Source organism: Serratia sp. MF1(2023) (assembly GCF_030954545.1).
GTDB lineage: Bacteria > Pseudomonadota > Gammaproteobacteria > Enterobacterales > Enterobacteriaceae > Serratia > Serratia sarumanii.
This window is the reverse complement of the sequence record NZ_JAVHUX010000042.1, coordinates 57,672-115,342: the sequence shown is the minus strand read 5'-3', so window position 1 is coordinate 115,342 and position 57,671 is coordinate 57,672. Positions and strand designations below refer to the sequence as shown.

General features: G+C 61.1%; 51 protein-coding genes (2 of these 51 cut by a window edge). 22 read left to right on the top strand and 29 right to left on the bottom strand.

The annotated features are described in order from the left end of the window. The 10 genes from rpe to pilM form a co-directional block, all read right to left on the bottom strand. Window positions 1-410 carry the 5' portion of a ribulose-phosphate 3-epimerase gene (rpe, locus tag REA38_RS20405; protein ID WP_308886532.1) on the bottom strand. 268 nt of this gene lie to the left of the window's left edge, so only the first 410 of its 678 coding nucleotides appear in the window; the start codon lies at window positions 408-410; the stop codon falls past the left edge of the window. A gap of 51 nt (window positions 411-461) precedes the next feature. After that, the gene (gene dam / locus REA38_RS20400) at window positions 462-1,274 is read right to left on the bottom strand and encodes an adenine-specific DNA-methyltransferase (protein WP_004930319.1); all 813 of its coding nucleotides are present in this window, start codon (window positions 1,272-1,274) and stop codon (window positions 462-464) included. Window positions 1,275-1,358: 84 nt separating this feature from the next. After that, window positions 1,359-2,369, bottom strand: coding sequence for an SPOR domain-containing protein (locus tag REA38_RS20395; RefSeq protein WP_033636298.1), 1,011 nt, complete (start codon window positions 2,367-2,369; stop codon window positions 1,359-1,361). A gap of 156 nt (window positions 2,370-2,525) precedes the next feature. Further along, window positions 2,526-3,626, bottom strand: a complete 1,101-nt coding sequence (gene aroB, locus REA38_RS20390; protein ID WP_033636299.1) for a 3-dehydroquinate synthase — start codon at window positions 3,624-3,626, stop codon at window positions 2,526-2,528. A gap of 106 nt (window positions 3,627-3,732) precedes the next feature. Beyond that, entirely contained in the window at window positions 3,733-4,254 is a 522-nt protein-coding gene (gene aroK / locus REA38_RS20385; RefSeq protein WP_004391482.1) for a shikimate kinase AroK, read from the bottom strand. Window positions 4,255-4,603: 349 nt separating this feature from the next. Beyond that, a complete protein-coding gene (gene hofQ / locus REA38_RS20380) occupies window positions 4,604-5,848 on the bottom strand; it encodes a DNA uptake porin HofQ (RefSeq protein ID WP_308886531.1) in 1,245 nt (414 codons plus the stop codon). Next, window positions 5,845-6,207: a HofP DNA utilization family protein gene (locus REA38_RS20375; protein WP_039569179.1), complete on the bottom strand. Its 363-nt coding sequence runs from the start codon at window positions 6,205-6,207 to the stop codon at window positions 5,845-5,847. Before REA38_RS20375 ends, hofQ begins: the two co-directional genes overlap by 4 nt. Continuing rightward, window positions 6,200-6,694, bottom strand: coding sequence for a hypothetical protein (locus tag REA38_RS20370; RefSeq protein ID WP_039569176.1), 495 nt, complete (start codon window positions 6,692-6,694; stop codon window positions 6,200-6,202). Before REA38_RS20370 ends, REA38_RS20375 begins: the two co-directional genes overlap by 8 nt. Beyond that, window positions 6,687-7,226 (bottom strand): PilN domain-containing protein, encoded by a 540-nt coding sequence (locus REA38_RS20365; protein WP_033636303.1) that lies wholly within the window; start codon window positions 7,224-7,226, stop codon window positions 6,687-6,689. The genes REA38_RS20370 and REA38_RS20365 overlap by 8 nt, the downstream gene beginning before the upstream one ends. Next, entirely contained in the window at window positions 7,226-8,059 is an 834-nt protein-coding gene (pilM, locus tag REA38_RS20360) for a pilus assembly protein PilM (protein WP_308886530.1), read from the bottom strand. Before pilM ends, REA38_RS20365 begins: the two co-directional genes overlap by 1 nt. Window positions 8,060-8,180: 121 nt before the next feature. On the opposite strand from pilM, the gene mrcA reads away from it, so the two are divergent. After that, window positions 8,181-10,739: a peptidoglycan glycosyltransferase/peptidoglycan DD-transpeptidase MrcA gene (gene mrcA / locus REA38_RS20355; RefSeq protein WP_033654851.1), complete on the top strand. Its 2,559-nt coding sequence runs from the start codon at window positions 8,181-8,183 to the stop codon at window positions 10,737-10,739. Window positions 10,740-10,790: 51 nt separating this feature from the next. Here mrcA and nudE read toward each other — a convergent pair whose 3' ends face one another. Further along, window positions 10,791-11,345 (bottom strand): ADP compounds hydrolase NudE, encoded by a 555-nt coding sequence (nudE, locus tag REA38_RS20350; protein ID WP_033636306.1) that lies wholly within the window; start codon window positions 11,343-11,345, stop codon window positions 10,791-10,793. A 444-nt stretch (window positions 11,346-11,789) separates the two neighbouring features. On the opposite strand from nudE, the gene REA38_RS20345 reads away from it, so the two are divergent. The 7 genes from REA38_RS20345 (at window position 11,790) to REA38_RS20315 (ending at window position 18,699) form a co-directional block, all read left to right on the top strand. Next, on the top strand, window positions 11,790-13,931 hold the full coding sequence (locus tag REA38_RS20345; protein WP_308886529.1) for an intracellular growth attenuator family protein: 2,142 nt from the start codon (window positions 11,790-11,792) through the stop codon (window positions 13,929-13,931). A 98-nt stretch (window positions 13,932-14,029) separates the two neighbouring features. Then, window positions 14,030-14,710, top strand: a complete 681-nt coding sequence (gene yrfG, locus REA38_RS20340; protein ID WP_033636308.1) for a GMP/IMP nucleotidase — start codon at window positions 14,030-14,032, stop codon at window positions 14,708-14,710. Then, window positions 14,707-15,114, top strand: a complete 408-nt coding sequence (gene hslR / locus REA38_RS20335) for a ribosome-associated heat shock protein Hsp15 (protein ID WP_033636309.1) — start codon at window positions 14,707-14,709, stop codon at window positions 15,112-15,114. Before yrfG ends, hslR begins: the two co-directional genes overlap by 4 nt. A gap of 25 nt (window positions 15,115-15,139) precedes the next feature. Then, window positions 15,140-16,018, top strand: a complete 879-nt coding sequence (hslO, locus tag REA38_RS20330) for an Hsp33 family molecular chaperone HslO (protein WP_033636310.1) — start codon at window positions 15,140-15,142, stop codon at window positions 16,016-16,018. A 195-nt stretch (window positions 16,019-16,213) separates the two neighbouring features. Continuing rightward, window positions 16,214-17,833, top strand: a complete 1,620-nt coding sequence (pckA, locus tag REA38_RS20325; protein WP_015379308.1) for a phosphoenolpyruvate carboxykinase (ATP) — start codon at window positions 16,214-16,216, stop codon at window positions 17,831-17,833. A 126-nt stretch (window positions 17,834-17,959) separates the two neighbouring features. Beyond that, complete coding sequence (locus tag REA38_RS20320) at window positions 17,960-18,223, top strand: plasmid stability protein (protein ID WP_004930730.1); 264 nt, start codon at window positions 17,960-17,962, stop codon at window positions 18,221-18,223. After that, window positions 18,220-18,699, top strand: a complete 480-nt coding sequence (locus REA38_RS20315) for a type II toxin-antitoxin system VapC family toxin (protein WP_308886528.1) — start codon at window positions 18,220-18,222, stop codon at window positions 18,697-18,699. Before REA38_RS20320 ends, REA38_RS20315 begins: the two co-directional genes overlap by 4 nt. A 34-nt stretch (window positions 18,700-18,733) precedes the next feature. On the opposite strand, the gene envZ is transcribed toward REA38_RS20315, so the two are convergent. The 4 genes from envZ to cbpA all read right to left on the bottom strand — a co-directional run bounded on the left by envZ (window position 18,734) and on the right by cbpA (window position 22,351). Then, on the bottom strand, window positions 18,734-20,104 hold the full coding sequence (envZ, locus tag REA38_RS20310) for a two-component system sensor histidine kinase EnvZ (protein ID WP_033636312.1): 1,371 nt from the start codon (window positions 20,102-20,104) through the stop codon (window positions 18,734-18,736). Then, the gene (gene ompR / locus REA38_RS20305; protein ID WP_004709363.1) at window positions 20,101-20,820 is read right to left on the bottom strand and encodes a two-component system response regulator OmpR; all 720 of its coding nucleotides are present in this window, start codon (window positions 20,818-20,820) and stop codon (window positions 20,101-20,103) included. The genes envZ and ompR overlap by 4 nt, the downstream gene beginning before the upstream one ends. A gap of 257 nt (window positions 20,821-21,077) precedes the next feature. Then, window positions 21,078-21,383 carry a chaperone modulator CbpM gene (locus REA38_RS20300; RefSeq protein WP_033636313.1) on the bottom strand — a complete coding sequence of 102 codons (306 nt, stop codon included), beginning with the start codon at window positions 21,381-21,383 and terminating at the stop codon, window positions 21,078-21,080. A 5-nt stretch (window positions 21,384-21,388) separates the two neighbouring features. Further along, window positions 21,389-22,351 carry a curved DNA-binding protein gene (gene cbpA, locus REA38_RS20295; protein WP_103773127.1) on the bottom strand — a complete coding sequence of 321 codons (963 nt, stop codon included), beginning with the start codon at window positions 22,349-22,351 and terminating at the stop codon, window positions 21,389-21,391. A 230-nt stretch (window positions 22,352-22,581) separates the two neighbouring features. Between cbpA and greB the strand changes: the two genes are divergently transcribed. The 5 genes from greB to REA38_RS20270 all read left to right on the top strand — a co-directional run bounded on the left by greB (window position 22,582) and on the right by REA38_RS20270 (window position 29,007). Next, window positions 22,582-23,055, top strand: a complete 474-nt coding sequence (greB, locus tag REA38_RS20290; protein WP_033636315.1) for a transcription elongation factor GreB — start codon at window positions 22,582-22,584, stop codon at window positions 23,053-23,055. A 157-nt stretch (window positions 23,056-23,212) separates the two neighbouring features. After that, window positions 23,213-25,546 (top strand): Tex family protein, encoded by a 2,334-nt coding sequence (locus REA38_RS20285; protein ID WP_033649332.1) that lies wholly within the window; start codon window positions 23,213-23,215, stop codon window positions 25,544-25,546. Window positions 25,547-26,155: 609 nt separating this feature from the next. Beyond that, window positions 26,156-26,380: a ferrous iron transporter A gene (gene feoA / locus REA38_RS20280; protein WP_025304553.1), complete on the top strand. Its 225-nt coding sequence runs from the start codon at window positions 26,156-26,158 to the stop codon at window positions 26,378-26,380. A gap of 72 nt (window positions 26,381-26,452) precedes the next feature. Continuing rightward, the gene (feoB, locus tag REA38_RS20275; RefSeq protein WP_308886526.1) at window positions 26,453-28,768 is read left to right on the top strand and encodes a Fe(2+) transporter permease subunit FeoB; all 2,316 of its coding nucleotides are present in this window, start codon (window positions 26,453-26,455) and stop codon (window positions 28,766-28,768) included. Continuing rightward, window positions 28,768-29,007 (top strand): FeoC-like transcriptional regulator, encoded by a 240-nt coding sequence (locus tag REA38_RS20270; protein WP_033636318.1) that lies wholly within the window; start codon window positions 28,768-28,770, stop codon window positions 29,005-29,007. The genes feoB and REA38_RS20270 overlap by 1 nt, the downstream gene beginning before the upstream one ends. 43 nt (window positions 29,008-29,050) lie before the next feature. Here REA38_RS20270 and REA38_RS20265 read toward each other — a convergent pair whose 3' ends face one another. Both REA38_RS20265 and bioH read right to left on the bottom strand, forming a co-directional pair. Beyond that, the gene (locus tag REA38_RS20265; RefSeq protein WP_004930765.1) at window positions 29,051-29,335 is read right to left on the bottom strand and encodes a YdgH/BhsA/McbA-like domain containing protein; all 285 of its coding nucleotides are present in this window, start codon (window positions 29,333-29,335) and stop codon (window positions 29,051-29,053) included. Between the two features lie 270 nt (window positions 29,336-29,605). Further along, entirely contained in the window at window positions 29,606-30,376 is a 771-nt protein-coding gene (gene bioH / locus REA38_RS20260) for a pimeloyl-ACP methyl ester esterase BioH (protein WP_308886525.1), read from the bottom strand. Between the two features lie 40 nt (window positions 30,377-30,416). Here bioH and gntX point away from each other — a divergent pair, with 40 nt between their 5' ends. Continuing rightward, complete coding sequence (gntX, locus tag REA38_RS20255) at window positions 30,417-31,100, top strand: DNA utilization protein GntX (protein WP_049213051.1); 684 nt, start codon at window positions 30,417-30,419, stop codon at window positions 31,098-31,100. 58 nt (window positions 31,101-31,158) lie between these two features. Further along, entirely contained in the window at window positions 31,159-31,734 is a 576-nt protein-coding gene (gene nfuA / locus REA38_RS20250) for a Fe-S biogenesis protein NfuA (protein WP_004930777.1), read from the top strand. A 70-nt stretch (window positions 31,735-31,804) separates the two neighbouring features. Here nfuA and malQ read toward each other — a convergent pair whose 3' ends face one another. Next, window positions 31,805-33,895: a 4-alpha-glucanotransferase gene (malQ, locus tag REA38_RS20245; RefSeq protein ID WP_033655247.1), complete on the bottom strand. Its 2,091-nt coding sequence runs from the start codon at window positions 33,893-33,895 to the stop codon at window positions 31,805-31,807. Window positions 33,896-33,904: 9 nt separating this feature from the next. Continuing rightward, window positions 33,905-36,310, bottom strand: a complete 2,406-nt coding sequence (gene malP, locus REA38_RS20240) for a maltodextrin phosphorylase (protein WP_060423631.1) — start codon at window positions 36,308-36,310, stop codon at window positions 33,905-33,907. 460 nt (window positions 36,311-36,770) lie between these two features. Here malP and malT point away from each other — a divergent pair, with 460 nt between their 5' ends. Then, the gene (gene malT, locus REA38_RS20235) at window positions 36,771-39,485 is read left to right on the top strand and encodes an HTH-type transcriptional regulator MalT (protein ID WP_033649340.1); all 2,715 of its coding nucleotides are present in this window, start codon (window positions 36,771-36,773) and stop codon (window positions 39,483-39,485) included. Between the two features lie 3 nt (window positions 39,486-39,488). Here the strand turns inward: malT and REA38_RS20230 are convergent, their stop codons facing one another. The 6 genes from REA38_RS20230 to ulaA are packed head-to-tail and all read right to left on the bottom strand — an operon-like array spanning window position 39,489 to window position 43,933. After that, entirely contained in the window at window positions 39,489-40,175 is a 687-nt protein-coding gene (locus tag REA38_RS20230; protein ID WP_033638611.1) for an L-ribulose-5-phosphate 4-epimerase, read from the bottom strand. Beyond that, window positions 40,126-41,052, bottom strand: coding sequence for an L-ribulose-5-phosphate 3-epimerase (locus REA38_RS20225; protein WP_308886524.1), 927 nt, complete (start codon window positions 41,050-41,052; stop codon window positions 40,126-40,128). Before REA38_RS20225 ends, REA38_RS20230 begins: the two co-directional genes overlap by 50 nt. 9 nt (window positions 41,053-41,061) lie before the next feature. After that, window positions 41,062-41,718 carry a 3-keto-L-gulonate-6-phosphate decarboxylase UlaD gene (locus REA38_RS20220; protein ID WP_033649343.1) on the bottom strand — a complete coding sequence of 219 codons (657 nt, stop codon included), beginning with the start codon at window positions 41,716-41,718 and terminating at the stop codon, window positions 41,062-41,064. Window positions 41,719-41,734: 16 nt separating this feature from the next. Further along, entirely contained in the window at window positions 41,735-42,202 is a 468-nt protein-coding gene (gene ulaC / locus REA38_RS20215; protein WP_033649344.1) for a PTS ascorbate transporter subunit IIA, read from the bottom strand. 10 nt (window positions 42,203-42,212) lie between these two features. Further along, window positions 42,213-42,521: a PTS ascorbate transporter subunit IIB gene (gene ulaB / locus REA38_RS20210; protein ID WP_033636327.1), complete on the bottom strand. Its 309-nt coding sequence runs from the start codon at window positions 42,519-42,521 to the stop codon at window positions 42,213-42,215. 14 nt (window positions 42,522-42,535) lie between these two features. After that, window positions 42,536-43,933, bottom strand: coding sequence for a PTS ascorbate transporter subunit IIC (gene ulaA / locus REA38_RS20205; protein WP_033636328.1), 1,398 nt, complete (start codon window positions 43,931-43,933; stop codon window positions 42,536-42,538). 354 nt (window positions 43,934-44,287) lie between these two features. On the opposite strand from ulaA, the gene ulaG reads away from it, so the two are divergent. From ulaG to glpD, 6 genes are all read left to right on the top strand, one after another. Then, window positions 44,288-45,352, top strand: a complete 1,065-nt coding sequence (ulaG, locus tag REA38_RS20200; protein ID WP_039569257.1) for an L-ascorbate 6-phosphate lactonase — start codon at window positions 44,288-44,290, stop codon at window positions 45,350-45,352. A gap of 112 nt (window positions 45,353-45,464) precedes the next feature. Continuing rightward, entirely contained in the window at window positions 45,465-46,220 is a 756-nt protein-coding gene (ulaR, locus tag REA38_RS20195) for an HTH-type transcriptional regulator UlaR (RefSeq protein ID WP_033636329.1), read from the top strand. A gap of 84 nt (window positions 46,221-46,304) precedes the next feature. Further along, window positions 46,305-46,631: a thiosulfate sulfurtransferase GlpE gene (gene glpE, locus REA38_RS20190; RefSeq protein ID WP_019455180.1), complete on the top strand. Its 327-nt coding sequence runs from the start codon at window positions 46,305-46,307 to the stop codon at window positions 46,629-46,631. Window positions 46,632-46,802: 171 nt separating this feature from the next. Further along, on the top strand, window positions 46,803-47,639 hold the full coding sequence (gene glpG, locus REA38_RS20185) for a rhomboid family intramembrane serine protease GlpG (protein ID WP_039569119.1): 837 nt from the start codon (window positions 46,803-46,805) through the stop codon (window positions 47,637-47,639). A 50-nt stretch (window positions 47,640-47,689) separates the two neighbouring features. Then, a complete protein-coding gene (locus tag REA38_RS20180) occupies window positions 47,690-48,448 on the top strand; it encodes a DeoR/GlpR family transcriptional regulator (RefSeq protein WP_004930797.1) in 759 nt (252 codons plus the stop codon). Between the two features lie 247 nt (window positions 48,449-48,695). After that, on the top strand, window positions 48,696-50,204 hold the full coding sequence (gene glpD / locus REA38_RS20175) for a glycerol-3-phosphate dehydrogenase (protein WP_033654445.1): 1,509 nt from the start codon (window positions 48,696-48,698) through the stop codon (window positions 50,202-50,204). Between the two features lie 63 nt (window positions 50,205-50,267). Here the strand turns inward: glpD and glgP are convergent, their stop codons facing one another. The 4 genes from glgP to glgX form a co-directional block, all read right to left on the bottom strand. Beyond that, window positions 50,268-52,715: a glycogen phosphorylase gene (glgP, locus tag REA38_RS20170; protein ID WP_049235333.1), complete on the bottom strand. Its 2,448-nt coding sequence runs from the start codon at window positions 52,713-52,715 to the stop codon at window positions 50,268-50,270. Between the two features lie 141 nt (window positions 52,716-52,856). After that, on the bottom strand, window positions 52,857-54,287 hold the full coding sequence (gene glgA / locus REA38_RS20165; RefSeq protein WP_308886522.1) for a glycogen synthase GlgA: 1,431 nt from the start codon (window positions 54,285-54,287) through the stop codon (window positions 52,857-52,859). 135 nt (window positions 54,288-54,422) lie between these two features. Beyond that, window positions 54,423-55,700 carry a glucose-1-phosphate adenylyltransferase gene (gene glgC / locus REA38_RS20160; RefSeq protein ID WP_033636334.1) on the bottom strand — a complete coding sequence of 426 codons (1,278 nt, stop codon included), beginning with the start codon at window positions 55,698-55,700 and terminating at the stop codon, window positions 54,423-54,425. A gap of 15 nt (window positions 55,701-55,715) precedes the next feature. After that, a protein-coding gene (glgX, locus tag REA38_RS20155; protein WP_060420149.1) for a glycogen debranching protein GlgX crosses the window boundary here: on the bottom strand, window positions 55,716-57,671 show its 3' portion. Its footprint extends 27 nt past the window's final position; 1,956 of the gene's 1,983 nt are visible here — the last part of the coding sequence; the start codon falls outside the window, past its right edge; the stop codon is at window positions 55,716-55,718.

Below are 57,671 nucleotides of genomic sequence, written 5' to 3'. Positions count from 1 at the left end.
AGGATCACGTCGATTTTATCCATCACGTAATCGAGGTAGCTCAGCGGCGTGGCCGGGTTGAACACCAGGCCGGCTTTACAGCCGTGCTCTTTGATCAGTTGAATGGTGCGATCGACATGCTCGGAAGCTTCGGGGTGGAAAGAGATATAAGACGCGCCGGCCTTGGCGAAATCAGGCACGATGCGATCCACCGGCTTGACCATCAGGTGCACGTCAATCGGTGCGGTAATGCCGTAGTTGCGCAGCGCTTCGCACACCATCGGGCCGATGGTCAGATTGGGCACGTAGTGGTTGTCCATCACGTCGAAGTGCACCACGTCGCCGCCTGCGACCAGCACGTTGGCGGTATCTTCACCTAACCGGGCAAAATCTGCCGACAGAATGGACGGGGCAATCAAAAACTTTTTCATCCGCTTCTCCAAACGTAGGGTCGAGTTGTTATGCGCCGGGGTGCCCCCGGCTTAGCGATACAGCGCCAAAAGCTCGTTCACTTTGCTGCGACCGAGAATGTTGCGGCTGATCGTGCGGCGCGCTTTCACCACATACAGCGCGGCATGCTGGTACCAGTCACGCGTCAGCTCGGTATCGTGATTGGAGATCAATACCGGTACCTGGCTCTCTACCGAGAGCTGGTGCGCCAGATGCGCCAGGCTCTGCTGATCGGCGATGCTGAAGCTGTTGGTGTGGTAGGCGGTGAAATTCGCCGTCGCCGACAGCGGCGCATAAGGCGGATCGCAATACACCACGGCGCCGGCCACGGCCTTCGCCATGGTATCGCGGTAATGCTCGCAGACAAAAGTGGCATTGCGCGATTTTTCGGCAAACCAGTAGAGCTCTTCTTCCGGGAAGTACGGTTTCTTATACCGGCCAAACGGCACGTTGAACTCGCCGCGCAGGTTATAGCGGCACAGGCCGTTATAGCAGTGGCGGTTCAGGTACAGGAACAGCAGCGCCCGGCGGTAAGGCTCGGTGCTAGTATTGAACTCTTCTCGCAGCAGGTAAAACTGATCCGAGTTATTGAATTCATCGGCGAAAAGCGTGCGGGCATCGCGCACGAAGTCATCCGTGCGCAGCTTAACGATGTTATACAGGTTGATAAGATCGCTATTGATGTCGGCGAGAATGTAGGCGTCGTAATCCGTATTCAGAAAGACGGATCCCGCACCCACGAAGGGCTCGATTAAGCAGTCTCCCGCCGGCAGATGGCGACGAATCTCATCTACCAGCGGGTATTTTCCACCAGCCCATTTTAAAAAAGCGCGGTTTTTCTTCATGCCGTCAATTAGCTACTTATACAATTCAGAGCGGCGGATTGTACTCTGTTTCAGACAGCACATCAGCGCACAAATTTAAATGATTTATTTTTTAAGATCTTGCTGCACTTGGTGTACAGGTCGGACCCACGGTTTTTTCGCCTGCACATCCGCCGGCAACGAAGCAATGGCGCGCTTCGCTTCTGCGGAAGACGCATAGTTGCCGCTTACCAGCACGTACCACGGTTTGCCGTCACGCTTGGTGGCGTACACCAGGTAGTTCTGCAGCTTCTGCTGTTTGGCGTAGGCGTTCAGCGTATCGGAACGCGAAGCGCTGCTCAGCTGCAAGGTATAGTGGCTGCCTGGCGCAGACTGCAGCGAACTGCCGCTGCTGGCGACCGCTCCCGCTTTCGCGGTAGAAGACGGCTTGGCAGGCGGCGTATACACCGTGGTCGGTGATTTATGCTGCGTCGCGCTCGGCTTGGCGGCGGTTTTCGCCGGCGTTTTATGCTGTTGCTGCGCGGTGCCCTGCACAGGGCGAGTCGTTTCGCGCGCCGCGGCGCCGCTCATCACCGTCGCCGGTGCGGTCGGCAGCGTCGAGGCTGCGCCGGTCATGCCCTGGGTAGCGGCATCCACCTGCCCTTGCTGCTGCGACAGCGCATCCGCCATGTTGCCAGGCAGATCGACGCGCTGCTGCGCACCGCCCTGCTGAGGCTGAGTTTGCGCTTCGGTCGGCGTGCCGGAGATCGGCGGAACGCTGACGTTCTGCGGTTGCTGCGGCTGAGTCGCGCTCACGCCGTTGTTGTCATGGGTATCCGTGGTGCCGCCCGGCACGCCGTTATTGGCGGTGGTCAGCGACGAAGAACCGGACAGGTTGATATCGCGGGCCGCGCCGTTTTGCGCGCCGCTATCCTGAGCCGCTTCATGCTTGGTCGGCGCCTTCAAGGCGGAACCGATGCCGATAATCAGCAGCAACAGCACCAAAATGCCGATGCCGATCATCAAATGCTGGCGCGAAACGGCGAAGCGCGGCGCGGCGGCCGGCTTGCGCGAACGCGTAGGACGACGATCGCTGCTATCAGGTCTGAGATCGTCTTCCGGTTTAAACTCGTCCATCTGAAACCCTCCAACTAGAGGCAAAAGCCCACCACCGTAGACCTACCGTGGCACGGGCAGATTAACCCGATGATGGCAAAGCGACACCCGTCGTGCTCTGCTCACTGTATTAATATAGATGCAAATGGCGGCTAAGCCACTGTTACTTAGTCCGATTTAATTACGCTGCTGCTCAGGCAGGCAGGCGGCGATCGACGCCAACACCAGCTCATGCCCTACGCCGCCGCGCACTTCCGCCGCACCTATCGCGGTCGGCAGCACCAGACGCAATTCACCCGCCAACACTTTCTTGTCGCGCAGCATGTGCGGCAGATAGGATTCCGGCGTCATTTCCTGCGGCCCGCAGACCGGCAAGCCGGCCCGCAGCAGCAGCGCTTTGATGCGTTCGATATCTTCAACCGAGAACTGGCCGAGACGGCGCGCGGTTTCCGCCGCCATCACCATGCCCGCAGCCACCGCTTCGCCGTGCAGCCATACGCCGTAGCCCATTTCGGCTTCGATGGCGTGGCCGTAAGTATGGCCCAGATTCAGCAAGGCGCGCAGGCCGCTTTCGCGTTCGTCGGCGGCCACGACCTCGGCCTTCAGCTCGCAGCAGCGGCGGATACAGTACGCCAACGCCTGCATATCCAGCGCCATCAGCGCATCGATGTTGTTTTCCAACCAGACGAAGAACTCGCGATCGAGGATGATCCCGTATTTGATGACTTCAGCCAGGCCGGAAGAGAGTTCACGCGTCGGCAACGTTTTCAGGCAATCCAGATCAACCACCACCGAAGCGGGTTGATAGAAAGCGCCGATCATATTTTTGCCGAGCGGGTGGTTGACGGCGGTTTTGCCGCCTACGGAGGAGTCCACCTGCGACAACAGCGTGGTGGGAACCTGAATAAAGCGCACGCCGCGTTGATAGCAGGCGGCGGCGAAGCCGGTCAGATCGCCGACCACGCCCCCGCCGAGGGCGATCAGCGTGGTATCGCGCCCGTGCGGTTTTTCAAGCAGCGCCGAAAACACCTGCTCCAACACCGCCAGAGATTTGTACTGCTCACCATCGGGAAGGATCACCTGATCCACCACGACGCCCCCCTGCTCCAGCACCTGCCGGACACGCTCCAGATAAAGCGGCGCCAGGGTCTGGTTGGTGACCAACATCGCTTGCTCACCCGCCTTCAACGGCATAAAAGAAGCCGGATCGTTAAACAATCCGGCGGCGATGGTAATCGGGTAGCTGCGCTCCCCAAGCGTTACAGTAATTCTCTCCATGTCGCGCTCAGTTCTCTGTATGGTGCGGCGGTGGTTGATCCCCGCAACAGCGGGGAACACAAATCAGTTTTCCGCATTGGCCGACGGCGAACGCGAAAATCGGCAATCAGTTGCTTTCCAGCATGTTGATGATCTGGTTGGCAACCACTTTAGCGCTCTGATCGTCGGTGCGGATGGTGACATCGGCAATCTCTTCATACAACGGATTGCGCTCTTTCGCCAAGGCTTCCAGCACTTCGCGCGGCGGAGAATCAACCTGCAGCAGCGGGCGTTTTTTATCACGCTGGGTACGAGCCAGCTGCTTCTCGATCGTGGTTTCCAGATAGACCACCACGCCGCGCGCGGACAGACGGTTGCGCGTTTCGCGCGACTTCACCGAACCGCCGCCGGTCGCCAACACAATCCCTTGTTTTTCCGTCAGTTCATTAATGACTTTTTCTTCACGATCGCGGAAACCTTCTTCCCCTTCCACGTCGAATACCCAGCCCACGTCAGCTCCGGTACGTCGCTCAATTTCTTGATCGGAGTCGAAGAACTCCATATTGAGTTGCTGAGCTAACTGACGGCCAATAGTGCTTTTGCCGGCACCCATAGGCCCAACCAGAAAGATATTGCGTTTCTCTGCCATGTTTTTCGGTATTACTAAGACAATTCGTTAATGTTAACCCGCCCCGCCAATCAAATCAGCGGCGGGACCTAAACTGAAACCTCATGAGCGATAGTGCGAGATCAGACGAAAAATTATCTCAACACTCTTGGTAGTTTGGCAACCGAATAAATCGCAATCCACGCCGCGGGAGGGAAACCATATGTTTTTAACGGCGTCTTGACGCTAACAAAAAACCTCGGTGCTCAATTCGGTAACCCTTGTAAGCTAAATCGGCCGCAGCGTCAAACGCAGATCCCCCCAAGGGGATAAAAAAGTGTATCTGCTCATCAACTTTAGGAGATTTGCCGCCCGGCCGACAGGCAGCCGCTTATCCCTTAATCAGGGTCGGCGTAATGAAGATCACCAGCTCGCGTTTTTTCTGTTGCGCGCCGCTTTGCCGGAACAAGCCCCCCAGCAGTGGTGCATCGCCCAATCCCGGCACCTTGTCCGCCGTCTTGCCGCTATGCCGTTGAAAAATACCGCCGAGCACCAGGGTTTCGCCGTTTTTCACCGTGATCTGCGTCTTAATCTCCTGTTTATCGATGGTCAGCGCTTCCCCCGCGCCCCGGCTGATGGCGCGCCCCGGCATATTTTGGCTGATGTGCAGCGTCAGCGTGATGCGTCCGTCCGGCAACACCTTGGGCGTCACCTCCATGCCCAGCACCGCCTCTTTGAACTCGATCGCGGTCGCACCACTGGCGCCGCTCGACACTTCGTAAGGGATCTCGGTTCCCTGTTTGATACTGGCGGTTTGCAGATGCGCCGTCAGCAGGCGCGGGCTGGCGATGATCTCCACCTGATTCTCCTGCTCCAGCGCCGTCAGCTCGAGGCTCAGCAAACGCCCGCTGATGCGCGCCAGGTGGAAACCGGCGTTCACCGCGCTGCGCTCCAGCGGCAGGTTCACGCCGAGATTGCCCGGCCGCAGCGGCCGCGTCGGCCTGTCGTCGGGCGCCAATCCCCAACGCACGCCGAGTTCACGCAGGCTTTCTCTGTTGATGGTCACGATATGCGCCGCCAGCTGCACCTGTGCCAGCGGCGCGTCCATTTCCGTCACCCGTTTTTTCAACTGCGCCAGGATTGGCGCGGTATCGCGCAGCAGCAGCGTATTGGTGCGCTTATCCGCCAGCACGCTGCCACGCTCGCTGAGCAAGGCGCCGCGTTGGGCATTGAGGCTTTCGGCAATCTCCGCCGCATCGCCGTTTTGTAACGTCAGGGTCAGGCTGTGCAGCGGTTGCCGCTGCGCCAGCGCTTCTCGCTGCTGTCTTTTTTCCTGCGCGTCCGGCTCCGGGGCGATCAGCATCACGCTCCCCTCCCGCGTCATCGTCAGCTTGCCCATACGCAGGGTCAGCGCCAGCGCCTGAGGCCAGGGCACATTCTCCAGCCGCAGCGTCAGGTTGCCGCTCACGCCGGGCGCGGCGATCAGGTTCATCTGCCGATAATCCGCCAGCGCCTGCAGGATGACCGTCACCGGCGTATCCTGAAACTCCAGGGAAACCCGCTGCTTATCCTGCGCCTGCGCGGCGCCGAGCGCCAGGCACCACAGCGCCACGCCCAATCCAGCGCGTCCTTTCATGGTTTGCCATCCTTGTTGTTGTCCATCATGAGCGAGATGTCGCCCTGGCTCGCCGGGCAATCCGGTTCGGCCGCCAGCGCCGTTAACGTCAGGCTGCGCGCCTGTACCTGCGTCACCTGCCAGCGCTCGGCCAGCACCCGCTGCTGCGGCCGCAGGCGTAGCCATTGCCCCGCCGGCGTCACCACCCAGCCATAGCGCAGCGCCGGATGCCCGATGACGCCTTTCAGTCGCCAGCCCGCGGGCGATGCCTCCGTTTGGGCACAAGCAGGCAGCGGAGGCGGCGCAAACGGATCGCGCGGCTCAGCGCATAAGGCCCACGGCCATAGCAGCCACCACCAACGGCCAGGTCTTTTACTCATCGGCCTGCTCCTCGGCGGCATCCTGTAAAACCAACCGCGCCGTCATGCCCTGCGGCGGTGTCTCCACGCTCAGCTGCTGGAGGCGCAAATCGGCGGGCAGCGCCTCCAGCAGCACCAGCAAACCGGCGTAGTCAATGCGTAAGCTCAGCGTTTGCCGCGGCGGTTTTTCCTGCCGCTGCCAGCGCAACAAGGCGCCCCCCGCTCGTTGCAGCACGCTCGCCAGATCGCCGGTGGCGATCGGCGCAAGCGGCGCTGCCGGGATAGCGGTTTGCGGCACCTCGTCCAGTTGGCGTTGCACCATGGCGATCTGTTGCAACAGGCGCTGTTGCCGCTCCGCCGCGCTTTCCCGCTGACGCCATTCGTCTTGCAGCATCCAGCCGCCGCCCAACAGCGCCAACGCGCCAATGCCCAGCCCTTGCGCCACCAGCAATAGCCAACCCGGCAAGCTCAGCCAGAAGCGCAGCCCGGATGACAAACGGCTATCCATCACGCCCCCAGCGCGCCGCCAGGTGAAAGGAGTACAGGCCGTCTTCGCGTTGCGCCACCTCCGCCAAACGCAGCCGTGGCAACGCAGGCATCCCCGCCAGCCGTCGTTCGAACTGCGTGATGGCCGCAGGAGAGCGGCTCAATCCACGCAGCCGCAGGCCGTTCGCCGCATCGCTGTCCAGCGCCGTGAGCCACAGCGGGGGAGGAACGCTGGAGGACAATTGCTGCAGCAGCTGCAAATAACGCCGGTTATGTTGGGCGTTGCTCGCCTGCCGTTCGGCGCGGACGCTGTGCAACGCTCGTTGCGCCCGCTCTTGCTGCTGCTGGCGGACGAGCAACGTCAATGCCGCCAGCTCTTCACCCAGCATCGCCAGCCGCGCCTGCCGCTGCGCCTGTTGATGCCGCAGCTGGCCGGCGATCAGGAACAGTGCCAGCAGCAGCGCCGCTACCTGCAACAGCAGCACGCCCAGCCAGAAATAGCCGCGCCGCCGCTCGCGGCGCTGGCGCCAGGGCAGAAAGTTGACCTGATACATCAGCGATCCTCCTCGCGCAGCGCCAGACCACCGGCCAACGCGAACGCCGAAGGATGCGCAGGCAACGGCGGCCGCAGCTGCGTGAAGGCGCTGAGCGGCGACCAGCCAAGGCAACCGGCGGGCAAGGCTCCCGCCAGCACGCCGCCGGCATAGACCGGCCGATCGTCGCCCGCCGGCATCTGGGCTTGCAGCGCCCGCAGCGCCTGCGCGTCATCGTCGCCCGGCGCCAGACCAAAAGCGAACGCGCCGTCGGCCGGCGCCACCCACAGCCATTCTCGTTCGAGACGGTGCATCAGCCCCGCAGCGGGCGGCACGCCTGCCGCCGTCGCCATCATCCGCAGCGCACAGGGGGTGATATCGACCGCTTGCGGATGCAGGCCAGCCTGACGCAGACAATGCAGCCACTGCTGCAGCTCCTGCCGCCGCGCAGCGGTCAACAGCAGCGCCGCCTCATCCGCCGGCGCGGCGCGATAGTCGAGCACCAGCGTCTGGCCGTCGAGCGGGAACTGCTTCAAACCGTGGCCACCGATATAGTCGCTGCGTTCCGGCTCGCGCAGCCGCGCGTCCGGCTGCGTCATGCGCTGCTGTAACACGCGTTGCGCCGGTAGAGCAATGCGTAAGGAAATATGTCGCGGCAGCTGGACGCGCCATTGCCGCAGCGCCCGGATCAGGAATTCGGAAGGTTGCAGGCAGCCATCGCGCAAAACTGCCTGCGGCAGCGCCTGCTGCCACCAGTGGCGCAACTGCCAGCCGTTGCGGCGGCGTTGGGCCGCCACCGCCCGCACGCAGTCGATTTGTATATCCAGCCCTACCTGCCATGCTTGAGGGAACATGTTTCGCAAGCCTCCATAACATCAGATGATAAAAGAACATATCCATGTCGCAGGCTTGCCTTTATACTACCGCGCGGTTGTTTATAAACTGCCCAAATGACTTAGAAATGGGAAATCTCAGGTGAAGTTCGTAAAGTATTTTCTAATCCTTGCAGTATGTTGCATCGTGCTGGGAGCAGCCTCGATTTTTGGCTTGTACAAATATGTCGAGCCACAGCTGCCCGACGTTGCAACGCTGAAAGATGTGCGGCTGCAGATACCGATGCAGGTCTACAGCGCCGATGGCGAACTGATCGCCCAATACGGCGAGAAGCGCCGCATTCCGCTGAAACTGGATCAAATTCCGCCGGTGATGGTGCACGCATTCATCGCCACCGAAGACAGCCGCTTCTATGATCACCACGGCGTCGATCCGGTCGGCATCTTCCGCGCCGCCTCCATCGCGCTGGTCTCCGGCCACGCTTCACAGGGGGCCAGTACCATTACCCAACAGCTGGCGCGTAACTTCTTCTTAAGCCCGGAACGCACCCTGATGCGTAAAATCAAGGAAGCTTTCCTGGCGGTGCGCATCGAGCAGATGCTCACCAAAGATGAAATCCTTGAGCTGTATCTGAACAAGATCTATCTGGGTTACCGCGCCTACGGCGTGGGCGCCGCCGCGCAGGTCTATTTCGGCAAAGACGTCAGCCAGCTGACCCTGAGCGAAATGGCGACCATCGCCGGCCTGCCGAAAGCGCCGTCCACCTTCAACCCGCTCTATTCGCACGATCGCGCCGTTGCCCGTCGCAACGTGGTGCTGTCGCGCATGCTGGACGAACACTACATCACGCAGGCGCAGTACGATCAGGCGCGTTCCGAAGATCTGGTCGCCAATTACCATGCGCCGGAAATCAGCTTCTCCGCGCCGTATCTCTCCGAGATGGTGCGTCAGGAGATGATCAAGCGCTACGGTGAAAACGCCTATACCGACGGTTACAAGGTTTACACCACCGTCACCAAACGGCTGCAGCTGGCGGCGCAGGAATCGGTGCGCAACAACGTGCTGGCCTATGACATGCGCCACGGCTATCGCGGCCCGTCCAACGTGTTGTGGAAAGTCGGCGAAGCGGCCTGGGATCGCAAACAGATTGTCGATTCGCTGAAAAACCTGCCGAACTACGGCCCGCTGGCGCCGGCGGTGATTACCGCCGCCAACCCGCAGGAAGCGACGGCGATGCTGGCCGACGGCAGCAGCATTGCCCTGCCGATGGCGACCATGCGCTGGGCGCGGCCATATCGCTCAGACACTCAGCAAGGCCCAACGCCGAAACGCGTCACCGACGTGGTGCAGGCCGGCCAGCAGGTGTGGGTGCGCAAAGTGAACGACGCCTGGTGGCTGTCGCAGGTGCCGGATGTCAACTCGGCGCTGGTCTCGATCAACCCGAACGACGGCGCGGTGAAAGCGCTGGTCGGCGGTTTCGATTTCAACCAGAGCAAATTCAACCGCGTCACGCAGGCACTGCGCCAGGTAGGTTCGAACATCAAACCGTTCCTGTACACCGCCGCGATGGATAAAGGCCTGACGCTGGCCACCATCCTGAACGACTTGCCGATCACCCGTTGGGATGCCGGCGCCGGCACCGACTGGCGGCCGAAGAACTCGCCGCCGACCTACGACGGCCCGATTCGTCTGCGGCAGGGGCTGGGGCAATCGAAGAACGTAGTGATGGTGCGCGCGATGCGCGCGATGGGCGTCGACTACGCGGCGGAATATCTGCAGCGCTTCGGCTTCCCGGCGCAGAATATCGTGCATACCGAATCGCTGGCGCTGGGTTCCGCCTCCTTCACCCCGATGCAGCTGGTGCGCGGCTACGCGGTGCTGGCGAACGGCGGTTACCTGGTCGATCCGTACTTCATCACCAAAATTGAAGATGACAACGGCAATACGGTGTTCGAAGCCAAACCGAAAGTGGTGTGCAGCAGTTGCAACCTGCCGGTGATCTACGGCGATACCCACCGCTCGGCGGTGCTGTCCGACGACAACATCGAAAACGTCGCCACCTCGCAGGAAGGCAACAACAGCACGGTGCCGATGCCGCAGCTGGAGCAGGTCACCCCGGCTCAGGTACAGCAGGATGGCGACCAACAGTATGCGCCGCACGTCATCAGCACACAGCTGGCCTTCTTGATCCACGACGCGCTGAACAGCAACATCTTCGGCGAACCGGGTTGGATGGGTACCGCCTGGCGCGCCGGGCGCGATCTGAAGCGTCATGACATCGGCGGCAAAACCGGTACCACCAACAGTTCCAAGGACGCCTGGTTCTCCGGCTATGGCCCGGATACCGTGACCTCGGTGTGGATCGGTTTCGACGATCACCGCCGCGATCTGGGCCGGTCGACGGTATCCGGCGCCATCCCGGATCAGATTTCCGGCGGCGAAGGCGGTGCCAAGAGCGCCCAGCCGGCGTGGGACGACTTCATGAAGACCGCGCTGGAAGGCATCCCGGAGCAGAAAGTCACGCCGCCGCCGGGCATCATCAGCGTCACCATCGACAAGAGCAGCGGTAAGCTCTCTGGCGGTGGCGGCGGCAGCCGTTCCGAGTACTTCATCGAAGGAACTCAGCCGACGGACTACCCATCGCGCGATACCGGCACCACGTTGACCGATCCGGGCGGTGAAAGCCACGAGCTGTTCTGATCGAAAAGGGCCAGAGAAATCTGGCCCTTTTTTTGTTCGGCGCGAAGCGTATCAGCGCGATGCGCGCAAAAACGCCTCGGAGAGGAACAGCGCGCTGACGTTGCGCGCCTCACGGAAATCCGGTTCCGCCAGCAGCGCCATCATGTTGGCGATCGGCCAGCGCACCTGCGGCAGGGGCTCTGGTTCATCCCCTTCCAGGCTCTGCGGATAGAGATCGTGCGCCAGCACGATATTCATTTTGCTGGAAAAGTAGGATGGCGCCATCGTCAGCTTGCTGAGAAAATCAAAGCGCTTCGCGCCGAATCCCACCTCTTCCATCAGCTCGCGGTTGGCCGCCTCCAGCACGCCCTCACCGGGATCAATCAGCCCTTTCGGGAACCCCAGCTCATAGGATTCGGTGCCCACCGCATATTCGCGGATCAGCAGCAGATCATCGCCAATCACCGGCACGATCATCACCGCTTCGCGATCCGAAGGCCGCATGCGCTCATACACCCGCCGAACCCCGTTGCTGAATTCCAAATCGACCGACTCGACGTTGAACAAACGCGAACGCGCGACGGTTTCCACTTTCAGAATTTTAGGTTTTTGCAGGTGTTTATCCATGATTGCCTCAAAAAGGTTACCCAGACGTGGACGGGGCAACCGAAATAATGATTGGCGTAACGCACGGCTCGTAGGCGCTCAAACGCTGACCAAATTCGATCCTGATCACATTGTGCGTTAAGGGCAAGCTCCGCTGCAACGCGCATGAGCAGTAATTTACTTTCTTTTAACAAGCGTAGCCAGCGGCCGGCGATTTTCCGTACTGATTCAGCAAACAGCGTGCAAGAAAATAGGATAATGCCGATATCGACGACAGAGGCCGGTTGCTAGTATCACGCAGGCAAGAATCAGTGATAAAATGGCCTTGCGTCATGAAGGAATGAGATCCAGAGCGAGAATCTGTTTGTTCCCTCATTAGTTCTGGGTGCCTCCTGGCGGTTTACTCCGTATAATATTCAGCTTTTCATCAGGTTGGCGAAATTCACGGTGTGAGATGGGGATTGCATGAGCACAATAGTGTTGATATTGGCCTTAGTGCTTGTCTGTCTGATTGCCGCCGGTCTGTACCTGTGGTTCAAGGCCCGCAACCCGTCGGCGCTGGCGCACGCGCTGCCGTTTATCAAACCAGCCCACCGCAAGCTGACCGACGAAGAGCGCGCCGCGGTCGAATTCTACCTCAATCAGCAAAACAAGCTGAGCAACAAACTGTTGCCCGGCGGCGGCGCTACGCTGCCCATGGCCAAGCTGGCGCTCACCCCGCAAAGCGATAACGTTTATCCCGTCACGCACGCCATCACCCGCTACGGGCTGGCCAGCGACGATCCCAATAAATGGCGCTATTACCTCGACGCTGAAGAGGTGCATCTGCCGCCGTTCTGGGAGCCCTATATCACCGCCGACAACCATGTGGAAGTGATCAGAACCCAGACGCTGCCGCTGGTGATTTCGCTCAACGGGCATTCGCTGAAAGATCATATTCACGACCGGCCGCAGCCGCCGGTGGTAACCGCCGCGCCGACCAAAAACGCGTCCATCCGCAAGGAGGAGAGCGAGCATGTCGAGCTGGTCAATATTCGCAAGGAAACGCCGGAAGAGCATGCGCTGAACCGGCCGAACGGCATCCGTGAAGCCGTTATCATCTCCGTTGCGCTGCTGCTGCTGTTCTTCAGCCTGATAAGCCCGGTGCTGGTGATCCCCTGGATGATTTTCGTGGCGGTGCTGATGATCGCCTGGGGATGCTGGAATCTGTTCCGTCGCCCGGCCTCACGCGAGCTGAAGGAGATCCACTGTCTGCGCGGTACGCCGAAGCGCTGGGGCCTGTTCGGCGAATCCGGCCAGGGGCAGATCAGCAACATTTCGCTCGGCATCATCGATCTTATCTACCCGCCGCATTGGCAGCCTTACCTGACGCAGGACCTGGGCAAGACCACCGACGTGGACGTCTACCTCAATCGGCAGGTGGTGCGCCAGGGGTGCTTCCTCTCGCTGCATGACGAAGTGAAGAACTTCCCGCTGCAGCAGTGGGGCCGCAACGCGGTGCTGGTCGCCAGCTCGGCGCTGGTGCTGCTGTTGCTGCTGATCTATATCCCGCTCAACCTGCCGCTGACCCTCAGCATGGCCTGGCTGCAGGGCGCGCAAAAAGTGGAAGTGACCAGCGTACAGGCGCTGGAGGCCACGCCGCTGCGCATCGGCGACACGCTGAAAGTGCGCGGCAGCGGCATGTGCTATGTGCCGCCGCCGGCCAACGGTGGCGGCGCCGCCAATTTCGCGCCGTTCGACTGCTCCGGCATTTATTGGAACAACGCCGCCCCGCTGCCGCAGCCGGAATCGGAATCGGAAGTCATAGACAAAGCGACGGCCCTGCTGGCTACGGTCAACAGCCAGCTGCATCCGAGCGGCGCCGATCAGAAGGTCAACCCGCAGTTGGCCAGCGCCATTGAGAAATCCGGCATGATCCTGTTGGATGACTTCTCTGATATCGTTCTGAAAACACAGGATTTGTGTCAGGCAGAAAACGACTGCGTGCGGTTGAAAAACGCCCTGGTCAACCTGGGTAACGCCAAAAACTGGAGCGGCCTGGTGAAACGCGCCAGATCCGGCGCGCTGCAAGGCGTCAACGTGCTGCTGCGCCCGGTGAGTGCCGAATCGCTGGACAGCCTGACCAAAGTGGCCACGTCGTCGTTCATCTTCAATGAAACGCGTCTGGCCGCCGCGGCGCTCAACAGCCCGCCGCCGGGCGGTTTCCTGATCCGCAGCGACGAAGGCCGCCAGCTGGTCAGCCATCCGCAATCCTCGGCGCCGCAGAGCGAATACAACGCCCTCGACCAGTGGAATGAGCTGCAGCGCCTTTCCACCCTGCTGCTGCATACCCCGTTCCATGCGCAGGGGGTGATCACCAGCCTCAGCGTCGACGCCAACGGCACCCGCCACGTGGCGCTGCACAGCGAACCGGACATGATCACCCTGTGGCGCTACCTCGGTACCAGCCTGCTGTTGCTGGCGGTAGTCATCAGCCTGGGCTATAACGCCTGGCGGCTGGTGCAGCGTCGGCGCATCAATCAGCACCGCGTCGCCGATATCCAGCGTTACTACGACAGCTGCTTCAATCCGCAGCTCAATCCGATGTCGATGCGGCCGATGGCCTGAACCTGGCGTCGGGGCCTCCGCCCTGTCATCTGCTTATGCTACGCTAACGCTATTATTCTCATCTGCGGACCGCCCGTCGGTCCGCCCGTGGAGTTTTTATGGTTCCCGAGTTTGATTGGCCGCAGATCGATACCGTGCTGCTGGATATGGACGGCACCTTGCTGGATCTTGAGTTCGACAGCCACTTTTGGCTCAGCCTGGTGCCGCAGGCGCTGAGCGAAAGGCGCGCCATTCCGTTCGACGAAGCCCGCAATATCATTGAGCGGGAATATCAGGCGGTGCAGCACACCATGAACTGGTATTGCTTCGATTACTGGAGCGAGCGGTTGGATCTGGATATCTACCGCATGACCAGCGAAGTGGGCAGCCGCGCCCGGCTACGCGAAGACACCGAGCCGTTTTTACAGGCACTGCGCGACGCCGGCCTGCAAACCATTTTGCTGACCAATGCGCATCCGCACAGCCTGGCGGTGAAAATCGAACATACCGGCCTCGATCGGCACCTTGATTTATTGTTTTCCACCCACACATTTGGTTATCCGAAAGAAGATCAGCGTCTGTGGCAGGCGGTGCAGCAGCACACCGGATTCAATCCGCAGCGCACGCTGTTCGTCGACGACGGCGAGCCGATCCTCGACGCGGCGCGCGCTTTCGGCATTCGTTACTGCCTGGGCGTGCAAAACCCGGACTCCAGCACGGCGGAAAAAAGCTTCCAGCGCCATCCGTCGATGCGCGACTATCGCCTGCTGATACCGGCGCTGGCCAAGGGGGAAGCATGAAGGAAAAAGCGACGCGCGACGACGCGGTCCGGCTGGACAAGTGGCTGTGGGCCGCACGCTTCTACAAGACCCGCGCGCTGGCGCGCGAAATGATCGACGGCGGCAAGGTGCATTACAACGGCCAGCGCGGCAAGCCGAGCAAGATTGTCGAACTCAACGCCGAGCTCAAGCTGCGGCAGGGCAACGAAGAACGAACCGTGATCGTGCTGGCGCTGAGCAGCCAACGCCGCGGCGCCGGCGAGGCGCAGCAAATGTATCAGGAAACCGAAGCCAGCATCGCCAACCGCGAAAAAATGGCGCTGGCGCGCAAGATGAACGCGTTGACCATGCCGCATCCGGACCGCCGTCCGGACAAAAAGGAGCGGCGCGACCTGATGAAATTTAAATTTGGTGAGCCGGAATAACCCCTCACCGCAATGAGAGAAGATTATGTCCAACCATGACCAATTGCACCGTTACCTGTTTGAAAACTACGCGGTGCGCGGCGAGCTGGTTACCGTCAGCGAAACCTATCAGCAGATCCTGAATAATCACGACTACCCGGCGCCGGTGCAAAAGCTGCTGGGCGAGCTGCTGGTCGCCACCAGTCTGCTGACCGCGACCCTGAAGTTCGACGGCGACATCACCGTGCAGCTGCAGGGCGACGGCCCGCTGAAGCTGGCGGTGATCAACGGCAACAACCGCCAGGAGATGCGCGGCGTTGCGCGCACCCAGGCGCCTATCGCCGACGACAGCACCCTGCATCAGATGATCGGCAACGGCGTCATGGTCATCACCATTTCCCCGACGGAAGGCGAGCGCTATCAGGGCGTGGTCGGCCTGGAAGGTGAAACCCTGGCCGAGTGCCTGGAAGCCTACTTCCGCCAGTCCGAACAGCTGCCAACCCGCCTGTTCATCCGCACCGGCGAAGCGGAAGGCCACGCCGCAGCGGCCGGTATGCTGCTGCAGGTGCTGCCGGCGCAGGACGGCAACCTCGATGATTTCGATCATCTGGTGCAACTGACCAACACGGTAAAAAGCGAAGAGCTGTTCGGCCTGCCGGCCAACGAAGTGCTGTACCGCCTGTATCACCAGGAAGAAGTCACCCTGTACGAACCGCAGGACGTGCAGTTCCGTTGCACCTGTTCACGCCAGCGTTGCGCCGACGCACTGCTGACCCTGCCGACCGATGAAGTGGCGGACATGCTGGAGCAGGACGGCAATATCGACATGCACTGCGACTACTGTGGCAGCCACTATGTCTTTGACCCGGTTGATGTTGCCGCCTTGTATGCGGGTAATACCGGCGAAAGCGACAGGTTGCACTAAGTTATACCCCCTTCGGCGGGCGCGCCCGGCGCCCGCCAACGCCCGCCGTTTGCACGTTTGCTTTTTTCCGTGTGCTATCTCTCAGATCGTAACGAAATACCGCCTAAAACGTTAAATATTTGATACCCATCGCTGTTACGCACCGTTAGATCCCTACAATTGCCGCCAGAAATTCTGTGACCAAGGAGTAGTAACATGCGCGTTAAAGGTATAACCCCTCAGGATCTGGCCGCTTACGGCATTCACGACGTTAGCGAAATCGTTCACAACCCGAGCTATGAACTGCTGTTTAAGGAAGAAACAGACCCATCTCTGGAAGGTTTTGAGCGTGGGGTAGTCACCAAGCTGGGTGCCGTCTCCGTCGATACCGGCATCTTCACCGGCCGCTCGCCGAAAGACAAATACATCGTCCGCGACGACATCACCCGCGATACCGTGTGGTGGGCCGATCAGGGCAAAGGCAAAAACGACAACAAACCCCTCAGCCCGGAAGTGTGGGCCGATCTGAAACACCTGGTCACCGAACAGCTTTCCGGCAAGCGCCTGTTCGTGGTGGATACCTTCTGCGGCGCCAACGCCGACTCGCGCCTGAAAGTGCGCTTCATCACCGAGGTGGCCTGGCAGGCGCACTTCGTGAAAAACATGTTCATCCGCCCGAGCGACGAAGAGCTGGCTGACTTCGAGCCGGACTTCGTGGTGATGAACGGCGCCAAATGCACCAACCCGAACTGGCAGCAGCAAGGCTTGAACTCGGAGAACTTCGTCGCCTTCAACCTGACCGAGCGCATGCAGCTGATCGGCGGCACCTGGTACGGCGGCGAAATGAAGAAAGGCATGTTCTCGATGATGAACTACCTGCTGCCGCTGAAAGGCATCGCCTCAATGCACTGCTCGGCCAACGTGGGCGAGAAAGGCGACGTGGCGGTGTTCTTCGGCCTGTCCGGCACCGGCAAAACCACCCTCTCCACCGATCCTAAGCGTCAGCTGATCGGCGATGACGAGCACGGCTGGGACGACGACGGCGTGTTCAACTTCGAAGGCGGCTGCTACGCCAAGACCATCAAGCTGTCTGAAGAAGCCGAGCCGGACATCTACCACGCCATCAAACGCGACGCGCTGCTGGAAAACGTCACCGTGCTGGCCGACGGCAGCATCGACTTCAACGACGGTTCGAAAACCGAGAACACCCGCGTTTCTTACCCGATCTACCATATCCAGAACATCGTCAAGCCGGTGTCCAAGGCGGGTCACGCCACCAAGGTGATCTTCCTGACCGCCGACGCTTTCGGCGTGCTGCCGCCGGTATCGCGCCTGACCGCCAACCAGACTCAGTACCACTTCCTGTCCGGCTTCACCGCCAAACTGGCCGGCACCGAGCGCGGCGTCACCGAACCGACGCCAACCTTCTCCGCCTGCTTCGGCGCCGCGTTCCTGTCGCTGCACCCGACGCAGTACGCCGAAGTGCTGGTGAAACGCATGCAGGCCGCCGGCGCCCAGGCTTACCTGGTCAACACCGGCTGGAACGGTACCGGCAAGCGCATCTCGATCAAAGATACGCGCGGCATCATCGACGCCATCCTGAGCGGTGAAATCGACAAGGCGGAAACCGTCACCCTGCCGATCTTCGATCTGGCGATGCCGACCGCGCTGCCGGGCGTGAACCCGGAGATCCTCGATCCGCGCAATACCTACGCCAGCCTCGAGCAGTGGCAGGAAAAAGCGCAGGATCTGGCCGAGCGCTTCATCACCAACTTCGACAAATACACCGACACGCCTGCGGGCGCCGCGCTGGTCAGCGCCGGCCCTAAGCTGTAATTCGGTAGCGTTACCTCTTCAGCTAAGGCGCGGATCCCGCGCCTTTTTTTATTTTCAGCGATTGCTTTTTAACCAGCAAGGCGAGAAAATAAGTCAATGCAATCATTGATAGCAAAGGAGGTTTCAATGGCTACTATCACCGTCAGAAATCTGGACGACGAAATCAAAGAGCTGCTGCGTATTTCAGCGGCGAAAAACGGCCATTCCATGGAAGAGGAAGCGCGCATGATCCTGAAACAGGCGCTGGTGAAAAAGCCGCCGCGCTATGGATTGGGTACCTGGATGCATCAGCACTTCGCCGAATTTGGCGGCGTCGAGCTGGAGATCCCACCGCGTGACGCCGTGCCACCACGCATCGTCACCTTTGATGATGAAGATGACAACGCATGATCATTCTCGACACCAACGTCATTTCAGAAACGCTGCGCCCCAGCCCGTACTACAACGTCATTAACTGGCTAAATGAAAAGGACAATGACGATCTCTATCTGAGCGCCATTGTCCTGGCCGAACTGTTCAGCGGCGTCGCCTTCATGCCTGACGGCAAGCGCCAGCGGGATCTCAAGCTCAAATTGGCGGACGCTCTTGAATTGAAGTTCGAGGGGCAGATATTGCCGTTTGATGGGCTGTGCGCGATGCAATACGCGGAATTGACGGCAAGGAATCGGCTTCTGGGTAAAGCGATGAGCGTGCCGGATGCCCAAATCGCCGCCACCTGCCTGCATTACGGCGCCGCCCTGGCCACCCGCAACACCAAAGACTTCCTCCACTGCGGCATCGAGTTAATCGATCCGTGGCAGGCGCCGACCGGCCGTCGGTTGCATGAGGATGCGGCGGAATACTACGTGATGAGCAGGAAGTCCTGACGGGGCCGCAACGACGCGGCCCGCGCCAAGCGCGTCAGGCGTTTTCCCTGGCGGTTTGATGGCCGTTGGCCGACTCTTTTTTCTCCATCGGCAACGGAATATACGCGCGGATCAAGAGCCCGCCGCGTTCGCTGGTGCCGATTTCCAACTCACCGTCGTGCGCATCGATAATACGCTGCACGATCGCCAGCCCCAGACCGGTGCCGCTGGTGCTGCGCGCGCTGTCACCGCGGACGAACGGCTGCAGCAGGTGCTTCAACTCTTCCGGCTTGATGCCCGGGCCGTCGTCTTCCACCTGGAACCAGCCGCGCTGCAGCTCGCGGCCGCTGCTGACCTTGATCCAGCCGTTGCCGTAACGCGCCGCGTTCACCACCATGTTCACCGCAGCCCTCTTAATCGACAGCGGGTGCACGTTCATCATCAGCTCACCCGGCGACAGCGCGGTTTCAATCACCCGCTCATAGCCGCTTTCCGCCGCGACCACCTCGCCCAAAATGGCGTTCAGATCGCTGCTTTCGGTCGGCATCTCCTGCCCGGTGCGCAGATAATCGATGAACTGCTCGATGATGGCGTTGCACTCTTCGATGTCTTTATTGATCGACTCGGCCAGATAGCCGTCTTCGGCGCTCATCATCTCCGTCGCCAGCCGGATACGCGTCAACGGCGTGCGCAGATCGTGGCTGACCCCGGCCATCAGCAAGGTGCGGTCATCCGCCAGCTGCTTGACGCCCGACGCCATCTGATTGAATGCGCGAGTCACCGATCGCACTTCGGAAGCGCCATACTCGCGCAGCGGCGGCGGAATAATCCCCTTGCCCACCTGCAGCGCCGCATGTTCCAGCTCCACCAGCGGGCGGTTTTGAATGCGGATAAACAGCCAGGCGCCGCCGATCGCCAGCAGCATGATCGCCAACGTATAGCGGAACAGCGGAGAGAAGTCGCCCTGGTGGATTTCCGTCAGCGGCACGCGCACCCAGATATCGGGCTGCAGCCAGGTTTTCAGCCACACCACCGGGGAGTTCTTGTTCACCTCCACCCGCACATCGGTCGGCCCGCCGAGCTGCTGCGCCATCTGCTGGCTGAGGAACTGGTAGTGCTGCGCCCAGCGCAGGCCGCTCTCCTCCGCCGCCGAGTTGGTGTAGAGAGAGATGCCCAGTTCGCGGTAGATCTCGCGGCGGAACGCCGGCGGCACTTCCAGCAGCGTGCCGTCCTCCAGCTGCAGCCGATCGGTCATCAGCATACGCACTTCGTAGGCCAATACCTTGTTGAACTGCTGCAGGCTGGGCAGGATGGCGAAGTTCAGCACCACCAGATAGGTCGTCACCAGGCTGACGAACAGCAGGGTGACGATCAACAACAGGGTTCGGGCAAACGAGCTACGCGGTGAAAAGCGCAATCGCCTCATGCCTTGCTGCCGTCCGGGACGAACACGTAGCCGAGACCCCAAACGGTCTGGATATAACGCGGATGCGCCGGATCTTCTTCCACCATGCGGCGCAGGCGAGAGATCTGCACGTCGATGGAGCGCTCCATGGCGCTGTATTCGCGGCCACGCGCCAGGTTCATCAGCTTATCGCGCGACAGCGGTTCACGCGGGTGGCTGACCAGCGCCTTCAGTACCGCGAACTCGCCGCTGGTCAACGGCATCGGTTCGTCTTCGCGGAACATCTCGCGGGTGCCGAGGTTCAGTTTGAATTTGCCGAACGCGATCACCGCTTCTTCCTGCGAAGGCGCGCCCGGCAGTTCGTTAGCCTGGCGGCGCAGCACTGCACGAATGCGAGCCAACAGCTCACGCGGGTTAAACGGTTTAGGAATGTAGTCGTCGGCGCCGATTTCCAGCCCGACGATGCGATCAACCTCTTCACCTTTGGCGGTGACCATAATGATCGGCATCGGGTTGCTCTGGCTGCGCAGGCGGCGGCAGATGGACAGGCCGTCTTCGCCCGGCAACATCAGATCGAGCACCATCAAATGGAAGGATTCACGGGTCAGCAAGCGATCCATTTGCTCAGCGTTGGCAACGCTGCGAACCTGGAAGCCCTGCTCGGTTAAATAACGTTCCAAAAGTGCGCGCAGGCGCATGTCATCATCGACAACCAGGATCTTATGATTCTCTTGCATGGTATTACTCCCAAAGGCTTTATTGCCTGACTCGAATATTGTTAGAAAACCTTGCCATTTGAGACAGCGTTTAATGGTATGTATTCTAGACGAAATTGTTACAAAGCTTATTCTTTTCCCCATTTATCAACAATTTTCAGTGAATGTCGACGGGGGTTCGTCAAAATATCGCCCTTTATCAGCGCAATGTGGGGCCGCGGCCCAATTTTACGCAATTTCGCCACCGGCAAACCGCACGGTGGCGTTTTGACGGCGAGTCAGGAAGTCTGCAGGAAACGCGCCAGCTGCCGGCGCAGCTGCCGGTTCTCTTGCTGCAGCGCCTCAACCCGATCGAGCAACGTCAGCGCCATGGCGATCCCCGGCCAATCCAGATCCAGCTCGGCCCGCAGCCTGCGCGCACGCTGCAGATGGCTCAGCGCCGGGTAGTCGAACTCCCAGCTCGGCTGCGCCGGCTCCAGCGGCACGATCACGCCCAGGCCAACGATCTCGACCAGCTCATCCTCTGAAATCTCCACCCGTTGGCACAGTTCCACCACGGTGAAAGTGATCTCTTTCTTCATCATGTGCTTTACTCCCATTCCGCGCGCGGGTTGAACGCCGCCTGTTCAGCCAGTTCTCGCCACAGGGCGCTGGCCTTCTCGTTCGGCTTCGGCGGCATCACCACCTTGAGAATGACATACAGGTCACCGGGCTCTTTCTTGCCCGCCAGCCCCTTGCCCTTGACCCGCAGCCGTTTGCCGCTCTGGCTGCCGGCCGGCACGGTCAACGCGATTTTTCCGGTCAGCGTCGGCACCTCAATGCTGGCGCCGAGCGCCGCCTCCCAAGGGGCGAGAGGTGCCACGATGCTCAGGTTGTGGCCGTCAATCTCGAACAGCGGGTGCGGCGCGAGGCGGATGACCAGATACAGATCGCCGTTCTGGCCGCCGCCCACGCCGGCCACGCCCTGCCCCTTGAGGCGAATGCGCTCGCCGTCGCCCACCCCGGCCGGGATTTTCACGTTCAGCGTTTTGCTGGCTTCGCTCACCTGCCGCCCCAGCTCGTCGTACACCGGCAGCTTGTAGGAGATCTCGCGGCTTTGGCCATGCAGCGTTTCCTCGAGGAACAGCGGCACCTCCATCTCCAGATCCTGGCCGCGGAAGCCATGCCCGCCGTGCGAGTGCGAAGCGGAGCGATGCCCGCCCGCCGCACGCCCGCCGAACATGCTTTCGAAGAAATCGGAGAAGTCTTGCGCGTCGGCGCCGCCGCCGTGCCATGAAGCGCTCTGCTGATAGCCGCCGCGATCGCCGCGCGCCTGGCGGCCAAAGTTCGGATCGTTGCGGTGCAGCCGGACCTGATCGTACTCGGCGCGGCGCTCTTCGTCCTTCAGCACCTCATAGGCTTCGGCCAGCTCCTTGAATTTGCTCTCGGCGTCTTCTTCGGTGCTCACGTCAGGGTGATATTTACGCGCCAGCCGGCGGTAGGCCGTTTTGATGGTTTTCAGATCGGCGTTGGGCTCAACGCCCATCGTTGCGTAGTAATCTTTAAATTCCATGCGGTAATACCTTCAATGTGTTGGGTTGTGCGCCAAAATTCCTTGTCTCTCTCGCCAGATATCCTCCTTTCGTCACATTCCTTTTCCGCTATCGCTAAGCATACTCCCGATTGTTAAAAGCTGCGCAAACTGAATAACAACCGTGCGGCAACGCGCAGGCCCGCGCGCCATTTCTAAAGCCCCCCGCATTCACGTACACTGTGGCGGTGGCCCCATAAAGATAAATCACCATGAGAACTCAACTGATAACCCGTGAAGGGTATGACAAGCTCAAGCAAGAGCTGGATTACCTCTGGCGCGAAGAACGCCCCGAGGTGACCAAGAAAGTGACCTGGGCCGCCAGCCTGGGCGACAGAAGCGAAAACGCCGACTACCAGTACAACAAGAAGCGGCTGCGCGAGATCGACCGCCGCGTCCGCTATCTGACCAAATGCCTGGAGCAGCTGAAGATCGTCGATTACTCTCCGCAGCAGGAAGGCAAGGTGTTCTTCGGCGCCTGGGTGGAGGTGGAGAACGACGACGGCGAGACCAAACGCTTTCGCATCGTCGGTTACGACGAGATCTTCGGCCGCAAGGATTACATCTCCATCGACGCGCCGATGGCGCGCGCCCTGCTGAAAAAAGAGGTCGGCGACGTCGCCACCGTCAATACGCCGCTGGGCGAGGCGCAGTGGTACGTTAACGAGATAGACTACCCGAAGTAAGCTTTCAGCTTTTTCCGAACCGCCGCTAACGCCGCCGCCTGCGCAGTTCTCCACGCGGCGGCCGCGCGGCGGCGGCCCGCTCCACTGGCATTTTCCCCGATCAATCCGTATAACTGTCCCCTGTTTATTCACCGTTCTCAATACAGATACCAGACCTATGAATGACCCACTGAGCCGCATTATTGCAACAGAACTGCAGGCCCGGCCGGAGCAAGTCGACTCCGCCATCCGTCTGCTGGATGAAGGTAATACCGTGCCCTTTATTGCACGCTATCGTAAGGAAGTCACCGGGGGCCTGGACGACACCCAACTGCGCCAGCTGGAAACCCGCCTGGGTTATCTGCGTGAACTGGAAGATCGTCGTCAGACCATCCTGAAGTCGATCGATGAACAGGGCAAACTGACCGAACAACTGGCGGGGGCGATCAACGCCACGCTGAGCAAGACCGAACTCGAAGACCTCTATCTGCCGTACAAACCGAAGCGCCGCACCCGCGGCCAGATCGCCATCGAGGCCGGTCTGGAACCGCTGGCGGACGCACTGTGGCAGGATCCGCAACAGCAGCCGGAACAGCTGGCTGAACGTTACGTCGACGCCGACAAGGGCGTGGCGGACGTCAAAGCCGCCCTCGACGGCGCGCGCTATATCCTGATGGAGCGCTTCGCCGAAGATGCCTCGCTGCTGGCCAAGGTGCGCGACTACCTGTGGAAAAACGCCCATCTGGTGTCCAAAGTGGTCGAGGGCAAGGAAGAAGAAGGCGCCAAGTTCCGCGACTATTTCGATCACCACGAACCGATTTCCCAGGTGCCTTCGCACCGCGCGCTGGCGATGTTCCGCGGCCGCAACGAAGGTGTGCTGCAGCTGGCGCTGAACGCCGATCCGCAGTTTGAGGAAGCGCCGCGCGAAAGCCAGGCGGAGCTGATCATCATCAATCACCTCAACCTGCGCCTGAACAACGCCCCGGCCGACGCCTGGCGCAAGGCGGTGGTCAACTGGACCTGGCGCATCAAGGTGCTGCTGCACCTGGAAACCGAGCTGATGGGCACGGTGCGCGAGCGCGCGGAAGATGAAGCGATCAACGTTTTCGCCCGCAACATGCATGATCTGCTGATGGCCGCGCCGGCCGGCATGCGCGCCACCATGGGCCTCGATCCGGGCCTGCGCACCGGGGTGAAAGTCGCCGTGGTCGACGCGACCGGCAAGCTGGTCGCCACCGACACCGTCTACCCGCACACCGGGCAAGCGGCCAAAGCCGCCGCCATCGTCGCGGCGCTGTGCATCAAACACAACGTGGAGCTGGTGGCCATCGGCAACGGCACCGCTTCGCGTGAAACCGAGCGTTTCTATCTCGACCTGCAAAAGCAGTTCGGCGAGGTCCGGGCGCAGAAAGTGATCGTCAGCGAAGCGGGCGCGTCGGTGTATTCCGCGTCAGAACTGGCGGCGCAGGAGTTCCCGGATCTCGACGTGTCGCTGCGCGGCGCGGTGTCCATCGCCCGTCGTCTGCAGGATCCGCTGGCGGAGCTGGTGAAAATCGACCCGAAATCCATCGGCGTCGGCCAGTATCAACACGACGTCAGCCAGAGCCAGCTGGCGAAGAAGCTGGACTCGGTGGTGGAAGACTGCGTGAACGCCGTCGGCGTCGATCTGAACACCGCGTCGGTGCCGTTGCTGACCCGCGTGGCCGGCCTGACGCGCATGATGGCGCAGAACATCGTCAACTGGCGCGACGAGAACGGCCGCTTCAGCAACCGTGAGCAACTGCTGAAAGTCAGCCGCCTGGGGCCGAAGGCCTTCGAACAGTGCGCCGGCTTCCTGCGCATCAACCACGGCGACAACCCGCTGGATGCTTCCACCGTTCACCCGGAAGCCTACCCGGTGGTGCAGCGCATCCTGGCCGCCACCGAGCAGGCGCTGCAGGACCTGATGGGCAACGCCTCGGCGGTGCGCAGCCTGAAAGCGGTCGATTTCACCGACGACAAGTTCGGCGTGCCGACGGTCACCGACATCCTGAAAGAGCTGGAGAAGCCGGGCCGCGATCCACGTCCGGAGTTCAAAACCGCCACCTTCGCCGAAGGGGTGGAAACCCTCAACGATCTGCAGGTGGGCATGATCCTGGAAGGCTCGGTGACCAACGTCACCAACTTCGGCGCCTTCGTGGATATCGGCGTGCATCAGGATGGCCTGGTGCACATCTCCTCGCTGGCGGACAAGTTCGTTGAAGATCCGCACACCGTGGTGAAGGCCGGCGACATCGTCAAAGTGAAGGTGATGGAAGTCGATCTGCAGCGTAAACGCATCGCGCTGAGCATGCGCCTGGATGAGCAGCCGGGCGAAGGTTCACCGCGCCGCGGCGGCAACGCGCCTGCACAGACGCGCGACCACGCCAACCGTTCGGCGGGCGGCAACAAGGCCAAACCGCGCAACGCGGCACCGGCCGGCAACAGCGCCATGGGCGACGCGCTGGCGGCGGCATTCGGCAAGAAACGCTAAGTCAGATCCAACAGGGGGCGGAGCCTGCTCCGCCCCTTTCTGATGAATAAAACTTGCGGCATTTCTTGACCCGCCTCAATAAACCGTCATCTTTTTATTTCCCACGCCTGCGTGACCACCCTCCCATTATTCAGGCAACAACAATCCCTTCTGCAGCCATTTATTAACAACTTCGTTAACACGCATTTTTCATCTCGCGAATTGTGAGAGAAACACAAATGGTTACCGCTCGCATTATGGCGGAATAATGTTATCGAATTGCCTTTCGGTGGAAATAAATAAAGGGAAAAAACCATCTATATTTGCAAACAAGAAAACTCGGCTACAAATACGTAACTGATTTAACTCGCCATTCTCATTTGTTCCCCAGCGCAACCGGTGGTAAAACGTCGTTAATCAAGACAACGCCATCAAAAACTGTCGACGCCATAATAATTGGTTACAATACCCTTACTTTTTGTATTGAACGCGATAATGATAATTACTATTATTTGCGCTCACTTTATTGCATGACCTTATGGATGAATACCGCCGACGGCGTGGCATTTTCGCCGGCAACGTCCAATTATCATCAGCCCGATGCTCATCGGCACCCGGAAGGTTAATCACATGCAGCTCCAACCTAAACGCACGTATAAGATTGTCGGCTTTTCCGGTGAAATTGCGCCGGCCTACCGCCAGAAACTGTTATCGCTCGGCATGCTGCCCGGCTCTTCGTTCGACGTGGTGCGCGTCGCACCGCTGGGCGATCCGATAGAAATTAAAACTCGCCGCGTCAGCCTGGTGCTGCGCAGGAAGGATCTGGCGCTGCTGCAGCTCGACGGCCAGCCCTGAGCCGACGCGCTCTCCGTTTGCCGACGCGCCTTTGCGCCGGCGCTGTTCTCCTTGAAGACGACACGCTGAACTATGAAAAAACTCACCATCGGCTTAATCGGTAACCCGAACTCCGGCAAAACCACGCTGTTCAACCAGCTGACCGGCGCACGCCAACGGGTCGGCAACTGGGCGGGCGTGACGGTCGAACGCAAAGAAGGCCATTTCACCACCCCGCAGTCCGACGTGCGGCTGGTCGATTTGCCCGGCACCTACTCCCTGACCACCATTTCAGAGCAAACCTCGCTCGACGAGCAGATCGCCTGCCACTACATTTTGAGCGGCGACGCCGATCTGCTGATCAACGTGGTCGACGCCTCCAACCTGGAGCGCAACCTCTACCTGACGCTGCAGCTGCTAGAGCTGGGCATTCCCTGCATCGTGGCGCTGAACATGCTCGACATCGCCAAAAGTCAGCATATCGATATCGACGTCGCCGCGCTGTCGGCGCGCCTCGGCTGCCCGGTAGTGCCGATGATCTCCACCCGCGCCGACGGCATCGGCGTGCTGAAACAGATGATCGACAATCATCACATCAACGAACAGCAGGCGCTGGTGAACTACCCACCGCTGTTGCTGAAAGCGGTCGCCACGCTGAGCGACGCCATGCCGCAAACGCTGCCGGCGGTGCAGCGCCGCTGGCTGGCATTGCAAATGCTGGAAGGCGACATCTACAGCCACCGGCTGGCCGGCCCCGCCGTCGCGCTGTTGCCTGCGGCTGCCCAGGCGTTGCAACAGCAGCAGCAGGAAGACCCGGCGCTGGTGATCGCCGACGCGCGCTACCAGTCCATCGCCGCCCTGTGCGATGCGGTCAGCAACTCGCAGCAGGCGATGCCCAACCGTCTGACCGAACTGCTGGATAAAGTGATCCTCAACCGCTGGCTGGGCGTGCCGATCTTCCTGCTGGTGATGTACCTGATGTTCCTGCTGGCGATCAACATCGGCGGTGCGCTGCAGCCGATCTTCGATATCGGCTCGGCGGCGATCTTCATTCAGGGCATTCAGTGGCTCGGCTACACCCTGCACTTCCCCGACTGGCTGACCGTTTTCCTGGCGCAGGGCGTCGGCGGCGGCATCAATACCGTGCTGCCGCTGGTGCCGCAGATCGGCATGATGTACCTGTTTCTGTCGTTCCTGGAGGATTCCGGCTACATGGCGCGCGCGGCGTTCGTGATGGATCGCCTGATGCAGGCACTCGGGCTGCCGGGCAAATCCTTCGTGCCGCTGATCGTCGGCTTCGGCTGCAATGTGCCGTCCATCATGGGCGCCCGGACGCTGGATGCCCAGCGCGAGCGCCTGATCACCATCATGATGGCGCCGTTCATGTCCTGCGGCGCCCGTCTGGCGATCTTCGCGGTGTTCGCCGCCGCCTTCTTCGGCCAGGACGGCGCCGGGGTGGTGTTCTCGCTGTACATGCTCGGCATTGCGGTGGCGATCCTTACCGGCCTGGTGCTCAAATACACCCTCATGCGCGGCGAAGCCTCGCCGTTCGTGATGGAGCTGCCGGTCTACCACGTGCCGCACCTGAAAAGCCTGCTGCTGCAAACCTGGCAGCGGCTGAAAGGCTTCGTGCTGCGCGCCGGTAAGGTGATCGTGGTGGCCAGCATATTCATCGGCGGCCTGAACAGCTTCTCGTTCAGCGGCAAGACGGTCGACAACATCAACGACTCCGCGCTGGCCTCGGTTTCCAGGGTGCTGACGCCGCTGCTGCAGCCGATGGGCGTCCACAGCGATAACTGGCAGGCCACCGTCGGGCTGGTGACCGGCGCGATGGCGAAAGAAGTGGTGGTCGGCACGCTGAATACGCTGTACACCGCCGAGCGCATCAACAAAGAAGCGTTCGACGCCGCCAACTTCAACCTGCTCGATGAACTGGGCGGCGCGCTGCACGAAACCTGGGACGGCCTGAAAAATACCTTCAGCCTGAGCGTGCTCTCCAACCCGATCGAAGCCAGCAAGGGCGACGGCGAGATGGGCGTCGGCTCGATGGGCGTGATGAGCAGCAAATTCGGCTCCGGCATCTCCGCCTACAGCTATCTGATCTTCGTGCTGCTGTATGTGCCTTGCGTCTCGGTGATGGGCGCCATCGCCCGTGAATCGAGCCGCGGCTGGATGACCTTCTCTATTCTGTGGGGGCTGAACGTGGCCTACTCGCTGGCGACGCTGTTCTATCAGGCGGCCACCTTCAATCAACACCCGCAGTACAGCCTGACGGCGATCCTGGCGGTGGTGCTGGTGAATCTGCTGGTGCTGTTCGGCCTGCGCCGGGCGCGCAGCCGCGTCACGGTGCGCCTGGGCAACGCCACGCCGGCGGCCTGTTGCCAGAGCGCCAAAGGGAGCTGTCACTGATGGCCGGGCTGCTGCAGGTGCGCGATGCGCTGGCGCTGCGCGGCAGCGCCCAGGCGCAGCAGCTCAGCCACTCGCTGGCGACGCCGCTGCCGCTGGTGCAGGCGATGCTGGATCGATTGACGGCGATGGGAAAAGTGGAACGCATCGAACAGGATGACGGCGCCTGTCTGAGCGGCAGTTGCAAAAGCTGCCCGCAGGGGCAGGGGTGCAGCACGGTGTTCTACCGGCTGAAGGCCTGACGATCAGGGGCGCCATGACGGGCGCCCCTTTGCCGTTCAAGGCTTATTGCTTGTCTTTGTAAACTTCGGCGATGGCGCTGAATTTACCGTGTTCGCGGCCTGCCAGGATCACGTAGTATTGACCGCCCTTTTCGTCAGCCAGTTTGGACAGCTCTTCCTTGGCATCCATCGGTGACGTGGTTTCCGCCGTCGTGGTGACGGTGCCGATCTTCTCGTATTTACCCGGGTTCTTATCCAGATCTTCCTTGGTCAGCAGGGTTGCCGCCATGGAGCCGAAAGACACCGAACCCAGCACTGCCGCTGCAATAATCATCTTCAATGATTTCATGACACTAACCTCTCAATGGATAATTTATCTGTTATGAAAGCCGTCAAGAATCCATGCGTAGTACCGCAGGCTGCCGCGACATCCTCAGGCCTCGTTGCTTTCCCTGACGGGGCCTGTTTCCCAGAGACGAAACGCCAAAATGAAAAGCGCCGCACGCGGTCTTTTCATTTTGCAGCCAACGCATTGACTCACTAAGTATCGAACAGCTTTGTCTTTTATCCACCCGGCGGCGTTTTTTTTAGCGCCCTATCGTGCGATTTCCCACCGGATTCAATGTGCTGCAATAAACGCTTCGATCATCGTCACAAATTCATCGGGATGAGAGATAAACGGCGCATGGGCGGCTTTGGCCACGATCTGCGACGCAGAATGCGGCCAGGCGGCATCGAGCAGCTCGGCGACCTTGCGCGGCACCAGCCCGTCCAGATAGCCGTAGATCCGCAGCAGCGGCAGATTCAACGCCGCCAGCGGCACGCGCAGATCGGCGGTGCGCAGGATCTCCAGCCCGCCGTTCAACACCTCGACGCTCGGGGTCGGTTGGCTGAGCACCACCGCTTTCAGCTGGCGCGCATCCTGACGCGCGCTCTCGGTGCCCAGCGTCTGCAACGCCAGAAAACGCTCGACGGTGCGCTGGAAATCCAGACTCAGCTGATGCTGGAAACCGCTCAGCACGTCCGGGCGGATCCCCGTCCACTCATCGCGGGCGGCAAAGCACGGCGAGGAGGCTACGGTGATCAGCCCCTTGACCCGCTCGGGCTGCATCAGCGCCGCCTGGCTGGCCACCAGCCCGCCGAGCGACCAGCCTAGCCACCAGGCCTGCGGCGGGGCGGCCGCCAGCACGATTTCCGTCATCTGCGCCAGCGACAACGCGCCGAACCCTTGGCTGCGGCCATAACCCGGCAGATCGACCAGGTGCAGGCGAAAATGCGGCGCCAGTCGCGCCTGAATGCAACTCCACACTTCGGCGTTCAAGCCCCAGCCGTGCAGCAGCACAAGATCGCGTTCGCCCTCACCTATTGTTTGCCAGTACAGCGCTGTCATTGGTTATTGTCCTTTCATGCTTATCCGTCTCTGAGGCTCTATGCTATCAATCCGCAGCCGCTGTTGGCTATGCCGACAGCCGTTGAGTCTGATGCGTCATGGCATCTGCAGCTGCTGCCTGCGCCATCTGCCGGCCCACCCGCCGTGTTGCCCGCGCTGCGGATTGCCCGCCGGGGAAACGCAAATGCCCTGCGGCCGCTGCCTGCAACGGCCGCCGCCCTGGCAGCGGCTGGTGTTCGTCGGCGACTACGTTGCGCCCCTCAGCCAACTGGTAAAGAGGTTCAAGTTTCACCGCGCGCCCGAGCTGGCACCGACGCTGGCACGCCTGATGCTATTGCGGTGGCAGCAGGCGCGCAGAGAGCAGAATCTGAACAGACCCGACCTGATTTTAGCGGTACCCTTGCATACATCACGCTGTTGGCGCCGTGGTTATAACCAGAGCGATCTGCTGGCCCGGCCGCTGGCGCGCTGGCTGGGCTGCGCCTATCGGCCCGCCGCTTTGCGCCGGGTGCGCAAGACAGCCCTGCAACAGCGGCTGAGCGCCGGAGCGCGCAGGCGCAATTTGCAGCGCGCTTTCACCTGCACGGTGCCGGTCGCCGGCCGGCATATCGCCCTGGTGGATGACGTGGTGACCACCGGCAGCACCGTCGCGGAAATCGCGGCGCTGTTGCGGCGGCAAGGCGCCGCCTCGGTGCAGATATGGTGCGTTTGCCGCACGTTGTAGTGCCACGGCAATGGGCGTATTATAACCGACTATAGAAGTCAACTATTGAGCTAATGCTATGATCCGTATAACAGATGCTGCACAGGAACACTTTGCCAAACTGCTGGCAAATCAAGAAGAAGGCACCCAAATCCGCGTATTCGTGATCAACCCGGGCACGCCGACGGCCGAATGCGGTGTCTCTTATTGCCCGCCGGACGCGGTAGAAGCGACGGATACCGAACTGAAGTTCGACAAACTGTCCGCCTATGTCGATGAGCTGAGCGCGCCGTATCTGGAAGACGCCGAAATCGACTTCGTGACCGACCAGCTGGGTTCTCAGCTGACGCTGAAAGCGCCAAACGCCAAGATGCGCAAGGTCGATGACGACGCGCCGCTGATGGAGCGCGTGGAATACGTGCTGCAGTCGCAGATCAACCCACAGCTGGCGGGCCACGGCGGCCGCGTGACGCTGATGGAGATCACCGACGACAACATGGCGATCCTGCAGTTCGGCGGCGGCTGTAACGGCTGTTCGATGGTCGACGTCACGCTGAAAGAAGGCATCGAGAAAGAGCTGCTGCAGAAATTCCCGGAGCTGAAAGGCGTGCGCGATTTGACCGAGCACCAGCGCGGCGAGCACTCCTATTACTGATCCCCGGCGCTCGCGCCGCGGTGGATAACACAATGCCGGAAGGGGGAAACCCGTTCCGGCATTGTCGTTTTCAGCCCACCGACACCTTGCGCCGCCGTTTGTCCAAATCCTTCAGCAACCGGTTTATCCGCGGATCGGCGAACATCTCCTCCAGCGTTTCGGTCAGCTTGCGCCGCCAGTTAGGGTATTGATCGCTGGTGCCGGGAATATTGACCGGATCGGCCATGTCCAGCCAGTCTTCCGGCTGCAGGCCGAGCAGGGCGCTGGCGCTGTCGGCGACATAACGCTGCAGCCCGCGGTTGAGCAGCGGGCTCATGCCGAGCAGCGCCGCCTTCTTGCCCACCTTCTGCGGCACGCAACCATAGCGATGCAACCCGTCCAGCAGCCCCTGCTTGGCGCGTTCCCGATCGGCGAACAGCGCCCGCAGGATCTCCGCATCCGGGTAAAGGCCCAGCCGGTTGCCGAGCGTCAGATCGTCGCTTTGCCAGTAGCCGCGCAGCGTCGGCAGATCGTGGGTGGTGATGGTCGCCATCGCCTGCACCGGATAGGCCTGCGGCGCGCGGAAATGGTGTTCGCCGTCGCTTTCGAAATACAGCACTTTGTAGGAATAGACGCCGCTGTCGCGCAGCTTGCCGACGATCTCCACCGGCACCGTGCCGAGATCCTCGCCGATCACCATGCAGCGGTGGCGCTGGCTTTCCAGCGCCAGCACCGCCAGCAGATCGTCCACCGGGTATTTGACGTAGGCACCGCGATCGGCGGTTTCGCCATACGGGATCCACCACAGCCGCAGCAGCGCCATGACGTGATCGATGCGCAGCGCGCCGCAGCTGGTCATGTTGGCGCGCAAAAGATCGATGAACGGCTGATAACCGCGCGCCGCCATCACGTGCGGATCCATCGGCGGCAACCCCCAGTTTTGCCCCAGCGGCCCCAGGATGTCCGGCGGCGCGCCGACCGACGCTTTCAGGCAGTACAGTTCGCGGTCACACCAGGTTTCCGCCCCGCCTTCCGCCACCCCGACCGCCAGATCGCGATACAGGCCAATCGGCATCTGCTGCTGCCGGCTCTGTTCGAAACACTGCGCGAACTGCGTGGCCGCCAGCCACTGCAGCCACAGGTAAAAGCGGACCGCGTCCTGATGCTCATCGCAGAACTGCCGCACCGCTTCGCTCTGCCCACGCCGATAACGCTCGGGCCAGGCCGGCCACCCCCACTGGCTGGCGTCTTTGGCCGCCAGGTGGGCATGCAGCGCGTCGAACGCCGCCTGCTGATACAGGCTTTCGCCGCCCTCAGTCACGAACCATTCGAACGCCTGACGCTGCGCGTCGTTCGGCTTGCGCGCCTGAAACAGCGGGAACGCCAGCTTCAGCCCCGCCAGCTTCAGCTGCATCACGGCGGTGTAATCCACCCACTCCGCGGCGCGCGCCTTGGCCAGCTGCTTCTGCGTCGCCGGCTTCTGCCACCAGCGCTGCGCCGCGTCGCTGCGCTGGAAATCCTCCACCGCGTTGACGTCGATATACGCCAGATTCAACCAGCGGCGCGACGAGGGGCTGTAGGGGCTGGCGCTCTCCGGGTTGGCCGGATACAGCGCATGGATCGGATTGAGGCCAACGAAAGCGCCGCCGCGTTCCCCCACCTGCTCCACCATCAGGCGCAGATCGCCGAAATCGCCGATGCCCCAGTTGCGATCGGAACGCAGCGTATACAGCTGAACGCAGGCGCCCCACAGCTTCTTGCCGGTCAGCAAGGCGTTCGGCTCGAAGCAGCGCCTCGGCGCGACGATCACTCGGCATGACCACTGCCGCGCGCCCTGGCTCAGCGTCAATTGGTGATAGCCCGCCGGCAGATCGCCCGGCAGCGTCAGGGTCTTGCGCGCGCCGACGCGCCCCTGCAGGCATTCGCCGTCTTCACGCTGCAGCGCCCACAGGTACTCGCCTTCGCCCGCCGGGGTCAACGCCAACGGCGCGCCCTGATAGAACACCTTGACCGCCGGTAACGGCGACGCCGCCCCTTCCTGCGCGGCTTCGGCCCAATTCATGGCCGCCAGCAGCTTGCGCTTGGTCTCCGGTTCAATCGCCTGCCGCTTGCCGTGGGCATTGATGAAATCGGCGGCGATCCCCGCCTGTGCCGCCGCCTGATCGATACGCTTGCGATCCATTCGTTCTCCTTAACGTTTGGCTTGCCAGATGCGCTGCTGGTAATCGCGGATCGAACGATCCGAGCTGAACATGCCGACGCGCGCGGTGTTAAGGATAGTCCGCCGCGTCCATTCGTCCCGATCGCGGTACAGTTCATCGACCCGGCTTTGCGCCTGGCAATACGAGGCGAAGTCCGCCAACACCAGATAGGGATCGCCGCCCTCCAGCAGGCTGTGCAGCATCATGTCGAACGCGTGCTTGTCGCCGTGGCTGAACGCGCCGCTCGCCAGCTCGTCCAAAATCGCCTTCAGGTGCTTGTCTTTCTTGCGGTAGCTGAGCGGATCGTAGCCCTTCGCCAGTATCGCCTTCACCTGCTCCACGGTATTGCCGAAGATAAAGATATTGTCTTCGCCCACCTGCTCGGCGATTTCGACGTTGGCGCCGTCCAGCGTGCCGACCGTCAGCGCGCCGTTCAGCGCCAGCTTCATATTGCCGGTGCCGGAGGCCTCTTTGCCGGCGGTGGAGATCTGCTCGGAGATATCCGCCGCCGGGATCATCAGTTCGGCCACCGACACGCGGTAGTCGGGAATGAACGCCACTTTCAGGCGATCTTTCACCAGCGGATCGTTATTGATCTTCTCGGCCGCCTGGTTGATCGCGTAGATGATGTTCTTCGCCAGGTAGTAGCCCGGCGCCGCCTTGGCGCCGAACAGGAAGACGCGCGGCACGATGTCCAGATTCGGGTTGTCGCGCAGCTGGCGATACAGCGACAGGATGTGCAGCAGGTTCAGGTGCTGGCGTTTGTACTCGTGCAGACGCTTGATCTGCACGTCGAAAATCGCGTCCGGGTCGAGCGTCAACCCCATCACGCCGTGCACGTAATGGGCCAGCGCCACCTTGTTGTCGCGTTTGATCTGCTGATAACGCTGGCGGAACGCCGCGTCGTCGGCGAATTTTTCCAGCCCGCGCAACGCGTCGAGATCGTTCGCCCATTCCACCTTCAGCGTCTCGTCGATCAGGCCCGACAGCGCCGGGTTGCACTGTTTCAGCCAGCGGCGCGGCGTGATGCCGTTGGTGACGTTATGGAATTTGTTCGGCCACAGCTGGTGATATTCCGGGAACAGATCCTTCACCACCAAATCCGAGTGCAGCTGCGCCACGCCGTTGACCGCAAAGCCGCTGACCACGCACAGGTTGGCCATGCGCACCTGCTTGTTGTGGTGAACCGCCAGTTTGGCCCACACCGCCTCGTCGCCCGGCCAGTGCTTATCCACCCGCTTTTTGAACCTGGCGTTGATCTGTTTGATGATGGAGAAATGGCGCGGCAGCAGGCTGCGCACCAGTTTTTCATCCCAGCACTCCAGCGCTTCCGGCATCAGGGTGTGGTTGGTATAGGCGAAAGTGTTGCTGGTGATCGCCCAGGCCGCCTCCCACTCCAGCTGGTGCTCGTCCAGCAGAATGCGCAGCATTTCCGGAATGGCGATGGTCGGGTGGGTGTCGTTCAGCTGGATCACTTCGTACTTCGGCAGCTCTTCAATCTTGCGGCCGGCCTGATGGTGCTTGCGCAAAATGTCCGCCACCGAGCAGGCGCACTGGAAATACTGCTGCATCAGGCGCAGGCGCTTGCCGGCCTGATGGTTGTCGTTCGGGTAGAGCACCTTGGTCAGCTTGTCGGCTTCTACGCCCTGCTTCTCCGCCTGCAGGAATTTGCCGTCGTTGAAATCGCTCAGGTTGAACGGGTGCTGATGGGTCGCCTGCCACAGGCGCAGCGGCTGCGCCACGCCGTTGCGATACCCCAGCACCGGCAGATCCCAGGCTTCGCCGCGCAGGGTGAAGGCCGGGCGCCACAGTTCGCGGCCGTCGGCCTGCTTTTCCAGCTTGCCGCCGATGCCTACGTCCACCGCCAGCGCGGCGTTGTGGCGGAACCACGGGTAGCTCTCGCGCTGCCAGTTATCCGGCGCCTCTTGCTGCTGCCCACCCTGGAACGACTGGCGGAACAGCCCGTACTGGTAGTTCAGCCCATACCCGGTGGCCGGTTGCTCCACCGTCGCCATCGAGTCAAGGAAACAGGCCGCCAGCCGCCCCAGCCCGCCGTTGCCCAGCGCCGGATCGGTTTCCTGCTCCAGCAGATCCGCCAGCTTGACGTTCTGCTCCGCCAGCGCCTGCTCGACGGTGTCGTACCAGCCCAGGTTGATCAGGTTGTTCGCCGTCAGCCGGCCGATCAGAAACTCCATCGAGATGTAGTTCACGTGGCGCAGCGGTTTGGCGCTTTTGCGCGGCGCCGGCTGTGCGGCCAGCTGCTCGGCCAGCGCCGCACTGACGGCTTCCCACCATTGATGTTGCGTCATCTGCTGTGCGGAACTGAGGCCGAACCGTTGCCACTGACGGGCAAGCGCCGCCAGAAAAGCATCCTTCTTGAGCGTAGGCTGTGACATAAGGAAAACTCTCTATCCAGTAAGTGGGTCAAATTGCCGCTATCGTGCCGGTGAGAAAGCCTGACGGCATCATCCCGCCTGGGGATTAGCTGGGGAGGAGGATTGGGGCGTAGCTGGAATTGTGATCTCAGGCACTGTTTGACTCCCTTGCAACGATGCAAAAAAGCCCGCCAACGCGTGCGGCGAGCACTGAGAACGTTAGCCATGACGTTAGCACAAGTATTCGCACTGCTGAAGTTTTGTGCATGGCCGGAAATGCGATCTGCAACCGCATCGCCGCGCGCCGACGCCAAACGTAAAAAAGTGTGATCGATAGCAACTTAACTCCAAGCCGATGCGGAAGCTTGTTGCAATACGTTTAGGGTTGGCAGAAGTTAGGGGGAGCTATTAATTACGAACCATAAAATAATTAGCGCCACTCCAATCCCGGCGGGAACCGCGATTTATACCCTGGAATACTATGCTGATCCCATCAAAACTGAGCCGCCCGGTACGGCTGCAAAATACCGTGATCCGCGATCGCCTGCTGGCCAAACTGGCCAGCGCGGGCAACTATCGCCTGACACTGGTCAATTGCCCGGCGGGATACGGAAAAACCACGCTGATCGCCCAATGGGCGGCCGGCAAGGCCGATCTGGGCTGGTATTCGCTGGACGAGAGCGACAACCAACCGGAGCGCTTCGCCAGCTACCTGATCGCCGCGCTGCAGCAGGCCAGCGGCGGCCGCTGCGTCAAGAGCGAGGCGCTGAGCCAGAAACACCAGTACGCCAGCCTGTCGGCGCTGTTCGCCCAGCTGTTTATCGAGCTGGCCGACTGGCACCAGCCGCTGTACCTGGTGATCGACGACTACCACCTGATCACCAACGACGCCATTCACGAAGCCATGCGCTTCTTCCTGCGCCATCAGCCGGAAAACCTGACGCTGATCCTGCTCTCGCGCACCCTGCCGCCGCTCGGCATCGCCAATCTGCGGGTGCGCGATCAGCTGCTGGAAATGGGCACGCAGCAGCTGGCGTTTACCCATCAGGAAGCCAAACAATTCTTCGACTGCCGCCTGGCGGCGCCGATGGAACAGCAGGACAGCAGCCGCCTGTGCGACGAAGTCGAAGGCTGGGCCACCGCGCTGCAGCTGATCGCGCTGTCGGCCCGCCAGTCTGCCTCGTCGGCTCAGCTGTCGGCCAAGCGGCTGGCGGGGCTGAACGCCAGCCACCTGTCCGACTATCTGGTGGACGAAGTGCTGGATCACGTCGATGCCGAGGCGCGCGCCTTCCTGCTGCGCTGTTCGGTGCTGCGCTCGATGAACGACGCGCTGATCGTGCGGCTGACCGGCGAAGACAACGGCCAGCAGCGGCTGGAGGAGCTGGAGCGCCAGGGGCTGTTTATCCATCGCATGGACGACACCGGCGAATGGTTCAACTTCCATCCGCTGTTCGCTTCTTTCCTGCGCCAGCGTTGCCAGTGGGAGCTGGCGCTGGAGCTGCCGGGGTTGCACCGCGCCGCCGCCGAGGGCTGGCTGGCGCTGGGGTATCCGGCGGAGGCCATTCACCATGCGCTGGCGGCCAGCGACGTCAGCATGCTGCGCGATATCCTGCTGCAACACGCCTGGTCGCTGTTCCACCACAGCGAACTGGCTTTGCTGGAGGAGTGCCTCAACGCGCTGCCTTATGAGCGCCTGATCCAAAATCCCAAGCTGGCGCTGCTGCAGGCCTGGCTGGCGCAGAGCCAGCACCGCTACGGCGAGGTCAATACCCTGCTGGAGCGCGCCGAGCGCACCATGCGCGAGCAGAAAATCGAGATAGACCAAACGCTGCACGCCGAGTTCGACGCCTTACGCGCCCAGGTGGCGATCAACGCCGGTAAACCGGAAGAGGCCGAGCGGCTGGCGACCGAAGCGTTGAAATTCCTGCCGCTGTCCAGCTATTACAGCCGCATCGTCGCCACCTCGGTGACCGGCGAAGTGCACCACTGCAAGGGCGAACTGGCGCGCGCGCTGCCGATGATGCAGCAAACCGAGCAGATGGCGCGTCGTCATCAAGCCAACCATTACGCGCTCTGGGCGCTGCTGCAGCAGAGCGAAATCCTCATCGCCCAGGGCTTCCTGCAGGCCGCTTACGAAACCCAGGACAAGGCGTTCGAACTGATCCGCGAGCAACACCTGGAACAGCTGCCGATGCACGAGTTCCTGCTGCGCATTCGCGCGCAGATCCTGTGGTCGTGGTCGCGGCTGGACGAGGCGGAAGACGCGGCGCGCACCGGGCTGAAAATCCTGGCGAACTACCAGCCGCAACAGCAGCTGCAGTGCATCGCCATGCTGGCCAAATGCTCGCTGGCGCGCGGCGATCTGGACAACGCCAATACCCATCTGCAGCGCTGCGAAACCCTGCTGCACGGCGCCCACTACCATCGCGACTGGCTGACCAACACCGACAAGTCGCGGGTGATCCACTGGCAGATGACCGGCGACACCGCCGCCGCCGCCCAATGGCTGCGCCACACCGAAAAGCCCGGCATGGCGGACAACCACTTCACGCAGGGCCAGTGGCGCAACATCGCGCGGGTGCAGATCCTGCTCGGCCAGTATGAAGAGGCCGGCGTGGTGCTGGATGAGCTGAACGAAAACGCCCGCCGCCTGCGGCTGGTGAGCGATCTCAACCGCAACCTGCTGCTCAGCAACCAGCTCTACTGGCTGCAAGAGCGCAAGGGCGAAGCGCAGCAGGCGCTGATCGAAGCGCTGTCGCTGGCCAACCGCACCGGCTTTATCAGCCACTTCGTCATCGAGGGCGAAGCGATGGCGCAGCAGCTGCGCCAGCTGATCCAGCTCAACACGCTGCCGGAGCTGGAACAGCATCGCGCCCAGCGCATCCTGCGCGACATCAACCAGCATCATCGGCACAAGTTCGCGCATTTTGACGAGAATTTCGTCGATAAGCTGCTGACCCATCCGCAGGTGCCGGAGCTGATCCGCACCAGCCCGCTCACCCAGCGCGAATGGCAGGTGCTGGGGCTGATCTATTCCGGCTACAGCAACGACCAGATCGCCGGCGAGTTGGACGTGGCGGCCACCACCATCAAGACGCACATCCGCAACCTGTATCAGAAACTGGGCGTGGCCCATCGCCAGGAAGCGGTGCAGCAAGCGCAGCAGCTGTTGAAGATGATGGGGTATGGCGCCTGAGAGTCAGCGCTGGCCGTAATAGGCGCCGGCGCCATGTTTGCGGCTGAAATGCTTTTCCAGCAGATAGTCATCGATCCGCTTCAGGCCGGGGTTAATATCCCGGCTGATCCACGCCATTTTCGCCACCTCCTCCAACACCACGGCGTTATGCACCGCCTCATCCGGCGTCCTTCCCCAACTGAACGGGCCATGCTGATACGCCAGGATGCCGGGAATGTGCAGCGGTTCACGCCCTTTCAGGGTTTCGATAATCACCCGACCGGTGTTCAGCTCATATTCCCGCGCCACCTCTTCCGCCGTCAGCCCGCGGGTACAAGGAATGTCGCCGGAAAAATAGTCGGCGTGGGTGGTGCCGAGCGCCGGTATCGCTTCACCCGCCTGCGCCCAGGCGGTGGCATGGGTGGAGTGCGTATGCACCACACCGCCGAGTTGGGGGAACGCCCGATACAGCGCCAAATGCGTCGGCGTATCGGACGAAGGCCGCAGTTGCCCCTCGACAACCTCACCTCGCGCATTCACCACCACCATATCCTCAGCCCGCATCGTTTCATAAGGTACGCCGCTGGGTTTGATCACCACCAGCCCACTGGCCCGATCGATGCCGCTGACATTGCCCCAGGTATAGGTCACCAGCCCGTGCTCAGGCAACGCCATATTGGCTCGGTACACCTGACTTTTCAGTTGCTCCAGCATGCTCCCCCCTTATTTCCAACCCGGCCTCGACCATACGTTCAACCACCCAGGCTCGCGCCTCCCGCACCGCCCGCACCGCCCGCACCGCCCGCAGCGGATCGTCCGCTTTCTCGCTCCACATCTCGAGCAGATAGGGGCCGCGATAGCCGCTCTGCAACAGCGTTTCGAAACAGCGCACGAAATCGACCACGCCCTCGCCGAACGGCACATTCTTAAACTCCCCCGGCCGCGTATCCTTAACGTGTACCGCCACGATATGTCCGCGCCCGGCCATGAGCTCCATCGGCACATCGTTGTCCCAGGCAGACAAGTTGCCGATGTCCGGGTACAGCTGAAACCACGGGTTATTCAGGTAGTGGGCATAGCCCAGCGCCTTGCTGATCGAGTTCATCAGCGGATAGTCCATGATTTCCATCGCCAGCATGACCTGCGCACGGCTGGCCATCTCCACCGCCTGCGCCAATCCGGCACGGAACCGGGCGCGGGTCTGTGCAGTTGACTGCTGGTAATAAACGTCATACCCGGCCAGTTGGATCACCCGGATGCCGGTATCCTGCGCCAGCCGAATAGCTTTTCGCACGATCTCCAGTCCCCGGTCGCGCGTGGTGTCGTCTGCACTGCCCAACGGAAAACGCCGGTGGGCGCTGAGGCATAAAGAAGGGACGCGCACACCGCTCGCCGCAACGGCGCTAACCAAGGCGAGCCGCTGTTCAGTGCTCCAGTCCAATCGCGCCAGGCGGCCGTCGCTTTCATCGATCGACATTTCAACGAAATCGAATCCCAACTCACCCGCCAGTTGCAGGCGCGTCAGCCAGTCCTCGCCCGGCGGCAACGCTTTCTCATAGATGCCCAACGGCACGGATTTGTGCAACATAACCGCTCCTCAGCCCCACAGCTGGGCAATGACGGATTTAAATTCCCGCGCCGCCGCGACCGGATCGGCGGCATCGCGAATGCTGCGTCCGGCGATAAAGACGTGGATGGGAATGCCCTGGAACAGAGGCAAATCCTCCAGCGCCAGTCCGCCGGTGACCGTCACCTTAAAACCCATCTCGCTCAGGCGACGCACCGCGCGGATATCGTCTTCGCTCCAGGCGACGCCCGCCGCCTGCGCGTCACGGCTGCGGTGGTACACCACCTGACCCATTCCCGCTTCACGCCACGCCTGCGCCTGTTCCCAGGTCCAGAACCCCGTCAGTTCGATCTGCACGTCGCCACCGAACTCATGCGCTACCTGCAGAGCGCCCTTGACCGTATTGATGTCGGCACAGCAGATCACCGTGATCCAATCGGCATGCGCCTCGAAGCACATTCGCGCCAAAATCTGACCCGCATCGGCGATTTTTGCGTCCGCCAACACGATGCGATCCGGATACAGCGCTTTCAGATCGCGCACGGCGCGCACGCCTTCCGCCACGCACAAAATAGTGCCGACTTCGATGATGTCGACTTCGGCCGCGATCAGGCGAGTCGTGTCGTAAGCCGCGGCCATGGACAGGTTATCCAGCGCCACCTGCAACATCGGTAACTGCGTGTTCATTGTTTGTCTCCTTCAATCAATTCGCCGCCGTAGACGTTTTGTCGATCAACGCCAATACCTCGCTCGCGTGGCGACAGGCCCGCAAGCGATCGAAGTTCGCCTCATCTTCAAACAGATTCACCACTTGCATGATCCCCACCTCCTGATGCGTTTTGGCGTCCACCGCCGCCAGGGTGATCAAGATGTCTATCGGATCGTTGTCCTCATCGCCGAAACACACCGGCGTTTTCAAGGTGACCAAGGCGAAGCCGGTTTTCAGCACCCCTTCCTCCGGCCGGCCGTGCGGCATCGCCAGGCCCGGCGCCAGCACGAAGTAAGGGCCGTGCCGGTCGACGCCGGCCAAAATGGCGTCGAAATAGCGCGGTTCCACCACCCCGGCAGCCACCAGCAAATCGACGCCCAACCGCACCGCCTGCCGCCAGTCAGCAGCCTCCGCCTGCAGCTGGATGGCGTTGTTTTGCGCCAACGAATCGCTCAGCTTCATCACTCGCTCCTTACTGCTTCAAATCTTGCGGAAAATGCGTGCCGATAACTTCCATCAGCTTCGGGCCGAAGTCCGCCGCCGAGAGCATATTGCGCACCCCAACCACATATTTGTTGCCGCTCACGACGATTTCGTCGGCGACATGGGTGGAAGCAATGATGATGTCGGCCCCGTTCAACTCGGATTTGTATTCCCCCACCGCACAGCTGTTGACCGAATGATTCACACCTTGCTGCGTTAAAAATTGGTCGACTTTCATTTTCATGATCATGGAACTGCCTTGCCCGCAACCGCATACCGCCAGGATTCGTACCGTCATAATCTGCACTCCTATTAACGTGACGCTGGTTCAACCGATTGTTTTTCAGCATCTTCTTCCGCACGCAGGGTGCGTCCGGCGAAGAACATGTACAGCAGGGCGATAACGATCACCACCCCCATAAACCACAGGCCCAGACTCAGCCCCTGCATCAGCGGCGGCGCCAGAATCGACCAGTCCGCCATGCCCATCCAGGCGCTTAGCCCGGTCAGTTTGATGGCCCACACGCAGCCGAAGATCTCTATCATTCCCATCACCAGACAGATCTTCATCGCCGCGCGCCAGCCGCCGAAGTGGTTAGCGAATACGCCGATGGTGGCGTTAGAAAAGAACATGGGAATGAAACCGGGAATGATCATGATGGAAGAGCCGAGCGCCAACAGTATGCCGACGGCGATCAGTTGGCCGATGGTGCCCCACATAAAACCCCACACCACGGCGTTGGGCGCGAAGCTATAAATGGCGGCGCAGTCGATGGCCAGTACCGCGCCGGGGATCAGACGTTGGGATATACCGTTAAAGGCCTCGGTCAATTCGGCGACGAACATGCGCACGCCCTGCACGATGATGAAAATCGCCACCGCGAACATCAGCCCGGTTTGCAGGATATAAATGCTCCAGTGGGTTTTACCGGCCATCGCCTGCAGAGTGTCCAAGCCGAACGAGCACAGAATGATGCCGAAAAACAGCGTCATCACGATGGCGGTGGACACGATGTTGTCATGGAAAATGTTCAGCCACCCGGGCAGCTTCAGATCTTCCACGCTGTCCTCTTTTTTACCGAGATACGGTGCGGCCTTGTAGGCCAGCCACGAAGCGAACTGCTGTTGATGCCCGATCGAGAAGCCGCTGTTTTCCGTTACCGCCTGCGTCGGCTTGAACATCATGTTGGAGGTGATGCCCCAGTACAGTGAAGCCAATAGCGCGCTGCACAATACCGTCGTCCACATGCCGTAACCCAGAATGTAGAAAAATACCGCGATCAGCCCGACCTGCTGAAACATGATGTGGCCGGTGAGCATGATGGTACGAATCCCGGTAATACGCCGCAGCAGTACGTAGAGAATGTTCAGCGCCAATGCCAGCAATACCGCGTAGCCGACCCAGCTGTAGGCGTCCCCCATACGTTCGATGGTGGCCATCATCGAAGCATAGGTGTCCGAAATCGCCCCGTTGATGCCGTATACCTCGGACAACTTCGCCACAACCGGTTTGAACGTGCCGGTCAGGATGCCGGAGCCGGCCTGCAATAACATGAAACCGATAATGGTCTTGATGGTGCCTTTGATGATGACCGCCGCGCTTTTGCGCAGCAACGTGTAACCCAGCAGTGTAACCAGCCCCAGCAGCAGCGGCGCATTGGTCATCACCTGGTTAAAAAAGACGGTGAAGATGGTGTAAAGGGTTTCCATACGGCTCTCCCGGAAAGGTTGGCGTGCAGGTAACGCTTTCACCATATCAATCACCAATAATCACAAAAAGATCATAAATGATTATTTGTGAACAACCTCGCAAGATAAAAATCAATTCCACTAACATTCAATGAATTAAGCAACACTCATTTTATTACCCATTGAATTTAATAGCAGTAACCAGGAGAAACATAAGCGCCATGGGCAGTGTCGCACGCGAATAAGGCGGCGTTGACGGGAGTTAAGATCGTTGTCAGCTGAAAAAAACGATGCTAGATTCAATCAAAACAAGTCACATAAAATCCTAATGTGATTACTTATGATTTTATCATCACCGACAATGAGGAAAAACCCATGAGTAAAGTCAACGACATCACCCGCGAGTCCTGGATATTGAACACCTTTCCCGAATGGGGCACTTGGCTGAACGAAGAGATAGAGCAGGAGAAAGTCGCGCCCGGCACCTTCGCCATGTGGTGGCTGGGCTGCACCGGCATCTGGCTCAAGTCTGAAGAAGGCGCCAACCTGTGCGTCGATTTTTGGTGCGGCACCGGCAAGCAGAGCCACGCCAACCCGCTGATGAAAACCGGCCACCAAATGCAGCGCATGGCCGGGGTGCGGAAACTGCAGCCGAACCTGCGCACCACCCCATTCGTACTCGACCCGTTCGCCATCACCCAGCTCGACGCCGTGCTGGCCACGCACGATCACAACGACCATATCGATGTGAACGTCGCGGCGGCCGTGTTGCAGAACTGCCCCGAATCCGTCCCGTTTATCGGGCCGAAAAGCTGCGTGGATATCTGGATCGGCTGGGGCGTGCCGCCGGCGCGCTGCATCACCGTCAAACCTGGCGACGTGATAAAAATCAAAGACGTCGAAATTCATGCGCTGGATGCTTTCGATCGCACGGCGCTGATCACATTACCGGTGGAACAAAAGGCCGCGGGCGTACTGCCGGACGGCATGGATCTGCGTGCGGTCAACTACCTGTTCAAAACGCCGGGCGGCAACCTTTATCACAGCGGCGATTCTCACTACTCCAACTATTACGCCAAGCACGGCAACGATCACCACATTGATGTCGCCCTCGGCTCCTACGGCGAGAACCCACGCGGCATTACCGACAAGATGACCAGCGCCGACATCTTGCGCATGGCGGAATCGTTGAACGCCAAGGTCGTGATCCCCTTCCACCACGATATTTGGTCGAATTTCCAGGCAGACCCGCAGGAGATCCGCGTGTTGTGGGACATGAAAAAAGATCGGCTCAAGTACGGTTTCAAACCCTTTATCTGGCAGGTTGGCGGCAAGTTCATCTGGCCGCAGGACAAAGACAATCTGGAATATCACTATCCGCGCGGGTTCGATGATTGTTTCACCCAGGAACCTGACCTGCCCTTCAAGTCTTTCTTGTAATCAACCGGTGTTGCATACTGATGCGCGCTTTTGAACGGCAATGATTCAAATCGTCAAACGGCGCGCATATAATCGAAGGCAACGACGTTCTTCTCACCCTGATGGAGCCCGCATGACAGAGTCCCAACGCCACAATGCCATTCTCGATCTCTTGCATCGCAAGGGGCAAATCTCCGTGGCGGACGTGATCGCGGCGTTTGACATCTCTCCGGCCACCGCGCGCCGGGACATCAACAAACTGAATGAAATTGGCAAATTGCGCAAAGTGCGCAATGGCGCCGAAGCCACGCAAACCCCGCGCCCGGCCTGGACGCCGCTCAACATCCACCAGACCCAGCATCTCGATGAAAAAATGCGCATCGCGGCAGCGGCGGCGCAACTCTGTCAGCCGGGCGAAAGCGTGGTGATCAACTGCGGTTCCACCGCATTTCTGCTGGGGCGTGAAATTTGCGGCAAGCCGGTTCAGGTGATCACCAACTACCTGCCGCTGGCCAACTACCTGATCGAACAGGACCATGACAGCGTGGTGATCATGGGTGGCCAGTACAACAAGACTCAGTCGATTACCCTGGCGCCTCAGGACGGCGACGCGACGCTGTACGCCGGGCACTGGATGTTCACCAGCGGTATCGGCCTTACCGCCGAGGGTTTGTATAAAACGGATATGCTGACCGCCATGGCGGAGCAAAAGATGCTCAACTACGTCGGTAAACTGGTGGTGCTGGTCGACAGCAGCAAAGTCGGCCAACGCGCCGGCATGCTGTTCAGCCGCACCGAGCAAATCGCCATGGTGATCACCGGCCGCGCTGCCAATCCGGCGATCGTTGAGCAACTGCGTCAACAGGGCGTTGAAGTGCTGCTGGTGTGACAAAACCACACCCTTGCTCTGGTCTTAAACGCCGCAGAGTTGGTTACAATAGCGGCGTCCCCCAATTACGAGGCAGTCAGCAGTATGGAACAGTTCGAAGCGATCAACGTTGAGCAAGCGTACGCCCGCTGGAAAGAGGGCAGCGCCGCCCTGGTCGACATCCGCGATCCGCAAAGTTTTGAAGCCGGGCATACGCCGGGCGCCTTTCACCTCACCAACGCCACCCTGTCGGCCTTTATGCAGCAAAACGACTTCGAGCGGCCGGTAATGGTGATGTGCTACCACGGCAACAGCAGCCGCAGCGCGGCGCAGTACCTGCTGCACCAGGGGTTTGACGCGGTCTACAGCATCGACGGCGGCTTCGAGGCCTGGGCCCGCCAGTATCCGCAAGACGTGGAAACCTCTGCCTGATCCCCGCCGCCCGCCGTGCGTCGGCGGGCTTCCCCTTCGATTTTGTGCGCGTTTTCGCGGGTTTTTCGCAGATCCGTTTGCCAGCGCTCAGGATTTCGACGTTATAATCGGCCGTCAGGGTCGCCGGCGGGCAAGCCGCGGCCAAAATCATTCACTTACGACGGAAGAGCAATGGTTAGAGTAATCGCCGTATCCAACCCGCGCCTGGCGCTGGCCTTTGTCGACTATATGGCGACCCAGGGCATCCGGCTTGAGCTGCGCAACAGCGGCGAGGCGGCGGAAATCTGGCTGGCCGACGACGTTCACCTCGAGCAGGTGCAACACGAGCTGCAGCAGTTTCTGACCGATCCGCTCAACCGCCGTTATCAGGCCGCCAGTTGGCAGACCGGCCATACCGACGCCGGCCTGCACTATCAGAGCGAATCCTATCTGCACACCCTGCGCAGCAAGGCCGGGCCGCTGACGCTCGGCGTGATGGTGCTGTGCATCGCGGTCTATATTCTGATGCAGGCGCTGGGCGACGACACCGTGATGTACTGGCTCTCCTGGCCGCAAAACAGCAGCCAATACACGCAGCTGTGGCGCTGGGTCAGCCATGCGTTCCTGCACTTCTCCCTGCTGCATATTCTGTTTAACCTGATGTGGTGGTGGTATCTCGGCGGCCAGATGGAAAAACGCCTCGGTGCCGGCAAGCTGTTCGTGCTGGCGGTGGTGTCGGCCTTCTTCAGCGGCTGGGCGCAATCGCTGTTCAGCGGCGCGCTGTTCGGCGGGCTGTCGGGCGTGGTTTATGCGCTGATGGGCTATGTCTGGCTAACGGGTGAACGGGCGCCGGAGCGCGGCCTGATGCTGCCGCGCGGCCTGATGGCGTTCTCGGTGCTGTGGCTGGTGGCCGGATATTTCGATATTTTAGGAATGTCGATCGCCAACGCGGCACACGTAGCCGGTTTAGTGTTAGGGTTATTGATGGCATTTTGGGATACGCGTCATCGCGCACACAACGAACAATAACAGCCGGGAGCTGTGCCCAGCGGGCATAGCGGGCGTTTTAGGGGATTATCGTGAAGCAAACACAGCGTCATGACGCAATTATCGAGCTGGTGCGCCTGCAGGGTTACGTCAGCACGGAAGAGCTGGTCGAACATTTTGACGTCAGCCCGCAAACGATTCGCCGCGATTTGAATGACCTGGCCGACCAGAACAAAATCCAGCGTCACCACGGCGGCGCGGCGCTGCCTTCCAGCTCGGTCAACGCTGCCTATAACGATCGCAAGGTGATGTGGTCGGAAGAGAAGGCCCGCATCGCGCAGCGCGTCGCCAGCCAGATCCCGGACGGCGCCACGCTGTTCATCGATATCGGCACCACGCCGGAAGCGGTGGCCCATGCGCTGATGAACCACAAGAACCTGCGCGTGGTCACCAACAACCTCAACGTCGCCACCCTGCTGACCGCCAAGGAAGACTTCCGTCTGATCCTGGCCGGCGGCGAAGTGCGCACCCGCGACGGCGGCATCATGGGCGAAGCCACCCTGGACTTTATCTCCCAATTCCGCCTCGATTACGGCATTCTCGGCATCAGCGGCATCGATATGGACGGCTCGCTGCTCGAATTCGACTATCACGAAGTGCGCACCAAACGCGCGATTATCGAAAATTCCCGCTGCGTAATGCTGGTCACCGACCACTCCAAATTCGGCCGCAACGCCATGGTCAACCTGGGCAACATGAATCTGATCGACTACCTGTTTACCGACCAGCTGCCGCCGCCGAGCGTGATGAAAATCATCGAGCAGTACGACGTGCAGCTGGAGCTGTGCTGATCCGCCGTTAATCCGCGGGGCGCGCCGCCGCCCCGTTTCCCACCCCCGACGCCCCCTTTTCGACAGCCGTTTGCCCGCCCGCGCAATATCCTTATCATTTATGTGCCTATCATCACCAAACTGTTACCTTTATCACGCCTAAATGTTTTTGTTTGGTTAAGTCTTGGCTTGCTTGTTGGTTTTTGATTACAATCATGAGCGAAAACGAACATGAAAGAGCTATTTCGAACATCTGGAGGAAGATGACGTGGAAACCAAAGACTTGATCGTTATCGGTGGCGGCATCAACGGTGCCGGCATCGCGGCGGATGCTGCCGGGCGCGGGCTGTCGGTACTGCTACTGGAAGCGCAAGACTTGGCCTGTGCTACGTCTTCCGCCAGTTCCAAACTGATCCACGGTGGCCTGCGCTACCTGGAACACTACGAATTCCGTTTGGTGAGCGAAGCGCTGGCCGAACGTGAAGTGCTGCTGAAGCTGGCGCCGCACATCGCGTTCCCAATGCGTTTCCGCCTGCCGCACCAGCCGCACCTGCGCCCGGCCTGGATGATCCGTATCGGCCTGTTCCTGTACGATCACCTGGGCAAACGCACCAGCCTGCCGGGCAGCAAGGGCTTGCGCTTTGGACCAGAGTCGGTGCTGAAGCCTGAATTGAAGCGCGGTTTCGAATATTCCGACTGCTGGGTCGACGATGCTCGCCTGGTGGTGCTGAACGCGCAGGAAGTGGAAAAACGCGGCGGCGAAGTGCGCACCCGCACCAAAGTGACCCGCGCATGGCGTGAAAACGGCATGTGGATGGTGGAAGCGGTCGATATCGACAGCGGCAAAACCTTCACCTGGCGCGCCAAAGGCCTGGTGAACGCCACCGGCCCGTGGGTGAAAAACTTCTTCGACGACGGCCTGAAGCTGAAATCGCCTTACGGCATCCGCCTGATCAAAGGCAGCCACATCGTGGTGCCGCGCGTACACGATCAGCCGCAGTCTTACATTCTACAGAACGAAGACCACCGCATCGTGTTCGTGATCCCGTGGAATGACGAGTTCTCCATCATCGGCACCACCGACGTGGAGTACAAAGGCGATCCGAAGGACGTGAAGATCGACGAGAACGAAATCGCTTATCTGCTGAAAGTGTACAACGATCACTTCAAGAAGCAGCTGGGCCGCGACGACATCGTCTGGACTTACTCCGGCGTGCGTCCGCTGTGCGACGACGAATCCGATTCGCCGCAGGCGATCACCCGCGATTACACGCTGGACGTGCACGACGAACAAGGCAAGGCGCCGCTGCTGTCGGTCTTCGGCGGCAAGCTGACCACCTACCGCAAGCTAGCCGAGCACGCGATGGAAAAACTGGCCCACTACTACCCAGGCTGCGGTCCGGCGTGGACCAAAAACGCCACGCTGCCGGGCGGTGACATCGGCGGCGATCGCGACGGCTACGCGGCCAAATTACGCCGCGCCCACGGCTGGTTGCCGGAAGCGCTGGCGCGCCGCTATGCCCGCACCTACGGTAGCCAGAGCGAGCTGATCCTGGCCGGCGCCAACGGCCTCGCCGATCTGGGCGAAGATTTCGGCCACGGTCTGTATGAAGCCGAACTGCGCTACCTGACCGAGAAAGAGTGGGTCGTAGAGCTGGACGACGCCATCTGGCGCCGCACCAAGCTGGGCATGTGGCTGGACGAAGCGCAGCAGGCGCGAGTGAAAGCCTGGCTGGCGGAACACGCGAAAACGAAAACGCTGTCTCTGGCTTCCTGAGCCGCAGCGTAACAAAGAAAGGGCCGGTTATCCGGCCCTTTTCTTTGCTCTTCCTCGCACGCTTTACAGCTTCACCGGCTGAATGTGCCAGATTTCATCCGCATATTCCTGAATGGTGCGATCGGAGGAGAAGTAGCCCATGTTGGCGATATTCAGCACCGCGCGCCGCGTCCACTCGTCCTGATTGAGATACACCTCGTCCACCTTGTCCTGCGTGTCCACGTAGCTGCGGTAATCCGCCAACAGCTGATAGTGATCGCCGAGGTTGACCAGCGAGTCGAACAAATTGCCATAGCGTTTCGGCTCTTCCGGGCTGAACACGCCGGTGGCGATCTGCGTCAGCGCCTGATGCAGCTCCGGGTCTTGCTCATAGTACTGGCGCGGGTTGTAACCGTTGCGGCGCAGTTCCTCCACCTGCTCGGCGGTATTGCCGAAGATAAAGATATTCTCCTCCCCCACGTGCTCGCGCATCTCGACGTTGGCGCCGTCCAGCGTACCGATGGTCAGCGCGCCGTTCAGCGCGAACTTCATGTTGCTGGTGCCCGAGGCCTCGGTGCCCGCCAGCGAGATCTGTTCCGACAGATCCGCCGCCGGGATAATGATCTGCGCCAGGCTGACGCCGTAGTTCGGAATGAACACCACCTTCAGCTGGGTATGCACGCGCGGATCGTTGTTGATCACTTTGGCCACATCGTTGATCAAGCGGATGATCTGCTTGGCGGCATAGTAGGCCGAGGCCGCCTTGCCGGCGAAGATCACCACCCGCGGCACGCGATCGATCTCCGGATCGTCCAGCAGACGGTTATACAGCGTGATGACGTGCAGCACGTTGAGCAGCTGCCGTTTGTACTCGTGGATGCGCTTGATCTGCACGTCGAACAGCGCATCCGGGTTGACCACCACGTTGAGCGTTTTGGCGATGTACAGCGCCAGCCGCTCCTTGTTCTGCCGCTTGGCGCGCTGCACCGCCTGCAGGAAACTCGGGTAATCGACGTTGGCTTTGATCTCGCTCAGCTGGCTGAGATCGGTGCGCCAGGTTTGGCCGATGCAGTCGTCCAACACCGCCGCCAGCGGCGGGTTGGCCAGCGCCAGCCAACGGCGCGGCGTCACCCCGTTGGTTTTGTTGCAGAAACGATTGGGGAACAGCCGGGCGAAGTCGGCGAACAGCGACTGCACCATCAGTTCGGAATGCAGGGCGGAAACGCCGTTGACCTTGTGGCTGGCCACCACCGCCAGCCACGCCATGCGCACCCGGCGGCCGTTGGTTTCGTCGATGATCGAGACCCGCGCCAGCAGGTCGTTGTCGCCCGGCGCCACTTCCTGCACCATCTTGAGGAAGTGATCGTTGATTTCGAAAATCAGCTGCAGGTGGCGCGGCAAGATGCGGCCAATCATGTCCAGCGGCCAGGTCTCCAGCGCCTCGCTCATCAGCGTGTGGTTGGTGTAAGAAAACACCTGCTCCACCACTTCCCAGGCGTCGAGCCACTTGAATTTGTGCTCGTCGATCAGCCGGTGCATCAGCTCGGGAATCGACAAGACCGGGTGAGTGTCGTTGAGGTGAATGGCGATCTTGTCCGCCAGGTTGTCGAAGGTTTTGTGCATCAGCCAATGGCGGTTGAGGATGTCCTGCACCGTCGCCGACACCAGGAAATACTCCTGCCGCAGCCGCAGCTCGCGCCCGGAGGAGGTCGAGTCGTCCGGATACAGCACGCGCGACACGTTCTCCGAGTGGTTTTTATCCTCCACCGCGGCGAAATAATCGCCCTGGTTGAACTTGCCGAGGTTGATCTCGTTACTGGCCTGCGCGCCCCACAGCCGCAGGGTGTTGGTGGCGTCGGTGTCGAAACCGGGGATCACCTGATCGTAGGCGATGGCCACGACCTCTTCGGTCTCCAGCCAGCGCGCCTTGGCGCCCTCCTGCTGCACGCGGCCGCCGAAGCGCACCTTGTAGCGGGTGTTGTGGCGCGGAAACTCCCACGGATTGCCGTACTCCAGCCAGTAGTCCGGCGACTCCATCTGTTGGCCGTTGACGATGTTCTGCTTGAACATGCCGTACTCGTAGCGAATGCCGTAGCCGCGCCCCGGCAGCGCCAGCGTCGCCAGCGAATCGAGGAAGCAGGCCGCCAGGCGGCCCAGACCGCCGTTGCCGAGGCCAGGGTCGTTCTCTTCTTCCAGCAGTTCACCCAGGCTCAACCCCATTTCGTTCAGCGCGTTGTCGATATCCTGATAGATGCCCATCGACAGCAGCGCGTTCGACAGGGTGCGGCCGATCAGAAACTCCATCGACAGGTAATACACCTGCCGCACGTCCTGCGACAGCTGGGCGCGGTTGGAACGCAGCCAGCGTTCAACCATGCGATCGCGCACCGCGAACAGCACGGCGTTCAGCCAGTCGTGCCGGTTGGCGATGGCCGGATCCTTGCCGACGATAAACATCAGCTTATAGGCGATGGAGTGTTTCAGCGCTTCCACACTGACCGTAGGTGAGGTGTAACTAAACGGTGAAGTCATGGCTTTTTAATCCCTTGTAGGGAGCCCAGCCATTCGCCGCGGAATAGCGGGCCCCGCTGAACATGGACGCGGCACGCCGCGCCCCGACAATCAACCCAAACGGCTGCCCGCCGCGCGTCAACCCGAGACGCGAAACGCGGGCTACAAACGTTGATAAAGCGATAAATACTCTTTCGCCGCCACCGGCCAGCCGAAGTCCACGCTCATGGCGTGGCGCTGAACGTGGCGCCAGTGTTTCGGCCGGCTCCACAGCACCATGGCGCGGCGGATGGCGTTGCCCAGCGCGACGGCGTCGCAATCGTCGAACACGAAGCCGCTGGCGGTGCCGTCGGCCAGGTTCTCCAGCGCGCAGTCCACCACCGTGTCCGCCAGCCCGCCGGTGCGGCGCACCAGCGGCAGCGTGCCGTATTTTAGGCCGTAGAGCTGCGTCAGGCCGCAGGGCTCGAAGCGGCTCGGCACCAGAATCACGTCGGCGCCGCCGATGATGCGGTGGGAGAAGGATTCGTGATAGCCGATCTGCACCCCAACCTGCTCGGGATAATCGGCGGCGGCGGCCAGAAACGCCTGTTGCAGCACCGCATCGCCGGCGCCCAGCATCGCCAGCTGCCCGCCCTGCGCCAGCAGCTCAGGCAGTGCCTGCAGCACCAGATCCAGGCCTTTTTGGCTGGTCAATCGGCTCACCACCGCGAACACCGGCAGCGATTCATCCACCTTCAGCCCCATGGCCTTTTGCAGATGCAGCTTGTTTTTGACCTTGCTTTTCAGATCGTCAGCGTCGTAGCGGGCGCTCAGCCGCGGGTCGCGGGCCGGATCCCAAATGTTGTCGTCCACCCCGTTGAGGATGCCGCTCAGCCTGCCCTGCCGCTGCCGCTCCTGCAGCAGCCCCTCCATGCCGTAGCCGAACTCCGGCCGGGTGATCTCGCGCGCATAGGTCGGGCTGACGGCGGTCACGTGGTCGGCATAAAACAGCCCGGCCTTGAGGAACGACATCTGGCCGTAGAACTCCAGGCCATAAACATCGTAAAACGACGCCGGCAGCCACAGCTCGGTCACGTGATGGGCAGAGAACAGCCCTTGATAGGCCAGGTTGTGCACCGTAAACACCGAGCGCGCCGGGTGGCCGTTGGCGGCCAGATAGGCGCAGCTCAGGCCGGCGTGCCAGTCGTGGGCATGCACCAGCTGCGGCCGCCAGTAGCGATCCAGCCCCTTGGCCAGCTCGCAGGCCATCCAGCCCAGCAGCGCAAAGCGGCGGTGGTTGTCGGGATAGGCGTACATGGACTGATCGTGGTACGGGCTGCCCGGCCGGTCATATAGCCAGGGCGCATCGATGAGATAGATGCCCACGCCATGGTAAGTGCCGTAACGCAGGCCGACCCGGCCGGCGAACGAGTCGATTTCCGCCACCAGCGAGGTGTCGGGGATGCCGTTGCGTACGTCAGGGAAAGCGGGCAATAGCACCCGAACATCGGCGCCTTCGGCGATTTGCGCCGCCGGCAGCGCGCCAACCACGTCTGCGAGTCCACCCGTTTTCAGTAGGGGGAACATTTCAGAACATACGTGTAAGACCTGCATTATCACTCCTGAAAGTCGGCCGAAGGCCTCTGGATAAGAAATAAAGCAGGCTTGCCGCTGTTATGCGTGCCGCGTTGCGCAAGCCATCGAACCGTTCATCAGGCGGCAGGCTATCGTTCTGCCGCCCACGTTAACTCACAATTTTGACAACATTTCGCGCGTCACCAGCACGATGCCGCCTTCCGAGCGATAAAAACGCTTGCTGTCCTCATCGGCGTTTTCCCCGATCACCATGCCTTCCGGAATGTGGCAGGCGCGGTCGATGATGCAGCGCCGCAGGCGGCAGGAACGGCCGACGTTCACGTCCGGCAACAATACGGTAGAGTCGATGGTGCAGAACGAGTTCACTCGCACGCGCGGGAACAGCACCGAATGCACCACCACCGAGCCCGAGACGATACAGCCGCCGGACACCAGCGAGTTCATGGTCATGCCGTGGCTGCCGGAGCGATCCTGCACGAACTTGGCCGGCGGCAGCGGCTCCATGTGGGTGCGGATCGGCCAGGCGCGGTCGTACATGTCCAGCTCCGGCGTCACCGACGCCAGATCGAGGTTGGCGCGCCAGTAGGCGTCCAGCGTGCCCACATCGCGCCAGTACGGCGGCAGATCGGGGTTGGAGGTCACGCAGGACAAGGTAAACGGATGCGCCCACGCCGCCTGCTGCGCGGTGATTTTCGGGATCAGATCCTTGCCGAAATCGTGGCTGGAGCCGGGGGTCGACATATCCTCTTCCAGCAGCTGGAACAGGTAGGCGGCATTAAAAATATAGATGCCCATGCTGGCCAGCGACATATCCGGGTTGCCCGGCATCGCCGGCGGATTGGCGGGTTTCTCCAGAAACTCGATGATGCGGTCGCTTTCATCCACCTTCATCACGCCGAATTCACCGGCTTCGCTGCGCGGCACCGGCAGGCAGGCCACGGTGCACTGGGCGCCCTTCTCGACGTGGTCTATCAGCATGCGCGAGTAATCCATCTTGTAGATGTGGTCGCCCGCCAGGATCACCACGTATTCGGCCTCATAGCGGCGGATGATGTCCAGGTTCTGATACACCGCGTCGGCGGTGCCTTTGTACCAATGCTCGGTGCTGAGGCGCTGCTGGGCCGGCAGCAGATCGACGAACTCGTTCATCTCCTCGTTGAGAAACGACCAGCCGCGCTGAATGTGCTGCACCAGCGTGTGCGACTGGTATTGGGTGATCACGCCGATGCGGCGAATGCCGGAGTTCAGGCAGTTCGACAGGGCGAAATCGATGATGCGGAACTTGCCGCCAAAGTGGACGGCGGGCTTGGCGCGGGTGGAGGTCAAATCTTTCAGGCGCGAGCCGCGGCCGCCGGCCAGGATCAGCGCTACGGATTTAATCGGCAGCTGGCGCGCCAACATCAGGGGGTCTTTATTTTCAAACCTAACCATAGCGGACTCCTTTTATTATTTCCGTACCAGAACGCAAAGCGAGCGCGCGGCCTGGTGCCAGGCGGGTAACACCGCCCGTGAGTCTTCCTGAGTGAACGGGGCGACAACCTGCCAATCGCCTTCCGGCAACCTCATCTCCACCGTTTGCGGCGTGGCGTTGACCAGCAGCAGCCAGCGCTGCGACAGCAGGATCTGCATGAGCAGATCGCCCTGCTCCCACTGCTGCGCGTCGAGCGGCTGCCCTTGCGCGTTCAGCCACTGCACGCTGCCGTCGTCCTGCTGCCACCAGCGGTCCTGTTGCAACGCGGGGATCTGGCGGCGCAGCGCGATCAGCGCCGCGACGTAATCGGTCAACGCGTCATCCGCCGTGGCCCAATCGAGCCAGGTGATGGCGTTGTCCTGACAATAGGCGTTGTTGTTCCCCTGCTGGCTGTGTCCCTGTTCATCGCCGGCCAGCAGCATCGGCGTTCCCTGGGACAGCAACAGCGTGGCGAGCATCGCCCGCTGGCTGGCCCTGCGGCGTTGCACAATGGCGTCGTCGGCGACCAGGCCTTCCACGCCGTGGTTGTTGCTGAAATTGCGATCGCTGCCGTCACGGTTGCCTTCGCCGTTCGGCTGGTTGTGTTTCTCGTTGAAGCTGACCACGTCCTGCAGGGTAAAACCGTCATGGGCGGTCAGCATGTTGACGGTGGCGTAAGGCGCCCGCCCGCGCTGGTTGTACAGATCGCTGGAGGCGGCGAAACGCCGGGCGAACTGGCCGAGCGACACGCCGCTCTGCAGCCAGAAACGGCGCATGTCGTCGCGGTAATGGTCGTTCCATTCGGCGAAGCGGCCGGGGAACGCCCCTACCTGATAGCCGCCGGGGCCAACGTCCCAGGGTTCGGCAATCAGCTTGCAGCGCGACAGCACATCGTCCGCCAGCATCGCCTGGAACAGCGGCGCATCGCGATCGAACCCCGGCGTGCGGCCGAGCACGCTGCCCAGATCGAAGCGGAAGCCGTCGACGTGGCACTCCCGCACCCAAAAACGCAGGCAATCCATCACCCAGGCCACGCCCTGCGGCTGATCGAGCCGCAGGGTGTTGCCGCAGCCGGTGTCGTTAACGTAGTCCCCTTCCGGCGTCAGCCAGTAGTAGCTCTGGTTATCGATGCCGCTCAGCGACAGCATCGGCCCGTCCCTGTCCAGCTCGGCGCTGTGGTTGAACACCACGTCGAGGATCACCTCGATGCCGGCTTGGTGCAGCGCCTTGACCGCATCGCGAAATTCGTTCAGCGGCGTGCCGTCGGTGCTCAGGCTGGCGTAGCGGTTGTCCGGCGCATAGGGCGCCAGCACGTTATAGCCCCAGTAGTTGATCAGCCCCAGCCGCTGCAGGCGCGGTTCGGAGGTATGTTGCTGCACCGGCAGCAGTTCCAGCGCGGTGATGCCGAGGCGTTTGAAGTGGGCGATCATCACCGGGTGCCCCAGCGCGGCGAAACTGCCGCGCAGCGCCGGCGGGATCTTCGGGTGCAGCAGCGTCAGGCCGCGCACGTGCGCTTCGTAAATCACCGTCTGCCCCCAGGGCGTGGCGGGCGGGCGATCGTCCTGCCAGTCGTACTGTTCGTCCACCACCACGCATTTCGGCATCAGCTCGGCGCTGTCGTGCGGATCAGGCTGTTCGTAACCGCCGTGCAGGTGCGGGTGATCCGCCACCGGCCCCTCCACCGCGCGCGCGGCCGGATCGAGCGCCAGCTTGTTGGGGTTGAAACGCTGCCCGTTCGCCGGGTCGAACGGGCCGTAGACCCGGTAACCGTAACGTTGCCCCGGCCTGCCGCCCGGCAAATAGCCATGCCAGATATCGCCGCTGCGCGCCGGCAGCGGCAGGCGCACTTCGCGTTGCTGGCCGTCGAACAGGCACAGCTCCACCCGCTCTGCGTGCGCCGAGTACAGGGTAAAGTTGATGCCTTCGCCGTCGTAATGCGCGCCCAGCGGCGC

Excerpts from the sequence above, each read along its gene's own strand:
- bioH (WP_308886525.1), bottom strand. The coding sequence starts at position 30,376 with ATGACAGCGCTGTACTGGCAAACAATAGGTGAGGGCGAACGCGATCTT.
- REA38_RS20265 (WP_004930765.1), bottom strand. The coding sequence starts at position 29,335 with ATGAAATCATTGAAGATGATTATTGCAGCGGCAGTGCTGGGTTCGGTG.
- yrfG (WP_033636308.1), top strand. The coding sequence starts at position 14,030 with ATGGTTCCCGAGTTTGATTGGCCGCAGATCGATACCGTGCTGCTGGAT.
- glgP (WP_049235333.1), bottom strand. The coding sequence starts at position 52,715 with ATGACTTCACCGTTTAGTTACACCTCACCTACGGTCAGTGTGGAAGCG.
- ulaC (WP_033649344.1), bottom strand. The coding sequence starts at position 42,202 with ATGAAGCTGAGCGATTCGTTGGCGCAAAACAACGCCATCCAGCTGCAG.
- REA38_RS20270 (WP_033636318.1), top strand. The coding sequence starts at position 28,768 with ATGGCCGGGCTGCTGCAGGTGCGCGATGCGCTGGCGCTGCGCGGCAGC.
- envZ (WP_033636312.1), bottom strand. The coding sequence starts at position 20,104 with ATGAGGCGATTGCGCTTTTCACCGCGTAGCTCGTTTGCCCGAACCCTG.
- glgA (WP_308886522.1), bottom strand. The coding sequence starts at position 54,287 with ATGCAGGTCTTACACGTATGTTCTGAAATGTTCCCCCTACTGAAAACG.
- REA38_RS20345 (WP_308886529.1), top strand. The coding sequence starts at position 11,790 with ATGAGCACAATAGTGTTGATATTGGCCTTAGTGCTTGTCTGTCTGATT.
- REA38_RS20220 (WP_033649343.1), bottom strand. The coding sequence starts at position 41,718 with ATGAACACGCAGTTACCGATGTTGCAGGTGGCGCTGGATAACCTGTCC.
- aroB (WP_033636299.1), bottom strand. The coding sequence starts at position 3,626 with ATGGAGAGAATTACTGTAACGCTTGGGGAGCGCAGCTACCCGATTACC.
- hslO (WP_033636310.1), top strand. The coding sequence starts at position 15,140 with ATGTCCAACCATGACCAATTGCACCGTTACCTGTTTGAAAACTACGCG.
- pilM (WP_308886530.1), bottom strand. The coding sequence starts at position 8,059 with ATGTTCCCTCAAGCATGGCAGGTAGGGCTGGATATACAAATCGACTGC.
- glgC (WP_033636334.1), bottom strand. The coding sequence starts at position 55,700 with ATGGTTAGGTTTGAAAATAAAGACCCCCTGATGTTGGCGCGCCAGCTG.
- malT (WP_033649340.1), top strand. The coding sequence starts at position 36,771 with ATGCTGATCCCATCAAAACTGAGCCGCCCGGTACGGCTGCAAAATACC.
- malQ (WP_033655247.1), bottom strand. The coding sequence starts at position 33,895 with ATGGATCGCAAGCGTATCGATCAGGCGGCGGCACAGGCGGGGATCGCC.
- ompR (WP_004709363.1), bottom strand. The coding sequence starts at position 20,820 with ATGCAAGAGAATCATAAGATCCTGGTTGTCGATGATGACATGCGCCTG.
- malP (WP_060423631.1), bottom strand. The coding sequence starts at position 36,310 with ATGTCACAGCCTACGCTCAAGAAGGATGCTTTTCTGGCGGCGCTTGCC.
- hofQ (WP_308886531.1), bottom strand. The coding sequence starts at position 5,848 with ATGAAAGGACGCGCTGGATTGGGCGTGGCGCTGTGGTGCCTGGCGCTC.
- REA38_RS20365 (WP_033636303.1), bottom strand. The coding sequence starts at position 7,226 with ATGTATCAGGTCAACTTTCTGCCCTGGCGCCAGCGCCGCGAGCGGCGG.
- REA38_RS20375 (WP_039569179.1), bottom strand. The coding sequence starts at position 6,207 with ATGAGTAAAAGACCTGGCCGTTGGTGGTGGCTGCTATGGCCGTGGGCC.
- hslR (WP_033636309.1), top strand. The coding sequence starts at position 14,707 with ATGAAGGAAAAAGCGACGCGCGACGACGCGGTCCGGCTGGACAAGTGG.
- REA38_RS20370 (WP_039569176.1), bottom strand. The coding sequence starts at position 6,694 with ATGGATAGCCGTTTGTCATCCGGGCTGCGCTTCTGGCTGAGCTTGCCG.
- nudE (WP_033636306.1), bottom strand. The coding sequence starts at position 11,345 with ATGGATAAACACCTGCAAAAACCTAAAATTCTGAAAGTGGAAACCGTC.
- glpE (WP_019455180.1), top strand. The coding sequence starts at position 46,305 with ATGGAACAGTTCGAAGCGATCAACGTTGAGCAAGCGTACGCCCGCTGG.
- aroK (WP_004391482.1), bottom strand. The coding sequence starts at position 4,254 with ATGGCAGAGAAACGCAATATCTTTCTGGTTGGGCCTATGGGTGCCGGC.
- REA38_RS20320 (WP_004930730.1), top strand. The coding sequence starts at position 17,960 with ATGGCTACTATCACCGTCAGAAATCTGGACGACGAAATCAAAGAGCTG.
- cbpA (WP_103773127.1), bottom strand. The coding sequence starts at position 22,351 with ATGGAATTTAAAGATTACTACGCAACGATGGGCGTTGAGCCCAACGCC.
- gntX (WP_049213051.1), top strand. The coding sequence starts at position 30,417 with ATGCTATCAATCCGCAGCCGCTGTTGGCTATGCCGACAGCCGTTGAGT.
- ulaA (WP_033636328.1), bottom strand. The coding sequence starts at position 43,933 with ATGGAAACCCTTTACACCATCTTCACCGTCTTTTTTAACCAGGTGATG.
- feoB (WP_308886526.1), top strand. The coding sequence starts at position 26,453 with ATGAAAAAACTCACCATCGGCTTAATCGGTAACCCGAACTCCGGCAAA.
- glpG (WP_039569119.1), top strand. The coding sequence starts at position 46,803 with ATGGTTAGAGTAATCGCCGTATCCAACCCGCGCCTGGCGCTGGCCTTT.
- nfuA (WP_004930777.1), top strand. The coding sequence starts at position 31,159 with ATGATCCGTATAACAGATGCTGCACAGGAACACTTTGCCAAACTGCTG.
- REA38_RS20315 (WP_308886528.1), top strand. The coding sequence starts at position 18,220 with ATGATCATTCTCGACACCAACGTCATTTCAGAAACGCTGCGCCCCAGC.
- greB (WP_033636315.1), top strand. The coding sequence starts at position 22,582 with ATGAGAACTCAACTGATAACCCGTGAAGGGTATGACAAGCTCAAGCAA.
- feoA (WP_025304553.1), top strand. The coding sequence starts at position 26,156 with ATGCAGCTCCAACCTAAACGCACGTATAAGATTGTCGGCTTTTCCGGT.
- dam (WP_004930319.1), bottom strand. The coding sequence starts at position 1,274 with ATGAAGAAAAACCGCGCTTTTTTAAAATGGGCTGGTGGAAAATACCCG.
- ulaG (WP_039569257.1), top strand. The coding sequence starts at position 44,288 with ATGAGTAAAGTCAACGACATCACCCGCGAGTCCTGGATATTGAACACC.
- pckA (WP_015379308.1), top strand. The coding sequence starts at position 16,214 with ATGCGCGTTAAAGGTATAACCCCTCAGGATCTGGCCGCTTACGGCATT.
- REA38_RS20285 (WP_033649332.1), top strand. The coding sequence starts at position 23,213 with ATGAATGACCCACTGAGCCGCATTATTGCAACAGAACTGCAGGCCCGG.
- REA38_RS20225 (WP_308886524.1), bottom strand. The coding sequence starts at position 41,052 with ATGTTGCACAAATCCGTGCCGTTGGGCATCTATGAGAAAGCGTTGCCG.
- ulaR (WP_033636329.1), top strand. The coding sequence starts at position 45,465 with ATGACAGAGTCCCAACGCCACAATGCCATTCTCGATCTCTTGCATCGC.
- REA38_RS20300 (WP_033636313.1), bottom strand. The coding sequence starts at position 21,383 with ATGATGAAGAAAGAGATCACTTTCACCGTGGTGGAACTGTGCCAACGG.
- REA38_RS20395 (WP_033636298.1), bottom strand. The coding sequence starts at position 2,369 with ATGGACGAGTTTAAACCGGAAGACGATCTCAGACCTGATAGCAGCGAT.
- ulaB (WP_033636327.1), bottom strand. The coding sequence starts at position 42,521 with ATGACGGTACGAATCCTGGCGGTATGCGGTTGCGGGCAAGGCAGTTCC.